Raw genomic sequence first — 54495 nt, 5'->3', positions numbered from 1 at the left:
CGGGTCGCGGCCCCGCCTCTCCGCTTCCGACGCTCCTGCGACGACTGTCTGCGCCAGCAACGCGAGGTGGTCCAAGCCTTCCTGGCCGCGGCTCGCGACGGTCGGTTCGAGGAGCTGCTGCAGGTGCTCCACCCCGACGTGAAGTTCACCGTGCACACCCCCGATGGTCGGTTCGTCACGCTCGGAGCCACCGAAGTCGCAACCCGCGCGCGAGTGGCCGGCGGTGCTGCTCGGGGACATGCGGCAATCGTGAACGGCCGGCCCGGCGTCATCTCGTGGAACGAAGACGGCTCCCCGCGCTCCCTCCTCTTCTTCACCGTCGCCGACGGCCGCATCACCGAGCTCACCGCTGTCATCGACCCGGCCGAACTCGCGCTCATGGACCTGCCCGAGCCGGTGTGACTCTCCCGGGGCGCCGTGGGCGTCGTGAGCCTTGCTGGAGGCCGCGGATGAGGGCTGGGTGCAGGGTGGGGAGCCGCACGGTGGTGCGGTACGTCGGCTCCCTCACTGGCCAGCGCACCGGGCCCGACCGCTCCAGGCCCTGACGGGCTCGGCGGAGCGGGGCTTCCGATCGATCGGCCACCGCACGGATCTGCACTTTAACCCTTCGACACCCCACGTGAGCTGCGGCAAACTTCCCGCGATGACTCAACGAACCGATACGCCTCCCGCGTGGGACGAGCGCACGCAGCTGGCCACCTTCCTGAGCTACGCCCAAGACACGGCGCGAGCCAAGTGCGAGGGCCTGTCACCGGAAGACGCCGTCAAGGCCCCGCTCCCGAACTCTCCGCTGATGACGATGTGCGGGCTGATCAGCCACCTGCGGTGGGTGGAGTACTACTGGGTCCAAGTGGTGTTCCTTGGGGAGGAGAACGTAGGGCCGCTCACGGAGGCGACCGACGACGACCCCGACCCTGAGATGCGGACTGCGGTCGACATCCCGTTGCCCCAGCTTCTCGCCGAGTACGAAGAGCAGAGTGCCCGATCTCGCCGCCTGCTCGCCGACTACGACCTGAACACCACGGCCAAGCGCCCCATCAGGGACGGACGGCACGTGGACCTCCGCTGGGTGATCCTCCACCTCGTCGAAGAGACATCCCGCCACAACGGCCACCTCGATGTCGTCCGTGAGCTCGTCGACGGACGTACCGGCGTCTAGAACCCGTCCCGGCGCTCAACTGGCCGCCGCCTGGCCGGACCACTCATTCAGCCAGGCGGCGGGGGCTCCCGCCGGCCACAAGATCGGTTGAGGTCGGAAGCGCGCCGGTCCCCCGGCTCGCCTCCGCGCGAGCCCAGCCCGTACCCCCCACCCGCTGCGGGGCATCGCGTCGATGGCGGACAACGGACACGCTCACGCAGGGCGGAGCGCGGCTGGCTGGGCGCCCGGTGCCTGTGTACTTCGGACAGCCCGCCGGCCTGATTCGGGGTCGTGGAGGCAGCCATGGGCCCCGGCCATCCGGGGCGCCGCCGGGGCTCGATGCGCCAGCCCTCAGGAACTGCGCGGCGTTACCAGGCCGGATTCGTAGGCGAGAACGACGAGCTGCGCCCGGTCACGGGCGTGGAGCTTGGTCATGGCTCGGTTGATGTGGGTCTTCGCCGTCATCGGACTGATCACCATGCGGTCGGCGATCTCGTCATTGGACAGGCCTTGTGCCACGAGGGCGACAGCCTCGCGTTCGCGATTGGTCAACTCCTCCAGCCCCGTGTCGGCTCCTGCGTTGAGCGGCTGGGTGACGTACCTGCTGATCAGCTTGCGGGTGATCGAGGGTGCGAGCAGGGCGTCGCCGCGCGCGGCGACGCGTACGGCATGGAGGAAGTCTTCCGGCACGATGTCCTTGACGAGGAATCCGGCGGCGCCGGCGCGGAGCGCGTCGAAGACGTACTCGTCCAAGCCGTAGTTGGTCAGGATGACGACGTGCACCCGGGTCAGGGCCGGGTCCGCGGAGATGAGCCGGGTAGCCTCGATGCCGTCCGTGACCGGCATCTGGATGTCCATGAGCGCGACGTCGGGCAGGTGCTCCTTCGCCAGAGCCAGGCCCTGCGTGCCGTCGCCGGCCTCGGCCACCACCTCGATGTCGTCTTCGGCGTCGAGGAGCGCGCGGAACCCGCTGCGGATGAGCGGCTGGTCGTCGACCAGCAGGACACGAATCATGACGCTCGTTCCACGGGGAGATCGGCCTGGACGGTGAAGCCGCCCTGGTTGTGCGGTTCGGCGCGCAGTCGGCCTCCGAGGGCGGTGACGCGTTCGCGCATACCGAGCAGCCCGACGCCGGGCGTCGGGGCGGTGTCCGGCGTGGCTATGCCGTCGTCATCGATGCGAATGGTCAGGGCGTCCGGGCGGTAGTCGATGTGGACCGACGCGGTGGTGGCGGCGGCGTGGCGGGCGATGTTGGTGAGCGACTCCTGAACGAGCCGGTAGACGGTCCGTTCCACTGCGGCCGGCATGTCGTGTCGTCGTCCCTCTGTCGTCAGCCTCGCGTCCAGGCCGGTCATCCGGGCGCGTTCCACCAGTTCCGGGACGTCATCGAGGCCACGCGGCGGAGTCGTCTCGTCGTCGCGCAGCGCCGACAGGGTCGCACGCAGCTCCCGGGTCGCCTCACGACCGGCCTGCTGGATTGCCAGCAGGGCCTCCGGCACTTGTTCGCCCCGCTTGCGGGCCAGGTGGACGGCGACTTCGGACTGCACCTTGATGATCGAGATCTGGTGGACGAGCGAATCGTGCAACTCCCGCGCGATGTGGAGCCGCTCCTCGTCGGCGCGACGCCGCGCGGCCTCCTCCCGGGTGCGCTCGGCTTCGTCCGCCCGCCGCTCGGCCTGCCGCAACGCCTCGCCCGCGGCGCCGGCAGCGATCAGCCAGGCAATCTCCAGGGCGCCTCGGGCCTGCGCCAACGCCTCGCCCATGTCGTGCAGTGACACCAGGGCCGCGAGCGGAAGAGCGGCCAGCAGCGCCACGGAGGCCGCCACCGTGATGACGCGGTGTCCCGCCCGCATCGCGGCGTACACCGCGAACAGGTACGCGACAGCAGGCACATCCAAACCGGTCGCCTGGTACCCCACCGCGCACAGCCCGGCGACCGCCAGGACGGCCACCGGAGCCCGACGACTGACAGCCAGCGCCAGGCCACCGGTCACCAGCAGCACGTAGCCGAGCGGGTCGAAGCTCGTGCCGGAATGCCGCCCGGACAGCCCCGTGACCAGCAGCGCCGCCGCGACACAGACGGCAACCGCCCAGTCCCTTACAGCGGCCCGAACACCGAACCGTCCCATTCCCATGCGCGCACCCTAGCCCGCCGTCCGCGCGGGCGGATCCCGCTGCGGGACGAGCGCCCGACTACCGCGTATGCAGTACGTTCGCGGCGCCTGCAGCGCCCGCGGTAGCCGGGTGCGACAGCTGCGGCAGCGCGAATTGTCTGCGTCTGCCGGACGACTGGTGGTGGGTCAGGCGGAGATGCTCAGGCCACGTGCAGTCGTAGTGAAGGAGCACCTCATGTCAGTCCGATTCCTGCTTGCCGCACCCGAGGCCGCGCATGTCGCGTTCCAGCCGCTCGCCGCCAGTGTTTCCACCATGAGCGCCGGGCGACTCATTGCCGTCGTGGCCGGGCTGGTCGGGCTGACCGGCGTGGTCATCGGCGGACTGGCATTGCGCTCCGTCGGCCGTACCGACGCCGTCTCCGGACGAAGCCGACCCGCCGTAGCACTGGGGGCAGGGCTGATCGCCATCGCCCTCGGCGGGCTGGTCGTAGCCACCTCTGACAGCGGTATCGGGACCGGCAACGGGCGCGGCGGTGCCTTCGTCGCCCTGGCGGTGGGGATGATCAGCATCATCCTGGGAGGGATGGCCCGGACCCGCTCCCGCCGCACCGGCTGACCTCAGCGCCACCTGTCAGCTGTCTACCTGCGTCCGGGGACCGTGGACTGGTACAAGACCAACGAACCGCTCGCCCGTCCACCGGCCGGCACCCGCCGCACACGCCGTCGGGCCCGCCGCATCAAGTGCGACGGGCCCGACTCCTTGGTGGCCGAGGCGGGATTCGAACCCGCGACCTCTGGGTTATGAGCCCAGCGAGCTACCGACCTGCTCCACCCGGCGACCTCCACCATAGAACGCCAACACACCCCCGAGCGAAGGATTTTCATCGCCCTGACCGACCCGGGGACGACGCCAGGTCTGCGGGTCACCGTGGCCTACCACCCTGGGTGCTCCGCTGGTAGGCGCGAGCGTATCGGGCCTGGGATCAGCTGCAGGTGCGTGGTGGCCCTCGCCAGGGTGGATGCGGGCGGTGGCGCGGCCGGCACGTCGGTAGCGGTTGAAGCGGTAGCGGTTGCCATCCTCGTCGCGCAGGGTCCAGCCCGATGACCGACATCCAGCTCAAGCCACCGCTCGTTAAGCGGGGCAAGGTTCTGAAGCGGCGGTTCTCTACTCCGGCCGCTGCCCCTGGAGTCGTCCGCCGCGTCCGTGGTCGCCCAGGTCCTGGGGCTCAGCCGGGCTCGGGTCGAGACGGACCGCTGGATCGCGTTCCGCCTGGTCGGCAACCGCCGATGACCGGCCAGGCCGACGTCACGCGAGAGGGACACGCCCGGGGACCAAGGGTCCGGCGTCCAAATGAGCCGCGATGCGCGTGATGGTCCGGGCATTGTCCTCGAACAGGTGCGCCTGCATGCCCGCCGCCTGGGCGGCCTCGACGTTGACTGCAACATCATCGATGAACAGGCAGTTCTCCGGCCGCACGTTCAACCCGGCGCATGCGGCCTCGAAGGCACGCAGGTCGGGCTTCTCGATGCCGATCTCGTGGGAGTAGACGATCTGCTCCACCAATTCGTCGAAGTGATACAGCGCAGTCTCCCGCTCCCGGGCGCCGACGAAGCTGTTGCTCAGGATGCCCAGCCTGCAGCGTCCCTGCAGGCCTCGCACGTAGTCGATGAGGTCTTCGTTCGGCGTCCCCAGATACTCCGCCCAGAGATCAGCCATGAAGGCTTCACCCTGGGGGGCATCGAGACCCAGCCGGAGTGCCACCTGCTCGTGCACCTCGCGCTCGCTGATGCTCCCGACGCTCCCAGCCCGCCACACGTCGCGCATCCGCTCATGGACAGTGCCCAGTGGCAGCTTCAGCCGCTCTTCCCACCGTTGCACCCATCCGGTTTCCGGCGTGATCTCCAAAACACCGCCGATGTCGAGAATGACGCAGGTCGCGGTCACGCGAACTCCCCCTCTTCGTCCTTGACCAGCGAGCACAGACCGCCCGCTCATGTGATCGACAGAGACACTGTCGTCTCTCCCTCTGGGGCAGGGTCAAGGGATCTTCGAAGCTTGTGACATCCCTGTCGCAACCCGCCGACCCGACTGACCTCAGTCAGCAGGTGCCTTCAAACTCGATAACAAACGCTGTCGCAAGAAGTGATCGAAGCCAGTTCCGGGGCGGGCCGGACCGAGTGCGGGCCGACAAGGCGTGCGACTCTCGCGAGTACCGCGCCCACCTTCGCAGACTCGGTATCAAGGCGACGATCCCGGTCCCTGGGGACCGCGTCCGCAACCGTCAGGCTGGCAGAAGCTTGGCTGTGCGGCGGTCGGCCGCCGACGTTCGACAAGGCCGACTACCGCCTGCGCCACACGGCAGCGCGCGCGGTCGCCAAGAGATACGACAACTCGCCGCCCTCTACGAGGCAACAGCGCTGGCCGCAGTCATCAACGAGTGGCTGGACCCAGCCTTAGCCGTTGATGTCGAGTGCCGTCCCGTACAACCGCGATACCTTCAGCCGGATGACCACCCGGCGCTCGGCGACCAACTGCTCCAAGAACGCATCTTCATCCTGCGGCTTCGCGGCCTCGGGCACCATCGCGAGCAGCTCTCGCCCGATCGCGTCACCTGGCGTGGTCGTGATCTCGGAGACCTCGGCCTCGCCCTCGGCCACGGCGAACGACCAAACGTCGCCGCCCGGAACATGCACGGCCGCGCGCGGGTCACGCCGGAGCTGCTTGACCTTGATGCGGTCGGCAGTGGTGGAGAACCGTACGATGCGCGCTTCGGCGTCCCAGTTGTAGAGCATGGTGGTGAGATGGGGATGGCCGCTGCGCTTGTTGGTTGCGAGGGTGCCGAACTGCTGAGTGCTCAGCAGTTCGGAGAGAGCATCGTCGGACAGGGCGCGGGGAGCGGCGGGCTTCTGAGTCATGACGTGCTCAACTTCCCTGTGTACCTGCGCATTCCACGCGTCATCCAGAGATCCGCCCACCGACTTTCGCAACAGGCGCAAAGGGACCCGTACTGTCGATCTCGACCACGCAGCGGTCACACTCCAACGAAGCTCACTGTCTCCGCCATGTCCGCCCGCCCGGTACGCGTCTGCGGCATGCCTTCCTTCTCGAATCCCACTGAGACACCGCAGATCAGTGCGAGCCCGCCGTCAGCTCCGACTGTCTGGCGGACCGTCTCGCGATACATGGTCCACATGACCTGGGGGCAGCTGTGCAGCCCTTCCGCCCTCAACAGCAGCATGACCGTCTGCAAGTACATCCCCGCGTCGGCCCACTGCCCGGGCCCCATCGCCCGGTCGACGTAGCAGAAGAGGACGACCGGCGCCCCGAACGCCTCCGAGTTCAAGGCGGCGATCTTCTTGGGCCTGTCGGGGTCGTCGCGCTCGATTCCCAGCGCTTGGTACCGCTGGGCGGCCGCGGCGGAGAAGCGGTCCATGTACGGGGACGCCAGTTCGGCCGGGTACATCGGATACTCCCGCTCATCGCCCGGGTCTCCCGCCAGTGCCCTGGCCGTCGCTCGCCTCTTCAGTTCCGCCAAGGGCTCGCCGGTCACGACGTAGACGTGCCACGGCTGGAGGTTCCCGCTCGATGGAGCCCGCGTTGCCGCGGTCAGCACTCGTTCGAGCATCTCTTTGGATACCGGCTCATCGCTGAACGCCCGCACAGCCCGTCGACTGTCCACGGCCTCATACACGTCCACGTTTTCGCGTCCTCTCGCTAGACCGGGCCTGCCGGCGGTATGCCATCGAGCGTTTCGCCGCCACCGCACACCTCCAGCTCGTCGTCTGGACACAGCTCCCGCTCCACTACGTCTTCGACAGTCTTGACCTCCTCACACCCCACGAAGCCCTCGGCCTCGGGCTGAAGCGCCCCCGCACGACGACGAGCGCACCCCGCTTGGCCCTCTCCCCCGGGCTTGGGGGTGGAGCTAGCTCCACCCCCAAGCCGGAAGCCAGCCCCATACCGCCCTGACCTGCGCTTTTCTAGCGTTGTCGGCATGACTACGACCACAGTGACGGAGAGCGGTGCCACCCCCGCCCTGGATGCCGCCCTCACCCTTGAAGGGGTGAGCCGGACGTATGGACGCGGGGCCACTGCGTTGGACGGGGTGACTCTGGTCGTGCCGCGCGGCCGGTTCGTGGCGGTAATGGGGCAGTCGGGTTCCGGCAAGTCCACCCTGCTGCGGTGCGCGGCGGGCCTCGAGCAGCCGACGACCGGAACCGTACGGATCGGGAGCACCGACCTCGCCACGCTGAAGGCAGCCGGTCTCACCCGGCTCCGGAGGGACCGGATCGGCTTTGTGTTCCAGTCGCTGAACCTCGTCTCGGCCCTCAACGTGCGGGAGAACGTCACCCTCCCGCTGCTCCTCGCCGGCGCCCGCGAAGGTCGGGAGCTCGACGCCCGCGCTCTCGCCGTTCTCGGGGCCGTCGGGCTCGCCGACCGGTCCGAGGACAGGCCGGAGAACCTGTCCGGTGGTCAGCGCCAGCGGGTGGCCATCGCTCGCGCCCTGGTCAACGAACCGGAGGTCGTCTTCGCCGACGAGCCGACCGCTGCGCTCGACCCGGTCACGGCGGCCGGAGTCCTCGTCCTTCTGCGGCGCGCGGTCGACGAGCGGGGGACCACGGTCGTCCTCGTGACCCACGACCCGGTGGCCGCCGCCTGGACGGACGAGGCTGTGTTCCTCGACCGGGGCCGGCTCGTCGGGCGGCTTGGCGCTCCGGACGAGTCCGAGGTTCGGGAGATGCTGAGCGGTCGTGTCGACGCCGGGCAGCGCCGTGTGGCGGTGGCCCGATGAAGCCGCTGGTGAACCCCGCGGTCCGGTTGCTCTCGGCCCGGTCCCTGCGGACGCACCGGAAGGCATGGGCGGCGGTGTTCGCCGCCGTCGCCGTCACCTCCGCGCTGCTCGGCGCCCTCGCCCTCGCCCTCGGCTCGGCCGGGCTCGGCCACGCGCGCGTGGAGCGGTACGCGGCGGCGCCCGTCGTCGTCGCCGGCGACCAGGAGGTCCGCTGGACGAAGAAGCCATGGGGGAGCGAGCAGGAGACAACGACAGCGGGTCTGACCGAGCGGGTACCGGTTCCGAGCGCGGCTGCCGATGTGGTGCGGGCCGTCCCGGGAGTGCGGGCCGCTGTCCCGGACCCCACCTTCGTCGTACGGGAGGCAGCGGGCGCTGATGCGGGTGCGGAGGCCCGGACCTACACCGGGCGGTCCTGGGAGGCGGCCCAGCTCGCCCCGTACCGGCTGATTGACGGGCGGGAGCCCTTCCGGTCCGGAGAGGTGGTCATGGGGTCCGGTGCCGAGGCGAGGGTCGGGGACACGGTCGCCGGGCGCAAGGTCGTCGGCGTCGCCGATGGGCCCGCCGCGCTGTACGTCACGGCGGCGGAGGCGCGGAAGCTCGCCGGGCATCCGGGTGCCGTCGACGCCGTCGGGGTGCTCGCCGAGCCCGGTGTACCCGTGGACACCCTCCACGCACGCGTACAGGCTGCTCTGGCCGATGCGGGGCTCAAGGACACCGCATCGGGGCAGCCGCTCCGGGCTCTCACCGGCGACGACCGCGGCGGTGCCGAGCACCTTGCCGTGGCGCCTGCGCGCGCGGAGCTCCTCCAGCTCCTCGCCGCCGTCTCCGGGACGGTCGTCCTGGTCGCCGTCCTGGTTCTCGCCTCGCTCGTCGCGCAGGCGCTCCAGCAGCGCGCCGCCGAACGTGACCTGCTGCTCTCGGTGGGTGCGTCGCCCCGTCAGGTGCGGAGTGCGGTCGGTCGTGAGGTGACCTGGGTGGCGGGTGCGGCGGCGCTGCTCGGCGCGGGCACGGCCGTACCGGCGTTCCTGATGCTGTGGTCGGCGCTGCGGGCCCGCGTCGGAGTCGTCCCCGAGGGTCTCGAACTCCCGTCTCCACCCTGGCTGTTCGCCTCCGTTCTCGTCGTCGCCGCCGTCGTGGTGGGACTGACCCGGCTCGTCGTCCTCTTCGCGACCCGTCGGCCCGGGCGTCGGGGGAAGGGAGGCGCGCGGCGCGTCAGCGGGATCGTGCTGCTCCTGGCGGGTGTCGCGTCGGCCGGTGCGGCCACCTTCCAGGGCGGTGACGCGGCCGCCGCCGCTGCCGGGGCGGCCACGGTGACACTGGTCGCCGGGTGCGCGGTGCTCGGGCCGTGGATCGCGGGGGCCGCGATGAAGGTCTTCGACCGGCCGTTCCGCTGGTTCGGCGGCGCGCCCGGACGGCTCACGGCCGCCGGTGCGAGCGCGCACTCGCGCCGCCTGGGGGCCGCGCTCGTGCCGGTCGTCCTCGTCACCGCCTTTGCGCTCGTGCAGCTCTCTGCGGGCACGACGATGGAGCGGGCCGCCGTCAAGCAGGCGCAGGCCGTGACGACCGCGGATCTCGCGGTGTCCGGCATGACGGCGGAGCAGGTACGGAAGCTGCCGGGGGTCGACGCGGCCACGGACGTGCTGCGTTCGACGGTCGTCCTGGCCCGGACGGAGGCCGGTTCACCGCGCCTCGACCGGCTTCCGGTCCTCGGCGTGGACGCCGCGGGCCTGGCGGGCACGCTCGACCCGGGCGTCGTCGCCGGTGACCTGGCCGGACTTGCCGGGACGGGCACGGTCGCGGTCGGCGCGGACATGGCCAAGTCCCTGGGCGCGAAGCCCGGTTCTACGGTGGACCTGCGCCTCGGGGACGGCGTGCAGAAGCAGCTGAGGGTCGTGGCGGTGTACGAACGCTCACTTGCCCTCGGTGAGTTCCTCTTGCCGAAGGCCGAACTGGCCCCGCACATGAGCGATCCGTACCCCGTGCGCGTACTTGCCTCCATGGAGGAGGGCCGCTCCGGCGCTCTCGTCGGCAGTCCCGTCGCGCCCGAGCAGGTGACGCCGCCTGGGGCCGAGCTGAACGGGATCGTCTCCGGTGGGATCGTCGCCGCGATCGGGGGGCTCACCCTCCTGTCCGTCCTCAGCACTCTCGCCCTGATCGGGGCCGGGCGGCGCGGCGAACTCCACCTGCTGGGCCAGGTGGGCGCCTCGGCCGGTCAGCTGCGCCGGATGCTCGGCCTGGAGGCAGGTTTCCTGACCGCCACGGGCCTGATCGTCGGAGTCGTGGTGGCCGCTCTGCCGCTGACCGCCTTCGCCTGGTCGCTGACAGGCGGGCTTCCGTACCTGCCGCCCGCGCTGGGCGGGCTGATCGCCGGGGCGGTGGTGGTCACGGTGGTCGCGGGCGTGTTCCTGCCGGCCTCGGGACGGCGGCTGAGGGCCTGAGTCCATGCGAGCGGTGACTCAGGCCTTGAGGTAGGCGAGGACGGCGAGGACCCGGCGGTGGCCGCCGCTGTCGGTCGGTGGCAGGCCGAGCTTCAGGAAGACATTGCCGATGTGCTTGTGAACGGCCCGCTCGGTGATCGTCATCGAGCGGGCGATCGTGGCGTTGTCGTGGCCCTGAGCCATGAGTTCAAGGACCTCGCGTTCGCGGGGCGTGAGGGAGTCGAGCGGGTCGTCACGGCGGCGTGCGAGGAGTTCGGTGACGACCTCCGGGTCCAGGGCCGTACCGCCGGAGGCGACCCGCTCCAGGGCGTCCAGGAATTCGTCGACCCGTCCGACCCGGTCCTTCAGGAGGTAGCCGACGCCCCGGGCTCCGCCGCCGAGGAGCTCGACGGCGTACGTCTCCTCCACGTACTGGGAGAGGACGAGGACCGGCAGCTGCGGGAGCTGTTCGCGGGCCGCGAGCGCCGCCCGCAGTCCTTCGTCGCGGAAGCCGGGAGGCAGCCGTACGTCGAGGACGGCCACGTCCGGGCGGTGCTCCAGGAGCAGCGGCAGAATCTCAGGGCCTGTGGCCGCGACCCCGGCGACCTCATGGCCGGAGGAGGTCAGCAGCAGCACCAGGCCCTCCCGCAGGAGGGCGTTGTCCTCGGCGATCACCACACGCACGGAAGCTCCACTTCGATCACGGTCGGGCCCCCTGCGGGGCTGGTCAGTCGTACGGTGCCGTCGAGCGCGGCGACTCGGCGGCGTATGCCCGCCAGGCCGGAGCCGCTATTCTCGCCTGCCTCCGCCCCGCCGCGGCCTTCGTCCCGTACGCGGACGCGTAGGGCGGCTGGTTCGCGCGTGAGGGAGACGGAGGCGCGGGCGGCGCCACTGTGCTTGACGGCATTGGTGAGCGCCTCGGCGACCACGAAGTACGCGGCAGCCTCGACGGCGGCAGGGGCGCGGGGACCTTCCCCCGCGTGGTCGCCCAGACCGGTCACCGAGACGGCCACCTCCAGGCCGCTGCTCGCGGCCAGGGCCCGTACGGCTCCGGTCAGGCCGCGGTCCGTGAGGATCGGCGGGTGGATGCCCCTCACCACGTGCCGCAGCTCGGCCAGCGCCTCCTCGGCCTGCGTCTGGGCGTCGTCGAGGAGTTTGCGCGCGGTCGCGGGATCGGAGTCGTATGCACGCCTGGCCAGCCCGATCCGCATGGAGAGCGCCACCAGGCGGGCCTGCGCGCCATCGTGGAGGTCGCGCTCGATCCGGCGCAGCTCGGCGCCGTGCGCGGCGATCGCGCCCGCCCGCGTGACAGTGAGCTGCTCGATGCGGGCGGCGAGGGCCGCGTCCCGGGCCACCGACGGGGTCGGCGTGAGCAGCGCGCGCGACCAGTCGGCCGCCAGGCCGGCGAGCCGGCCGATCAGCGGCAGGGCCACCGGCCGACGCCCCGCCAGCCCTGTCCACACGCCGTCGACCAGCAGCGCGGGCACCCACACCACAAGCGAGACGAACCAGAGCAGCAAGCCGTAGAGAAACTGCGCGACGGCCCAGATCAGGTCCCGCCGGGTGCCCGGGTCGGTGACCGCGGTCCGCACACGCGCGGGGAGGGGACCTTCGAGCGGCAGGTACGCCTCGGGAACGGGCGTCCCGGTCCACTCGGCCGTACGGCGCCGCTCCCAGCCGGCGAGACGGCGCAGTAGCAACACGCTCTCGGGAAGCGCACCGGCGCCGATGACCGTGAGGGCCAGGAAGACGGTGAAAGGGACGACGACGGCCACCATCAGGAGGCAGAGGAGGGAGATCGCGGCCCCGATCGTGAGGGGGAGCCACGCCCGGACCGCTTCCTTGATCGCCTTGCGCATGATGCCAGGGTAGGCGGCGGTCCCGGGGAAGGACGGTGGAGCGGGCTACACCATCACCTCGGGGGTGGGCCCCGCTGTGCGCGTGCCCTGCAGAGCCGAGGATCGAAGTGTCCTCGGGAACCACCCGATGGCCTCTCGAGAACCCACCCCACGGAGGTATCCCATGCGCGCCCTTCTCTGGCTGCTGCTCACCGCGAGCGTCCTGGCCAACGTCTTCGTCAGCAGCTTCTCCGGCTGGACCGGCGGCCTCCAGGTCGCCGGGAGCGTCTGTACCGGAGTGCTTCTGGTCGGCTCCGCGGTCGGTCTGTGGCTGACCCGGTCCCGCAGCGAGGCTTGAAATCACGACGTGCCCTGGTCGCGGTGATGACAGCAGCTGCCGAGACCAACCCAGCTTGCCGCACGTTCCTGGAAGTGTTCCCGGAGGGCTTCGGGCTCATCGCCGACGTGTCCTGAAGGATGTCAGCTTGCCGCCGCCGGCCTCAGCGGCGCACGTTGAACTTCAGGTGCAGCACGCGGTCGCCCTGAATGACCACGTGGGGATCCTCCAGCAGCTGCTGCTCGTCGACGCTGCCGAAGAAGCGCTTGCCCGACCCGAACACCACCGGCACCACGTCCATCGCCACCTCGTCCACGAGGCCGGCCGCGAGGATCTGGCCGCCTACTTCGCCGGCGCTCACGGCGACCACTCGGTCCCCGGCGAGTTCCTGGGCCTTCTCGATCGCAGCCTCCACGCCGTCGACGAAGTGGTAGGACGCCTCGGGGTGCCAGCCCTCGGGCTTGGGCCGGTGGGAGACCACGACCACGTGGTCGCCCGCGGGCGGCCGGCCCTCCCAGCCGTTCACGAGGTCGAACAGGTGGCGGCCCATCACGATCGTGCCGATCGCCTCCCACATCGGCCGGACGTACTCCGCCGACGCCCGCGAGACCTTGAAGCCGCCTCCACTCTCGGAGTGGTCGTACTCTTGGTCCCGCTCGCCGTTTTCGGTGAGCGGGGTGTCCCCGCTGAAGTACCACTCGTGGAGCGGCCCGACGTCGTCGCCCTTGTCGGCGATGAATCCGTCCACCGACACCACGTTGTGCATGATCACTGTGCCCACCGGGTTCTCCTTGAGTCTGCTGGAGCGGTCGCCTCCGATTGTGCGGCCCCCTGGAACGCCCGTGCTTGTAGGAAATCAATCGGCAGGCATCGGACCGGCGTCCGGCGGGAACTCCCGCTCGGCCGGGATCCGGCGCCGCAGAGCCAGGTACTCCGTCGGGGTGTGGCCGGTGAAGTCCTTGAACTCCTTGCTGAAGTGGGCCTGGTCGAAGTAACCCGCCGCGAGGGCGAGTTCCGACCAGTCGACCGGACGCACCACGTCCACGGAGAGGATCAGCCGTGCGAAGCGGTACATCCGAGACACCTTCTTCGGGGTGACCCCGACGTGAGACTTGAACTGCGTGGCCAGGTGGTTGCCGCTCACCCCGGCGGCATCACTCAGCGCGGCTACCGGTACCGCGCCGTAGGACGCTTCAAGCCATCCACCTGTGTGCTGGACCAGGTCAAGACCGCGCGACGGCGCCTCGACGAGCCGAGATCGCAGTTCCTCCTCCAGAACCCGCAGAGCCTCGGCGGCCGAAGGAGCGTCGCCGACCTGGTTGCGGATCCGTTCCACAGACCGCTGCCAGACGGCGTCGACGGGCACCCATCGGTCCCGCAGCTCGGTCGCCGGCATGTCGACGAACGGCGACATGCCCCAGGGCTTGAAGTGCACCCCGACGAGCCGTACCCGCGTGGGGTACTCGTAGAGGAAACGCCTGGTCCACAGCCCCATGAACCATCCATCGGCCAACAGCGCCGGTGGCACCGAAGGGTCGGTGTCCCAGAGGCGGGCCGGTTCACCCAGGTTGATGAGCAGGTGTGTCGACGGCATCGGAGGAACGACCATCCGGCGGTGGCTCGGCACCCCGGTCAGGCTGTAGATGTCGTCGATGAACCGGTCGAGCGGCGGGGCAGGCACCCGGCCGACGTACTCCATGGGCACAGTATCGCCGACGGGGGTTGGGCCCGCCTCATGGGCAACTCACACCGGCCGCAGGCGACAACGCCTCTCCGCACGGAGCGGTTCGCGGCGTCGTTCTTGCCCAGCGTCGGCGAGGAACTGGATGCCTTCTGCAACGCCGACGTAGAGGTACGGCTGGCAACAGACGGCAGTTGGACCCGCTGCGGCGGCAGTCGCCTGCCCTGCTCAACACGCGAGGCGGGCAATGCCAGTGCACTTGCCTTCCCGATGCCCCGCGGACGAGACCCTACCCGTCACGAGAGCAGCCGGCAGTACCCGGCTGCGCGTGGCGCTGATCACCGGCGTGGCGCCGGGCCCATGCTCGACAAGCCGGCGTCGCCCTACCTCGCCGGTAGGGGGCACGACTCATGGTTGGCCCGTACGCGACGTCGCGGGTTCCCTTCGCGGCGATCCCGCAGGTCGCGGCGGACGTCGACCCGCCAGCATGCATCCGGATCCCGATCCCGCGGCGCCGGAGCCGGGTCTGCATGCCCCTTGGATCGCATGAATCTTTTCATTCGCTTGCTTACTCGACGGTATATGCATTTACTACATGTGCCCCCGCGGGCTCGGACAGGATGCCCGCGGGTCGACCCCTCCTCCTCGATCGACCTCTCGGGTTGCTTCAACGGAACACTCCGCGCTCTGCGCGGGTGCTCCCGCCGGCGGCTCCTGTCGACCCCTTGGGCCGGAGGCGGCCGCACCCCTCCGAACAGGCCCCTTCCAAAGGCGACAATGATGTCCCATTACCGCCCCCCGGTCAGCGCCGACTGGCCGTACTCGGTCACGGCCCCCGGCAACCGCGACTGGGAAAGCACGGCCGTACGCTGGCTGCGCGACCTCCTGCCGGCCCGGTACGCCGGTTACACCACTCTCACGCGCCATCCCGTCCTTCTGGCCCGTCACGCCCAGCTGCAGATCGAGCACGAGATCCGTGCGGTGCGGGTGGCGATGCAGACCTGCCGTGCGGAGCTGCCCACCCTGGGCGTGTCCGGGCCCACGATCGAGAGCACGATCAGGCTGTACGCCGTCGAGCTGGAGCAGCTGAGCCGTCTGGCCCGGGGTGTCCGCCTCGTCACGGAGGCGCTCCTCGCAGGCGACCAGGCCGCTCGACGTCGGGCGCGGGTCTGAGGGCCCCGGCCCGGACGCGGCCGGCCTCCCGCACGTCACGCGCTGAGTGTCCTGCCGCCCGGGCCGTCGGTTCGGAGATCTGGGCCGCGGCTGCGGAGCGTCCAACCCGAAGAGGTAGGACGCTCCGCGACGCGAGGCGGAGCCGCGGAGCTAGCGAGTGAGGAACCGCGGGTACGTGGGGCCACGGGGCCTCACGTACCCGGCGAGTGAGACCGGAGCCGAGGAGCCGGGCACCGCTCCGGGCCGGGACACGGCCTCCGCCAGGAGCGGCACCGTGCCCTCGACGCGGACACATGGATAAGCCCCGATGGGCTTCTTCATCTGGCGAGTGGTTCCACCCACGCGCCGACCTGAACCCCTGGCCAGGACCGCTCCTCGCGGTGTCCCATCGGGACCGTCCGCTCGCGCGTCGCACGGGCCCGCGCTTCACTGACCGCCCTGCTACGCGGAGATGAGGACCCGGTGCCGCATCCGGCACCCGCCTCGCACGACAGCCCGCCGGCACACAAGCGGTTCACACGAGCGCCCGTCCTCGCCCGACCTCACGCGTCGAATGCGGGGCTGGTGCTGGGGTAGGGATCGCGAGCAGCCGTGGTCCCTGCCCCGGCCGGCCGCTCCGGACGGCGGAACCGGATCACCTGACCGCCCGACTCCTCCTGAGAGACGGCCCGACCCCATCCGGGCCGTACGACATGTCATGGAGAGACGGCCGATGGACAGATCGATCGACAAGCCGATCGACAAGCCCCAGGAATCCTCGCCCCTTACGGGAACGGTGGGCCGGAGGATCTCGCCGCCCGTTGCGTTGGCGGGATTCCTCCTGCTGCTCGCATTGGCCTTCATGGGGTCGTACGCGCTCGGATCTGCCGTGGGGCCGATCGGTCCCACGAGGAACTCGCCTTCGACGAGCACGACACTCGAAACGGGGAATACGCACCATGGCGACCACCGGTGACGGCCGACACGCCCCCCCGGAGACGGCGGACCTGGTGGTCGGTGGCGTGACGCGCGGGGCATGCGTGAACCGGGTCGAGGAGAACCTCTCCCGTCTGCACGGGGATACCGCCTCGGTCGCCCTGCGACCGGATCCGCGAGGGTGAACCACCGTGCCGCAATACACACCTGGGGGCCGATTGCGTGGTGAAGCCCCGGCTGGATCGTTCCATCGCCCGCCGTTGGAGGGTGGATGTCCGTCGATCACGGCGCCAGTGCGGTGGCCACCCGGGCCAGGCGATCAGCGGACAGCGCGAAGCGGTTGGCGGGGTTACGGAAGGAGTACTCGCCGTCGTTGACGGAGACGCCGTGCCCGGCTGTCGTCCAACGCGCAGAACCGGAAGCCCCTTGATCCCCCAGGAGGGCAGAGGCAAGTGACTCGGGGTCTTCCGCACTGGTGCGGGCGCGTAGTGCGGCCGTCAGGCGGCCGACCGCATCTTCGTCGAGTGCCGCGTCGTCGCCGAACGCGGGCATCAGGAGCAACAGGCGGGCGTGGGGATCGGTGGTGCTGCCCCCGGGCAGCCCGTTGTCCGCGGCCGCCACCAGCTCGGGCCAGGAGAGGCCCGGTCCCATGAAGTGCCCGTCGTCCTGGGCGAGGAGTTCGGCCTGGTCCCAGTCGGGGTGGTACAGGAGGTAGTCGGTGCCGGTGTCCTCCGCGAACGTGCGGTAGACGACGTAGAGACGATGGTTGCCGGCCAGTGGGACAGTGAACGTCGGCCAGTCGGCCCGCTCCCACAGGCGCTGCTGAAAGTCGCCGCCCGCGTCGTAATCCGCGCCGAACAGCAGCTCCTCCGCCTCCTCGCTCTGGGCACACGAGTAGAGATGCCCGAGCCAGAACAGCGGCTCGTCCAAGAGCCCGGCCTGGTGCGTGAGGGGGCCACCGTCGTACCCCGGTATTCGGACAAGGTGAAGGTCTGCGCTGTTCGTCACGCAGGACATCATGCCGCCAAGGCCACGTGCCGCTGAGGGCGGGCGCACGGCCCGACCTGCGTTCCCCAACAGACTCCGCCACGGCCCAGCAGGTTGCGCGCATGCCACAGAGGACGGAACGCTCAGTGCGCCTCCTCTGGGAACTCGCCGCGATACCAACCACGGGCCCTGGCTGCAGAGCGCGTACACTCCGTCGACCGAGCACACCAGGGTCGGCGACTCGGCCCTCTACGCAGTCGTCAACCGTGGCAACGGCGCCGCAACCGGGAGCCGCCGCGCAGGTGTGATCCGTACCCGTACCGCACGCAGGTCAGGAGCCCGCCCATGCACCGCTTCGATGTCGAGACACTGGCGGCGGGCAGGTGGCGCAACGGCGGAGGCACGACCAGGGAGATCGCCTCATGGCCGGCGGGCGGCGAGGAGTTCGGATGGCGCGCGAGCGTTGCCGATATCGACCGGGACGGACCGTTCTCGGCGTTCCCGGGCGTCGACCGGACGCTCACCCTGCTGGCCGGTGACGGGGTGCGGCTGGTCTGCCCCGGGGTGTTCGACCGGCTGTTGACGCGTGCGGGCGAACCGTTCGCCTTCTCCGGCGACCACACGCTGGCTGCCGAACTGCCGGGCGGCTCCTGCCGAGTGCTCAACATCATGGTGCGGCGCGACCACTGGACCGCCCAGGTGAGCCGGCTCACCGACCCTCTCGTACCGTCCCTCGGGCACGCTGGAGTGCTCTACGTGCTGCGTGGGCGATGGCAGGCAAGCACGGATGAGAGATTCCTGGAGTCCGGCCAGGGCGTGTGGTGGGACGCAGACGACAGCGCATCAGGCCGGGTGGTCGCACCCCTCTCCCCCGACGCCACCGCCCTATGGGCAGACATCGCCCCGACAAGTTGACCTGGAACGCCAGCGACGATGCCCCCTGCATCGAACCACGTCCCCAAGGCCCCGAGCACCGAGCGCTTAGGCTGCGGTTTGTGACCGGCAATGACGATCAATGGACTGGCAGCGGACTCCGTCCGAAGCAGATGGTTCGATGCCGAGTGACAGGTCACCGAGGACGTTTCGGAGTGGAGGTTTCCTTGACCGCCCCCGTCTCCGAGGTCCTGGCCTTCATCGACTTCGTGAACCTCAGCAGCGGCCCAGAGCATCCCCTCCCGGAGCACTTCCCGGTGGTGGGGACCTTGCTCGATGCCGTCGTGCTCGACTTCATGCCTTGGGGGGAACTCCGTTTGGCAGCTGCGAGAAGCACCGAGCAATGACCGTAACGAAATGTGAGCGACACCCCTGAAGCTCCCCCTGCTCAGAGGGTGGGGAGGCCTGTTCATGCCGACTCCCCGACCTCACCGACCGTCGCGAGGCGGAACCACGCCGCATGACGTCTTTTGCCAACGAGCCGAACCACTCTGCCTGCTCCCGCTCAGATCTCCCGAAAGATCAGAGCTGCGCCGAGGGCCGCTTCGGCCGGTACGAAGATCTCCCCTCGGGTCGTCTCGCGCACGGGCAGTCCGTTCTCTGCCAGTAGCGCACGCACCCGAGCGATGTCGGGGACGGCCACCGTGCAGGCGACGAGCGCCGGGAGTGCGGGCGGATTCTCACCCGGCAGCAGAGCCGTGAGGTCTGCCTTGGTCAGGAGGGTGACCGGCCCCTCCGTGGAGATCGGGCGGCCTAGATACCGCTCATACCGCTCGCGTACCAGGGGAAGTTGTCCGCCAGGTACGCACAGCACCGCCTCGACGAGGTCCTGGGCACCGTTGGGGTGATCGAGGTGACGGGTGTGCTGAAACTCCGGGTCCAAGTCGGCGACGACACCGACCCGGCCTTCTGGCGCACCGTCGATCTCCAGGTAGCGAACGGCTTCCGTGCGCACGCCGTTGGGAGTCTCGACCGGTCGGCCGACGGTGTTGACCCCGCCGTGTCCGACGCCGGCAGCGGTGAGCCGGTTCGCCGTGCCGTCGACGTCCGGCGAGGAGAACATCGGGATGTGGAGCCCTTCGAAGCGATCGCCGCGATCCCTCTGGTGGAGCCTGCTCGACCTGCCGGATCGGACTGGGAACCTCCCGTCGACGAGCACACTGTGTTCGTACACCCCTCGAAGTTCGGAGATCTCCCGCGGGCGGAGTGGCTGGCGAGACAGGTCGGTGCGCAGGTGCTTGGGGAGGCCGAGCACGGCAGGTGAGCGAGGCGATGTGAAGCCGGGCCGCCGGCCGCATGCCTTGTCCGATGTCCCAGCGGGGCCCGGCGCTACGTCGAGAGGGCGCGGCAAAGTGCACCGAATGACTGGGCCACTGCGGCCGGCTCGCCAGGGCAGGGCGATCCGCACACCGCGCTCGAAGTGCGCGAAAGAACTAAGCGGTTGGCTGTCCGATACCTCGGCGCTCGTGGGCCTCCTTGATCGTGATGGCCGTCCGGGAGCCGACGAAATCGGCCATGCGGGCGGGCGCGGCAGGGCCGGTGGAGCATCCATCAGAGTTGGCTGAGGTACTTCTCGATGGAGGTGATCTCCAGGACGAGCCGCTGGTGCAGCCGGTAGTGGGCGGGTGGGGCCGGCCCCACTTTCGATCAACGGGCAAGCCGGATGGCCGGGGCAACTCCGTGTCGGCGAGTGTGGAGCCGTCCCGAGCAAGTCGCCTACAGAGAAGACAAGATCGTGCGCATCGTCACGGCCACCGCCGTCGCACTGGCCCTCGCCGGCCAAGCCACGCCGGCCGTCACCGCCCAACAGCCGACCACCGACGGATTCTGGCGCATGGACGGCTACGGCACAGTGCTGTCCATCCAGAAGGGAACTCTTCAGGAGTACCAGACCACCGCCGTCAGTTGTCTCAAGGGCGACTCCGCGAAGCGGACCGGCCCCGGCACCTACACCCGGTCCGACGGCACTGTCCTGACCGTGCACGCCCACGAAGACCGCGACCACGCCTCGATGCGCGCGGACAGCGACGTCGGCAACCGGAACCTCCGACGCATCCCGGTGCTGCCCGACGCCTGCGCGCGTCCGACGGCCCGGGACCCTCGGACGACCTTCGACGTCTTCTGGCAGTCCTTCGAGGAGAACTACCCCTTCTTCGCAGCCAAGGGAATCGACTGGCACAAGGTCCGCGACCAGTACCGCCCCAAGGTGCGCGCCGGGACGACGAGGGATGAGCTCTACGCGATGTTCAGCGAGATGGTCAAGCCGCTCTACGATGCCCACGTCGTCGTCCAGGATCGCGACCGCTTCTTCTACCAGGTCCGGCCGGGCACCGTCATGCCCGGCGAGGAACTGGACACCCAGGTCAAGAACTTCATCGTGGAACGCGACCTCAAGCACGCCCTGAACCTCCAGGACTTCGCCAACGGGCGGATCACCTACGCCGACCTCCCTGACGGGCAGGGCTATCTGCGGATCTCCGGCTTCGCCGGGTACGGGGACAAGGGGGCTCCCTTCACCGCCCAGCTGGCCGAGCTCGACAGGGCGCTGGATACGGCCCTCAGCCAGGAGCGCACCCAGCGACTGAAGGGCCTGATCATCGACGTCCGGATCAATGGCGGCGGCTCCGACGCCCTGGGCATCCACGTCGCCGAGCGTCTCACCGACACCCCGTACCTCGCGTACTCCAAGCGGGCCCGCAACGACCCTGCCGACTCCACCCGGCACACTCGCCCCCAGCCCGCGTACGTCACGCCCGCCCAGGGCCCCCGTTACACCGGGCCGGTCGCCTTGCTGACCGGCGGCTCGACCGTCAGCGCGGGCGAGACTTTCACGCAGGCGCTCATGGACCGGCCCGGCAAGACGATCCGGATCGGGCAACCCACGCAAGGCGTCTTCTCCGACTACATGGTGCGCAAGCTCCCCAACGGCATGTCGGCCTGGCTGCCGAACGAGGAGTTCCTGACCCGGTCGGGCAGGACCTTCGACGGCACAGGCGTTCCGCCGCACCTCACTGAGCCGGTCTTCACCAAGGAGGAGTTCGACAAGAAGAGGGACTCGGCCTTCGACAAGGCTGTGAACGTCCTGCGGACGTACGGCGGTACCACGAGCTGACACACGATCATCGGGCTGGTCGACAACCAGACCGAGATCGAAGGCCGACCTCGCAGGCAGGCTCCCGTTCATGTCGCACGTCTCACGTCTCACGTCGCATCGGGTTGAACCGGTGGTGCACAACGGTGTGACGTGGCAAGAACGGGCGTCTGTCGGGACGCGGAGAATGAACAGGTGATGAGGCTTGGTTGTGGTGTCAGTGGCCAGTTGAAGTCCCGAATGAACGGGGCCAGTCAGCGAATGGTCTCTCTGGCCGTGGACGGCCCCTCTCCGTTGACACTCGTCCGGCAGCCGGGACGCGTCCGAAGCCAGTACGAGCGGGCCGCGATGGTCAAGGCGATGCCGTAGACGGCGAAGGCGATCATCCCGATCCAGCCGACCAGGAGCGCGTCGCTCGAGGAGTGGAAGTCGCCGCGCCGCATCGTCACCACGCCGGCCGTGGCCAGGGCCAGGTATCCGACCCCCGCAACGCCGTACGGGGCGAGCGTGGCAGCGCCGACCAGAGCCGGGGCGAGCGGGAGCCAGCGCGGCACCCGTCGACCGCGCAGAAACAGCGTCCAGCGCGGGAAGACCTGCCCCCACGGGCGGACCAGACCCCACAGCAGGAAGACGCCGAGTACGGCCAGCAGCGCGGTGGGGTCCAGGCCCCAGGACTCCAGGGTGAGGAAGATTCCCGAGGCGCCGTTCCGCTCCGAGACCGCGAGCATCTCCTCACCGGTGATCCCCGCGAACGTGCCGCCGGACGCCCAGACCAGCTTCATCGCCGCGTACGGGACGAAGGCCAGCGTCCCTGCCCAGGCGCCGAGTTGGACCAGCGGCGGTGCAGCAGACGGCACGCGTACGGGAGTCTCAGGGGTCCGGCGGTCGGACCGGGCCGTGGCCGCGAGCAGGACCGCCCCGACCGCCGCGAGGGCCTTGTTCGCAGCGGACGCCTGACTGTCCACGCCCTGCCCAAGCATCAGAGTGATCACATCCATCAGGAGGCTGAACGCGGTGATCCCGGCGAGCCCGCAGACCCCCCAGAGCAGCACCCGCAGCGCCGGCCCCATCCCGTACAGCACCACCGCTCCGCTGGCCAACGCCGCCAGCGCACCCACAACCATGACCGCCCAACCCAGCCCGGGTACCCCTGAGTCGCCGCCGTGGTAGAGCAGGGAGGTCCCGCTCAGCGCGCATGCCAGTCCGAAGCCGGCGTACAGCACCGCCCACAGCATCGTCGCCCAGGCCACCCAGCGCGGCCATTGCTGCCACCAGGCGCGCCAAAGCGCATTCGTCGTCCGTTCAGTACTGGTCATGCCCTGAACGTCGCATCGACCGCGGTGGGTAGCGTCGACCGCCGGGACGATCCCCCTCCCCCAGCCGGGTGAGTGGCCTCTGAGGCGAAGGTATGAGTGTCAACACCTGAACTACCGACTACGACTCGCGGCCTTCTCCCACCCGGGGGCCACGGCGGAACTCGTCGAACGACTCTTCCGCGACCCGTATGACATCGTCCGCAGCTCGTGAGCATCATCCATAAGGCCGGTCTCGTCGAAGCCTGTGATGCCACCAGCCGCCGCCTCTCCGCCAGGGATCACGAGATGCGAAGGGGTCGGGGAGAGTCCGGCGCCACAGTTCCGCATCGAGCACCGCCAGGAGCACCCTGAGCTCTCGGCGCGCTGAGGCGGGAAGCCGTACCACCACGTGCTCCAGCATGTCCCTTGCCTCGGCCACGTCCTCCAGGCTGTCAGAAGGGCACGGGCACACGGCGAAAGGGATCTCGAGATACCTGCCTGGCCGACCCAGGAACCGCCGACACCAGAACAAGGCCGTTTCAGTAGCGCCAGGCCACACGTCCTCGGTGCCTGATTCCCGCTCTGCCCGGTGCACCGCGGCGGATGTCCGCGGCGACAGCCGGTCGATCCGATATGGCCGGCTCATGGCGTAGAGCTTGGGATGAGGGGCGCGCAACGCGCCCGGCCGCTTACGCGGCATGACCCTTTCGGGCAGTGATCGTCATACCGGCATCCTGACATGAGCGCTGCCGCGCTGTCGACGTGTCGCTGGACTGACGAGTCAGGTGCCGGGATAACCGCCGTCGGCGATCCGGAGGGTCTGGCCGATAGCGGCCAGAGAAACGGATTCCTCCGCGCGTTGGCTTCAGCGTCGTAGTCGGTCCGTACTGGCCAGGACCCCGTACTGGCCAGGACCCAGGTTCCGCGACACGGTCTCCATCACCCGTCGCAGCAACTGCGGCGACGGGTGATGGCGGCGCCGACCCCGGCTCTCCCGGCCAGGACTGCGGCGACGGGTACACCATCATCTACTGCTAGCACCCACCCGCCCACGACCACGACCGGGGGCGGACGGCTTCACAAGCGGGCTGGTGCCACGTGGAGGGATGTGCCGGAACGGTACGGGCCCTGGGCCCGGACGTACGACCTGTTCCGTCGCTGGCACCTGGCAGCAGATCTTCGCGGAACTGCAGGCCCAGGCCGACGCCGAGGACCTGATCATCTGGGACCTCGACATCGACTCCACGGTCTGCCGGGCCCACCAGCACGCCGCCGGGGCGCGGAAGAAGGGGACCTGCAGAAGGAGCCGCCCGGCGGCGTCGCCGTCGAGCCGGACAACCACGGGCTCGGCCGCTCGCGCGGCGGCCTGACCGCCAAGCTGCACCTGGCGGTCGAGCAGGGGCAGCGCCCCATGTCCGTCGTGAGCACTGCCGGACAGCGAGGTGACTCCCCGCAGTTCGAGCCTGTCCTGGAGAAGGTGCGCGTCGCACGCCCGGGTTCGGGCCGTCCGCGGCCGCGGCCCGACCGGGTCCGCGCCGACAAGGCGTACGCGTCGCGCAAGAACCGTGCCTACCTGCGTCGCCGCGGTATCCGCTGCACCATCCCGGACAAGGCCGACCAGGCGCGCAACCGCAAGAAGCTCGGGTCGCGCGGCGCCCGGCCGCCCAAGTTCGACGCCGAGGAGCACAAGGCGCGGCACGAGGTCGAGTGCGGCATCATCCGTCTCAAACGGCACAGGGCTGTGGCCACGAGATGGCACAAGCTCGCGGTCCGCTACGAGGCGACTGTCCTCATCGCGGCCATCAACGAGTGGCTGTGACCAGGCGACTCAAGAAGGGAAGCACGCTCCGCAGGTCGTTGTCGTCCACCGCGACGGTCGCCGCCTCGCGCGCTCCTGGCGAGGCATTGAACGCCACGCTCAACCCGACGGATGCGAACAGCGGCAGATCGGAGCGACTGTCCCCGACGGCCCCGCACGAGCGGGGAGCCAGCTCCAGTTCTCGCGCCTGCGCGAGCGCGAAATCCCGCTTGTCGTACTCGTCGAAGTGACGGGCGACCCGGCCTGTGAACCGGCCGTCGGCGGTCTCCAGCCGAGGTCCGCTGAACCCATGGAAGCCGAAGCGGTCTGTCAGGTAGCTGCCGACTGGCGACCAGGCGAGGGTCGCCAGCACGGGCACCAGCCCGTTCTGCCGACACCAGGTCACGGTCTCCGTGATGCCCGCGACCAAGGGAAGCCCGTCGAGCCAGCCAGAGACCTGGTCTTCGTGAACCCCCGCCCAGCCCGCGGCATCCAGTTCGGAGACCTGCCGATTGTCCAGGGCACCGGAGGCGTAGGCGTCCTCGGCCTTGGCCAACTCGTCCCGATGGCCAAGGAAGCCAGCCAGAAAGACCGACGAACTCGTGCCAGGGACGAGGGTGCCATCGACGTCGAAGAACACGGCGCCCGCATGATCGGATGAGAACACCGCCCAAGGATCCCACTACCTCGCGAAACGCCAGATCGGGGGGGGCGCCTCCGGGTACTTCCGATACACGCCCTAGCCGTGCCCACCCCGGCCGCGATCCAAGCGAGCGCGCGTGAGACAGGGATACGCGCCCCGGCGGTGCGCGCGTCGGGCGGAGGTCAGCCGGTTGGCAGGCCCAGTCCGTAGTACGTGACGTGGTAGTCGTCCACGTACCCCGCCTCGCCGCCGATGATCAGGTCGGTGGGCTCGCTCGCTCCTGCCGCCCTGGCCGTCGCCACGAGCATCTCCGCGAGTGTGTGGCCCTTCGGCTCGCCGGGGCCGCCGGCGTCGACGCGCCATACCGGATCGTCTCCGCCGAAGACCGACGCCGTCTGCGGGTGCTCTGCGACCGTGCCCCAGCCGAGAGCGGCCAGGTCGACGTCGTCCGGAGCGAAGCAGCCGATCGAGAGCCGGTCGCCGCATGCCACGTCGAAAAGGAGGGGCGCGCTGCGGCCGTTGCGTCCGTAGAACGGCATCCCGATCCGCACGCCCAGAGCTGTGGTCTCGGCGGGCAACGCTCCCAGGAAGTCGCCGAGCGAGCGAGTGACGGTCTCCCAGCTACGGGCCGTCCAACCGCCGGGGAAGCCGAGACCGATGTTGGCCTCGTCGCGGTTGCTGCCGAAGAAGCCGCTGATCGAGTGCTCCTCGCCGACACCTTGGCGCCAGAACCAGTTCTCCGCCGGGTCAGTGGGCTGCAGGACCAGCTCCGGCCCCGACTTCCCGGCGCGTAGTTCGAGAGTGTTCGGCCTGGCACGCCAGCGCAGGAAGGGTGCGCCCCAGTGCGGTTCGCTGTCGTAGAACGGGCCCATGTCGCCGTGCGAGCCCATGATGGACGGCTTGCCCAGCGCCGCGGTCACTTCCTCCTTCGCGGCGCGGAAGGCGGCTGCCTGCGCTGCGGCGTCCGGTGCGGGAGCCGCCACTGGGACCGCGATCTCCACGTACGACTCGCCGTCGACATAGCGCTTCTCGTACTCGCCGACCGGGCGCAGGCGAGCATCGCCCGAGGACCGACCCGTGATCAGCACAGGAGTGTCCGACGTGCCGCCCCAAGCCCACCCGAGTTCGGCCGCGACGGCCCTCACACCCTCCGGCGTCCAGCCGTCGGCGTCTGCCGCGACGAGTCGCTGGGCGAGCTCCCCGATGGATTCCTCTGCTGTGCTTCCCCGTTGTTCGTTCATCCGGCCATCGTGCCGTATCCGAAGGCCGCTGCTCGCCAGGGGGTACACACCGGCAGCCAGCGGACGATCTCACCGACGGCGACGTGTACGACTGGTGGTAAACGCACGTGGCCATGGCGTCGTCGCGCTCGAAGAGGCTTCGCAGCGAAGCCACTTCAGGAGGGCGCCGACTCAGACCTGTCCGTTCGATCGCCCCTGGTGCGGCGGGGTGTGAGTGGCCGCTCGCGCCGTCCCGCGAGGCTCGACTCACGGCTGCATGCACATCGACGGCGTGAGGTCAGGGCGCGAAGTACCAGCAGTACAGACGCAGGTCCCTGTCGGCACGACTGACTACCAGGGCTGACAGACGCTCAAGGAGGTCAACGGCACTGTCCGGCGTAATCTCGTCGCCCATCGCGGTGACGGTCTCGGCCCACGCAAGAGCGGTCGTTCTGAGCTGATCCGTTCACGCACTGGCCAAGGCCGTCGCGAGCGCCTGCGGAACAGCAAAAACGGTGAAGCCGTCACAGACCATGCGCACCACAGCTCGTAGCGGACTCTCCGCCCCTGGGGCGTTGGCGCGGGCGTGGGGCCCGCCTCAATGTGGGGATCGACGGGGTGGAACGGACGCCGTACGTTCGTTCAACCGCGTGGTAAGGATGAACCCATGCGGATGCGACTGCCGTTCGGGGACGAGTTACGGGCCCAGCTGGGATCGCCCAGGCGCTCGCGCAGACTGGGCAGCAGCCCTCGCTCGCGCGTGTGGCGTGTCCAGCTGCCGGAGACGACCGTAGTGGTGAAGCAGTTCGTCGACGGTCCTGATGCCGATGAGCGATACTCCCGCGAGGTGACCGCCCTGCGGCTCGCGACCCGAGCTGCCAGTCCTGTGGTGCCCGCGTTGCTGGCCACCGATGCCGGCGAGCGCGTCCTGGTGCTGGAGCACCTTGATCACCGACGTCCGGCCGGCGACTGGATCGTCGACTATGCGACGGGGTTGGCACGTCTTCATGCGACCGCCCGCCCGGAGGACGTGGGGGCACTTCCCCGGTGGCAGGGCCCGAGCCAGGCCGATGTCGAGTCCTTCCTACAGCTGGCCGAAGCACTGGAGGTTCCCGTCACCTCTGGCGTTAACGATGAACTCGACGACCTCGTGGACCGGCTCGACCAGACATCTGGTCATGCACTTCTCCACGGGGACCCCTGTCCCGGTAACGACCTTCACACCGCCACAGGGATCCGGTTCATCGACTTCGAGCAGGCGTCACTGGGCAGCGGCTTGATGGAACTCGCCTACCTGCGCATCGGGTTTCCGACCTGCTGGTGTGTCACTTCGGCAGCGGAGCCGCTGCTGGAACGGGCGGAGAGCGCATACCGCAAGGAGTGGCGCGCCCTGAAGGGCGCCGAAGCCCAAGACGGGCTCGCTGACGCGTGCACCGGCTGGCTGCTCCGCGGCGACGCGCTGGTTGAGCGAGCGCATCGCGAAAGCACCGATCACCTGGCCAGGATTCCGCACCAGGACTGGAAGTGGGGCACAGCGACCGCCCGACAACGGCTCGCCCACCGGCTCGGAGTCGTCAGCCAGATGACGGCCGACGACACCTCTTTGCGCAGCGTGAGCAGCCTCAGCGCCGCAATGCGCCAACGAATGCTAGCTCGCTGGCCCGCACTTCGGCCCGTTCCGACCGAGCGCCCATAGTGGTCGGCTGACACCCCGGAATCGGCGACGATCCGCATGAGCGGACTTCCTCTTGGGCACGACCGTCCGGGCAGACCACTCGGCGCCCCCACCCTGCTACCCCGGACGGGTTCAGGACTACGCGGTCGACGTCGAGCCCAACGCCTGAGCCCTCCACCTGATCCGATATCTTGAACGCGTTCAAGATATCGGATCCTGGGGGCGGTCATGTGGGCCATGCGGGTCACCGTGCGCGAGAGTGTTCATCCGTGGCAGTTCGGCCTTGCGGTGTGCGCCGTGGTCACCCCGCTGCCGCCGGTCGTGGCCTCCGAGGACGGCTTCTTCGCACTCCCCCTCGTGGTCGCGACCACCGCGGTGCTCGCCGCACCGCTGTTCCTTCACACCCGACCCTCCTCCTTCAGACGGGCCGCCGGGACCATTTCGGCGCTGCTCCTGCCCTGGTCGCTGATCGGCTCCTGGTTCGGGATGTTCGCCTTCTTCCCGTCGATCCCCCTCCTGCTCCTCGCGGCCTTCGCGGACCCGCGTCGGCACCCGAGGGCCGCCGGGGTCCTGGCGGCGGCAGGTCTCGTGCTGGCTGCCGCGGTGACCCTGCTCTGGTGGGGCCGCGGGTACCAGGCCTGAGCGAACTACAGGGCCGAGTAGGGGGTGCTCGTGACTGAGCGCGACTGGAACGACGACAGCGATTACGACGACGCGGTCCAAAAGGCCGAGCGAGCGACACGGTTCGGCTGGGCGGCGATCGCCGTTACGACGGGGGTGCTCGGCTGCCTGCTCATCGTCCTGGCCGTTGTGTGCGTAGTCGCAGTCATGGCCTGCGTATACGTCGTGGTGGCGATGGACTACTGAGACGTGCCCCTGTTGATCACGTTCGATCCCCGGCACACCTCCTGGGCGGACAAGTGCGCGGATCGGGTGACGCGGACGCCTCCTGGGACACACGGACCTCGCGCCACGAGCCGTCCGCACAAGCGATGTCCGCACGCCGCCGCATCCGTAACGGCCTCAGGGTGTCCCGAGCACCCGCACACGACGCGGCGCGACGCCCCGGTCCGGCAGAGGCAGGTCGCGAGCCCTGCGAGCTGCTGGGGGCCGCCGAACGAGGGCCGAGTCCGGCTGCGCAGTGCGCCCATCTGCCTGGCAGGGCACTGGACTTGCCGTCCAGTACCTCGCATGGACCAGCGCGGGAACCGTTCCCCCTGATCCTGCGTGACCTCTTGACGTGTTGTCGGCGGGTGGCGAGGGGATCCGAATGCGAGCGCGGACGATGATGAGCGTGGCGGTAGCGGCCTGTGTGGCGCTCGTGGCATGCGCGTGCGGTCCGGACAAAGCGAAGGAGACCCCGGAGGCGAAGCCTCCACGGTCGTCCGTGCCAACCCGGTCCGATGGACCGACGGCCATGCCCTCCGTGTCCGCTCGGACCGACAGGCCGTCGGCCGAGCCGCCCGGTGATCAGCCCGCGCCCAGGACGAAGGAGGGTGCGATCCAGCGGTACGAGCAGTACCTCCACGCCCTGGGCCGTGAGGACATCGATACGGTCTGCGAAGTGGCCGGGCCCGCGGCGAAGAAGGCTCAGGACCAGGGGTTCGGTCCGTGCACATCGACGTACGCCGCCGTGTTCCAGATGATCTCACCCGCGCAGAAGAAGGCCCTGAAGACCGCGACGGTCGACCCCCAGCGCGTTGCCGTGCGTACACCCGACAAGATCGAGATGCCGGTCGAAGCGGTCAGGTCCTCCGCCACCTTCTCCGAGAGCGACCTCGGCAGCTACACCCTGGAGTACCTCGCAAACGATTGGTACATCACCGACTGAACCGACGCGCGCCGTACGCGGAGCCTCCCGACGACCGCCCAGTGCAGGCAACCCACCCGCCGGCCTGCGCCCGGAACGGAGGGGACTGCTCACGCAGGGCTCGTCGTGGCTTCGGGCACCACAGGCCACCTCATGACAGTTCACGGCATCCGACGTACTGGCTCACTCCCCAGCTGCCCCGGCGAGGAATTCGCGCGAGGATGAGGAAGAGGCGATGAGTAGGTGGTCCTGAATGAGCGACCGTCCGATCGGGGACTACGCGCTTCTCTCGGACTGCCAGACCGCTGCCCTGGTCAGTCGGGACGGCTCCGTGGACTGGCTGTGCTTGCCCCACTTCGACAGCCGGGCGACTTTCGCGCGTCTGCTCGGACCGGAGGCCGGCCACTGGTCGATCAGGCCTGCCGCCCCGTACGACACCCGGCGACAGTATCTGGACCGCACTCTCGTGCTGCGCACGGACTTCCACACGCGATCGGGAGCCGTCACCGTCACGGACGCCCTCGCATCCGGCCTCAACGAGCGGGGCCACGAGCTGGGGACCGACGCGCCGCATCTACTGCTGCGTGTGGTGGAGTGCACGGAGGGCCGGGTCGACATGGATGTCGAGTTCGCGCCTCGGCCTGAGTACGGACTGGTCAAGCCGTTGCTCATCCCGACGCCAGGTGGCGTCTGGTGCCATGGAGGACCCGACACCCTGGGCCTCTGCAGCCCGGTCCCGCTCGAGCTCGCCGCCACCGCCCACTGCCGGATCGGGCTGAGCGCCGGCGAGACGGCCGCCTTCGCCCTTCAGCAGGTTCCCGCGGGGCAGAGCCCCGTCCTGCTCTCTCAGGACGCCATCCTGACGCAACTGGAGGACACCGTACGAGGGTGGCGCTCGTGGTCTGAACTCCACCAGTCGTACGAGGGTCCATGGGCCGATCTCGTGCACCACAGCGGCCGTGTGCTCCAGGGGCTGACGTTCCAGCCGACAGGAGCCATCGTGGCGGCCCCGACCACGTCCTTGCCGGAGTCCGTCGGAGGCGTCCGCAACTGGGACTACCGTTTCACTTGGGTGCGGGACGCCTCCTTCACACTGGACGCACTGTGGGTCGCCGCCTGCCCTGACGAGGCGGAGGCGTTCTTTCAGTGGATGGCCCACGCGGCGGCCTGCGACCCGAGCCAGGAAGCGTCCATGCAGATCATGTTCGGCATCCGCGGCGAACGGGACCTGACCGAACGCGTACTCCCCCATCTTCCCGGCTGGCGCGACAGCAGCCCCGTACGGCTCGGCAACGGCGCCTGGGCACAGAAGCAGCTCGACGTGTACGGGGAGCTGCTGTCAGCCGCCCATCGCCTGCGCGACTACCTCCGCGGCCTGGACGCGCCCACGAAGGCGTTCCTTTCCGGCTGCGCCGACTCCGCCGCCCTGCGATGGCGCGAACCGGACCAGGGCATCTGGGAGGTGCGCAGCGGCCCTCAGCACTTCCTCTACTCGAAGCTCATGTGCTGGGTCGCCGTCGACCGCGCATTGAAACTGGCGGTCGATCTCGACGCGTCCGATCGCGTGCCGGAGTGGACTTCGGCCAGGGACGAGATCGCGGCCGCGATCGAGGAGAACGGGTGGAACGAGGAGGCCGGAGCGTACACCCAGGCGTTCGGGTCAGCCGTCCTCGACGCCTCCGCGCTGATGATGCCGGTCGTCGGCTTCATCCCGGCCGATGCCCCGCGAATGCAGGCCACCATCGATGCCGTACGCACTCGACTCACCGACGAGAACGGCCTGGTCTACCGCTACGTGGGATCCGACGACGGGCTACCCGGCGAAGAGGGAACCTTCCTTCTCTGCACCTTCTGGCTGGCCCAGGCCCTGGCCTTGGCCGGGGACACGGATGCCGCACGCGAGGTCTTCGAGCGGGCCGCTGGCTGCGTGAACGACGTCGGCCTGCTCTCCGAGGAGGTCGACCCGGTCGGCGGCCACCTTCTCGGCAACTTCCCGCAGGCTTTCAGTCACATCGGGTTGATCAACGCCGCTTGGGCGATCCATCAGGCCGCCTGAGGGTGCCGACGGACGAAGACGCTCGGCCGGTCGTCCCGGCCGAGCGTCGGTTCGCCGGCTCTCAGCTCGTGACTTCGCGCCGCTGCCGCGCCGCCGGCCGCCGCCGTACGGCGCGGCCTGAAGGGCAACAGTGCCGCCAGAGCACTGGAGCGCCAGGCAGTGAGCGCGGGACGTCCCGTGCGACCCCGGCGGCGGGCGGGTCACCGGCCCTGCCCCTCGCCGGACGGACCGTCAGGCGAGGGGCAGGGCGGCTTCGTCAGCGGACGACGTCGAAGACCTGCTTCTGCAGGCCGTTGGCGTACGCCTCGTGCTCGACCAGCTTCAGCTTCTGCGTGTCCTTGTCCGAGCCGCTGAACAGTCGCTTGCCCGCACCGAGCAGGAGCGGGAAGACCAGCAGGTGGTAGCGGTCGATGAGGCCGGCGTCCGAGAGGTTCCGGTTGAGGGTGGCGCTGCCGTGCATGATGATCGGGCCGCCCTCGGTCTCCTTCAGCGCGGCGACCTCGTCGAGCGAGCGGAGGATCGTGGTCTCGCCCCAGTTCGTGACGAGGTCGTCCTCGGTGAGGGTGGTGGAGACGACGTACTTCGGCATGAGCTTGTAGTCGGCGAAGTCCTCCATGTCCGGCCACACCGGGCTGAACGCCTCGTAGCTGGTCCGGCCCAGCAGGATCGCGGACGATTCCTTCTGCTCCCGGCTCTTGATCTCGAACGCCTCGGGAAGGAACTCCACGTCCTTGAAGGTCCATCCGGAGTTCCGGTAGCCGGGCTCGCCCCCGGGGGCCTCCACGACGCCGTCCAGGGAGATGAAGGCAGAGCTGATCAGAGTACGCATGTGATTCCTCGGTAACTCGTATGGTTCTTCTCGTCGTTCGGCCGCCGTGCGCTCCGGCCTCACACCATGTCTGACAGAAGATCGCTCAGAAACTCATCGGCCTCCAGTGAAGAAACTTCTCGACCCCGCGACGTCAGTGGTCTGGCTCGGGTCCCGCCGTCGCTGACTTCGTACGTCGCACGGGCATGGCTCGGAGCGCGGGACGACGTCGCCGGGGACCTGCCGGCGGCCGGGCAGGGGCACGGTGCGCACCGCACCCGCTGACGCTGTGCGGCTCGAAGGGGGGAAGCGCGGGCGCGCCCGCGGGCAACAGATGCACATGGACTGCATCGTGGCCGGGTCGACCGTCTCGGCTCGCGCACTGTCCTCCTCGTCGGCCCCGGCGGCTCGGGATCCCGGTCGGCGAGGCCGTGGACCGGTGCTTCAGACGCTGCGGGCGGTGATGTCGCCATAGGTGGTGGTCGCGTGGATGTCGAGTTCGGCGGTGCCGTCGTTCCTGAGGGCGTTGTTGACCCGACCGTAGCCGGTGCCGGCATCCAGGGTGGCGGAGACGCCGCGGGCGGCGCCGACCGAGATGTCGCCCTGTTGGGTGCTCACGGTGACCGTGCCGCGTACGGCCTCGGCGATCCGGACGTTGCCCCTCTGGGCGCTGATCTCCGCGGGGCCGCCCAGGCGGCCGACCGAGACGTCCCCGTCGAGGACGCTGAGGCGGGCACTCGCGGCCTCGTCGAGCTTGACCGGGCCCTGCGCGGCCTCGAAGGCGACGTCGCCGAGCCGTCCCACGCCCCTCAGTTCGGCACCGGCCGCCTTCGCCTCGACGCGGGAGCCGGCGGGCAACTGGACGGTCACCTCGATGGATCCGGAAGCACCGAAGTGCTGGCTCTTCCCCGGGGTTTCGATCCGCAGGACACCATCGGCGTACGCGACCGTGGTCTGCTCCGCCGCCTTCACGTCCCGGCCCTTGGAGGCGTCCGCAGGCCGGACCTCGACCGTGGTGTCGGTGCAGTCGGCGGCGATGAACTGGATGCGTCCGGCGGGGATGTCGAGGACGGCGGAGACCGGGGCGGGGGTGTCGAACTTCTGCATCACGCTCTCCTGGGACTCGTCGTTTCCGATGCCCGAAACGCTACGTTGCATTCAGAATCGGCGCAACACGATCGCCGTACGAGATCGCCAAAGTAGCTGATCAAGCGCGGGAAATCGTTGCAACGACCCTGAAGCTCAACGCAACGAACGTCGACGATTCCATTGCAATGGATCGTGAGTGAACGCTAAGGGTGACAGTCGCACCCGGTCACCTGCGACGACGGCGTCAGGCGCTCCGCCCGAGGGTGTGCGATCACGGCCGGAGTCTGCATAGCCTGAGGCCAGGCCCCAGGGGGCTCCTGGAGGTGCCGATGCCCGGCCGCCCGCCGCAGCCAAGTCGAATGTGTCCGCGAAGACGGCCGCCCAGAAGACCACGGGGAGTCGGCCGTACCCTCCCGGCGCCGGAAGTCCGCCTGAACGGCGAGGAGAAGGAATCATGTCAGCGAAGCAGACCGTCTACCACGTCACAACATCCGGCGAACGAGCGGCCGCCGCGGGCGTGAAGTGGCAGGTCGCAGGCAGAGAAGGGCGCCGGGTGCTCCACGAGCCGCACCGAACGCAGCAGGACGCGATCGACTCCGCACGTGTCCGCGCCAAGGAACATACCCCCGCCCGGGTCGTCGTCCACGCCCGCGACGGACACATCCGTACCGCCTACACCTACGGCGACACCCCCTCAGCATCCCCTGCCGAGCGTGGCCACGGAGCAGAGGAACGCGGAGGCATGTTCTAGGACCGCCCCCGCCCCGCGAGTCCCGGCCGACGGCGACCCATCTCCGCCGACGCGGAATCCGGGCCGTGCCCCACAGCCCCCGACCACGCGGCTATACGAAGGCCCCCCGGCCCTCGCCCGCGACGCGCACAAACGACGCAACACGGTCGAGCGCTGCATCAATAGACTCAAGCCGTGGCGCGGCCTCGCCACCCACTACGACAAGGCCGCCACCATCTGCCTCGCCGAACTCCACCACGCCGCCATCTTCATCCGGTCAGCGAGATGATCTCGTCGAAGCGGCACCGGGCCGCCACCAGTTGCTGATCCGGCGCAACCGCACCACCGGTGAACTCGTCTGCTACCGCTGTCACTCCACCACGCGGGCCCGATAATGAAGATCACGACCTACAGCTGGAGAACTGGACCGACGACGGCGCCCCGTCCTGGCCGAGAGGCGGGTTCAGCCGCGGAGGAGTTCGGCGACGTGGGCGTAGGAGTCGTCCGCGTATCCGGCCGCCATGCCCCGGCGCGCGATCTCATGAGCGGCGGAGATCACCGTACTGTCGACGCCCCGGCTACGCGATGCCTCGAGGACATGGGACATGATCGCCGCCGCCGAGCGGAGGTTGGAGCCCCCGGCGGGGTAACTGCTGGTGTCGACCTGCTCGGCGAACGCGTCGATCACGTCGGGCAGGAGCGCGGCGACGCCCTTGGCGTAGGGGGCCAGGTCGGATGCGGTGACGCCCTCGGACCCGGCGAGGGCGAAGGCGTGGACGACGCCGGTCAGTGCCGTCCAGAAGATGTCGAGCAGTGCGACGTCATACGCCCCCGCACGGCCCGGGTCCGTGCCCAGGTGCACACAGGTGCCGCCAATGGCCTTGAGGGTGTCCCGGTGGCGTTCGTACAGGTCCGCCGGGCCGCTGTGGAGGACCAGGGTGGACGGGCCGCCGACGAGGTACGTCGGAACCATGATCGCGCCGTCGAGATAGCCGATGCCGTGCGCGTCGGCCCACTCGGCGGTGGCGCGGGCGTCGTCGGGGGTTCCGGCGGTGAGGTTGACCAGGGTCCGGCCCTTGAGCTCCGCGGCGTGCGGGGCGATGACGGCACGGACGGCTTCGTGGTCCAGCACGCAGATCACCACGAGGTCGCTCGCCGCGATCGCCTCCGCGGCGGTCCCGGCCTCGACGGCGCCGTTCTCCACCAGGCCGTCCGCCCGGCCCGGAGTACGGTTCCAGACGGTTGCGGAATGGCCCGCGGCCAGGAACGCGGAGACCAGGGCCCGGCCCATCGGGCCCAGGCCGAGAACGGTGACAGGGGAAGCAGACATGGGGAACTCCGAGGTCGTGACGGTGACCGATCCGCACACATGCGGGATGGGTGTGGCCGTCGGGGTGTTCGAGGGCAAGTGGAAGTCGTTCGTCATGTGGGCGCTCTCCGAGCGTCCGCGCCGCTTCGGGGAGACCAGGCGGCTGGTCACCGGCATCAGCGAGAAGGTGCTGACCCAGCAGCTCCGGGAGCTCCAGGCCGACGGGATCGTGCACCGGGAGGACTACGACGAGATGCCGCCCCGGGTCGAGTACTCGCTGACCGAACGGGGCCGTCGGCTCTACGAACTGCTGGAACTGCTCTCCGCCTGGGGTCGGGACCACCTGGCCGTGAGGACAGGGGCGGTATCGGATGACGGGCTTGGCGCGCCTCAACAAGACTTCCCGGTCGCCGGTCCTTGATCAAGTACGTACCTTCAGGTACGTGCCCACGTCGCCCTCCCGGCTTGGCGTTCGCGGCCCCGGGGCGGTACGCCGACGGCTGGCGACGGGGCCACCGGCCGCTCGCCGGGGTACGAGATCCGGTGGGACAGCGGGCAGCAACAGGCCCCTCCCGCCGGAAGGTCCAGCCCAGCAGAGGGCGACCAGGGCCGCCCTCACCGCCAAGGCAGACGCCGGCCTCAAGCTCTCCTGGAGCCGTGCCTCCTCGGCGCGCCAACTCCGGGATCTGGCACCACAGAAGCCAGGTCATGCCCACGACCGGAGTCAACTTCCCGCCCCAGCCACGGCCGTTGGCAGTCTCCAGTGCGCGGGGACAGCCGAGATCCGAACGGCGACAACTACCAGCCCAGAAGCATGGGTCCCCGCCTCCGTCACGGAGACTGCTCACGCTCAGGGGCACAGGCAGCAACCCGTCAGGAGCCCGCGACTGGATCCCGGGACGTGCGCAGCTGCTGCCTCTCGGCGAACGAGCACTATCCACTGACGCTTACACGAAGCTCGTGGCCTCCCCCGGCACACGGCCGGCTCCGGGCGACTGGACCGACGCCCAGGGCTGGCGGACCTGCCCATCCGCGTTTGCCGAGGTGACGCATGCTTCGTATGCCGGCCACACCCCGATCGGCAGCGGTCGGGCCAGGTGAGCCCACTGACCGCAGCCATACGTTGCCCCATCCCGCAACTCTCCCCAGGCGTTCTGCCCTAATTTGCGGCCGTATTGAAGCCTGTTCTAGACTCATGGACGGTCGAGAAACAGGGGACTCAGCCGGTTGGGCGGGCCAAGAACCGGACTGTGATTGCGCCCCTCGACGTTTCCGGAATCCCGAGTCCGCGAGGACGTCACCGACAGGCGCGGAGCGCCCGGTGAGAAGCCTCCTCGCGTGACCCCCGCATAGCCCGTCGGCGTATAGCCGACTCCCCCCCACACGCCACGAGGAGCAACCATGCGCGTCCTCGAACGCTCGAATCCGCACCGGATGCGGCGCATGACGGCGGTCGCCGCGTCCGCAGTCGCCGTTGTGGCCCTCAGCGCCCCTGCCGCCACGTCTGCGCCCGCGACACCCTCAGCACGCGAAGGGACACCGTCCGGGGCTTCGCTCACGGCCGAAGTGCTCAAGAAGGCGCCCTCGCCATTCCTGTTCCATTACACATTCAACAATCACCTGAAGATAGGCGGCGGTAATTTCACCGTCGGCGGCCGGGTCTTCCTTGTCGTCAAGCTCAACAACGGCAGGGTGATGTTCAGTAGGTGGGTGACAGCGCAGCCGCACTCCATCACACCCGGCGGGGCCATCTACGTAGAGACGTCCGTCGCCTCTCCGTGCGGCGGCTCGGGGAACAACGGGTACGCCCGTGCGTTCGACAACACGACGCAGACCTGGTCGCCCAGACTCCCCGTACCGGTGTGCGTCCGGATCGACTGACAGAACCCCCGGGCGACGGTCGCCGTGGCAACGGCCGCGGACCCCGGAGCCCACTTCATGCAAGCCCACAGAGGCCTTCCCTCCCGGCCGTCAGCCGCAGCAGGCAGCGATGCGGTGACGACCCGGCGGGGGAAGGCCTCTCTCAGGTCCCTGATGGTCAGCCGTGAGGAAGCGATCATCCGAAGGCGACTGTGGTTCCTGGCATGGGCTTCGGGAATCAGCCATCAACTGGGCACTTGGACTGAGACGATTAGAGCCCGTTTCGGCATGCGACCGTGACGTGCGGCGACCGCGCCGTCAGCGCACGGCCCGCACTACGACCACGCGCGACGACAAGCCGCCCCCACCGCCTGGATTCCTCGTGGCTCAGCCCCTGATCGGCCGAACAAACCGGTGGTCGTTCATCCGGCTTCCCTGACACGCTCCGGGTGTGACCACGTTGTTCCTGATGGTCGGCCTACCGGGGGCCGGCAAGACCACGAGAGCCCGGCAACTCGCCGACGAGCACGGCGCACTGCGCCTGACGCCCGACGACTGGATGCTTCCCCTGTTCGGCGAGGCGGAGCCGGGCGGGAAGCGCGACGTGTTGGAGGGGCGCATGCTCTGGCTGGCCTTGGAGGCGGTCAGGCTGGGCACCAACGTCGTGGTGGACTACGGCTGCTGGTCCCGGGACGAGCGGTTCGCGATCCGCTGGTTGGCCGAGGCCGAGGGCGTGCGCTTCCGCATGATCTATCTGCCCGTGGACGATGAGACCCAGCGCGCCCGGATCGCCCATCGCTGGGCGACCGCCGCCGGGGAGACGCTCCCGATGACTGAGGCCGACATCCTGCACGGACGGGCCCACTTCGAGGAGCCCGACGAAGCGGAGCTGGGAGGCTGCATGGTCTCCGACCCGCCCAGCGGATGGGTGGGCTGGCGGGAGTGGGCTGCGGACCGGTGGCCGTCCTTTACATGACTGCTCGCCGTCTGATTCGCCTAGCGGAGCGCGCCGCGTGGCGGTGTCGACTCCCAGGCTGGAGGATCGTTCTTGGAGCCCGCCCGGGCGCCCTTCGCACGTCGACCGGGCGGGCCGTTGCATTGCGCGCTGCTCGTCCGGCCGGTGCATCGGCAGCCGGAGCACCGGGCAGCTCTGCTGCCCGGTGACTCTCATCCGTGGCTGCTCGCCCACGTTGCCGATCCGATCCGTATGCGGCGCGGCGCACTGCCCGAGCGCGGGGCCGGCCACGGGTTGCGGCCGAGGTGCCGCCGAGCTGACGAGCCGACGAGAAGACCGGTGGTCAGAGCACCGCGGAGCGCTGCCCCGCCGGTGGGGTGACGATGTCCTCCGTGGGAGGTGTTGCGAGCACTCCCCGAACGAATCGCAGCGAGTACAGGCCGATGAAGACGACCGCCACGGCGACGAGCACGTACAGGCTCCACTTGGTCACCTGGTCCGCGGCTGCCGAAACGATCAGAACCACGATGGTCGCCAGCTGCCCGAAGACGCCGAACAGCGTGGCGTAGGCGGCAACCACCAGGCCCCAACCGTGGGCGACGGGCTTGAAACTCCTGAATACGCGCCCCTTCTCGTCCTTCTGCTCCGGCCAGCCCCAGTAGCAGGACGCGGAGTAGATGATGGGGGCGAAGAGGATCACCCCGCCGTAGAGGAGGTTCATCCCGAGGAACTGGCTGAGGGAAACGCCCGGTAGCCAGTCCGCCAGGAAGCCGGTGGTGCTCAGCACCGTGCCGAGAAGGGCTCCCAACGCGGTGATGTTAGTCAGCCAGCTGTCCTTGACCGACCACGGGGAGTCGATGTCCAGCGGCTCCGACTCCCAGTTCTCCCGTGGCTTGCCGAAGAACGTGGCCGGTACGGTCATCAGGAGACAGACCACCAGCGCGAGAGCGGCGGCGGTCAAGAGCGCGGCGGTGTACTCCGGCTCGCGTTCGGCTCCTCGGGTGAGGGTGAACCTCGTTGTGACAGGAGGGGTGTTCGGCGCCGAAACAACGAGGGTGCCCTCGCGGCCCACGCATTGCTCGGGCACGACGAGGTCAATGGCCACAGCTCTTGCCTGGTTGCCGCCGATGGCCTTCACCTGGTCGGTCTGCGAGGCCACGGCGGCGCCGGTGCGGGTGCAGACCTGGTCGTTCTCGCCGCCCGTGGCATCGAGGTACGCCGCGATCACCGGTGTGACGCTCGCCGGTCCGGAATTCGTGATCACGAGGGGCAGCGGGCCGTGGAGGTGGTCGCGTTTGGCGTGGTCGTCCAGCTCGACCTTCGCCGACTCCGGTCCCGTGACCGAGAGTCCCCCGTCGGCTGCGGCGGCCGGCAGCGCCGTCAGCATGCCGAGCGCCAGCGCCGCGGCGCCGTGGACAACACCGCCCAGAACGCCGGCCATGCCGCGGCGTGCAGATCGTGGTCGGGAGGAGAGGAGATGTGCCATCACACGTGCACTAAAGCGTCCGACCACCTCGAACGCCCGTGAAACGCCGAGGGGCGGTCGTCAACGGTGCCAAACTCACCCCCGATTGGTGGCTCAGGATGAGGAGATGCTCGGCGGTTCGAACTGCTCCGGCATCTGCGACGCGCGCGTCGGCAGGCCCGGCGCCACACCCTGACGGCGTACGAGAGCCGTGGGGGCCTGACGATGGCCTGCTCCCCCGCGCGAGCCGGCCTCGCACCGCGTGGGTGTGACCTGCCCGGGGGCACGATCGACGTCGGCAGGCACGGCCCGCTGGACGCTGTAGCAGCCTCGGCCTGCTCCCCGATCCGCCTGCTGAGCCGCCCTTCGCGCCGAGGGGTAGCCGTCTCCGTATACCGCGGGGCATACTCGAGACATGGCAGACACGACCGTCAAGATCGACGACACGACTCGAGACCGACTGAAAGCCCTGGCCGACGAAGCGGGCATGTCCATGAAGGACTATCTCGCGCAGGTGGCCGCCGAGAAGGAACAGGAGCGCCTCCAGGAGACTGCGACCGCCGCGTTCCGCCGCGCGATCAGCGCACCAGGGGTCATGGACCGGTTCGACGCCGACTTCGGCGGGCTCCCGCCGGTGACCAAGCACGAGACTTCGCGGGCGGCCTGACCACGTGGATCTGCACATCGACCACCGATGGCTCCTGGAGCGCCAGGAAGACATCCTTCGCAAAGACCTCACAGTCAACGACCTCTCGGTGCTGGTCGGCATGTCCACCCGCCATCGGGTGAACACCCCCCGTCTCGACCAGGCGGACCCCGACGCCTTCTGGCGCGCTGCTGTGCTCCTGGAGGAATGCGTCCTGCTGCGCCCCCTCCCCGCCCGGAACGAGCTCTACGGATACGGCATCGCCATCTCGTATCTGGAGGCCTCCGGCCACCGCGTGGATACTTCGTACGAGCCGTGGCGCGACCTCATCCACGAGATCCGGTCGCTGCGCCTGGACTCGTACGACATCGCCGATCGCCTGAGGTCCTGGCGCACCTCGTAGAGCGCCGTCGCCGGGTGGAGCAGCCGGGCACCCCCTCCACGCGCCCGGGCGGCGCTCTCGGTGTCAGCCACTGTCCGGACCGTCACGATGTGGAGAAGCGGTCGCCCCGTCACTCTCCACCAGTCGCCCTCCACCCGCCGGCGACGTACCGGGCGCCTGTGCGGTGGCGATGCGCGGGAGCGCGTCAGGGTGCTCCCGGCTGAGCCAGGCGACGAGTTCTTCTCGTACGGCGCAGCGCGTGCTCCACACGTCGTCGGCGTCCTTCGCGGTCACCAGCGCGCGGACCGTTATCCCGGTGGGGGAGGTCTCCGTGACGGCCAGGTCCCAGCCCCGGCGGTCCCAGGTGGGGCAGGTCTCCAGGAAGTCCCGGAGGTGTGCGCGCATCAGCGCGACGGGCGTGGAATGGTCACAGTGGACGAAGACCGTGCCGGTCATCTCCGAGCCGCCGCGTGACCAGTTCTCGAACGGACGGGAGGTGAAGTACGAGACGGGCAGCGTGACCCGACGCTCGTCCCAGGTCCGTACGGTGAGGAAGGTCAGCGTCACCTCCTCGACGAGCCCCCATTCGCCGTCGACCACGACCGTGTCGCCGATGCGCACCATGTCGCCGAACGCGATCTGGAACCCAGCGAAGAGGTTCCCGAGCGTCGACTGCGCAGCAACACCGGCCACGATGCCGATGATTCCCGCCGAGGCGAGCAGCGACGTGCCAAGGGCGCGGAAGGACGGGAAGGTCACCAGGGCGATGGCCGTGGCGATCACGCCGACCGCGACGGCCACCACGCGCATGATCAGCGTGACCTGGGTACGGACCCGGCGCACACGGGCGGGGTCTCGGGATCGTCCGGCGTAGCGCGCGTACGACGACTCGACGGTGGCGGAGGCCACACGTACGGCCAGCCAGGCGCCGCCGCCGATCAGGCACAGCAGCAAGACGTGGAGGACCGCCGCCCGGTGTTCCCGCAACGGCGCCCAGTCCGAGGCGCGGTGGGTCCACCTCAGCAGCGCGGTGAAAAGGACGACGTACAGCGGTGTGCGGCACCGGCGCAGCAGCCCCCAGAGCGGGGTCTCGGGATGGCGGGCGTCCGCATGCCGCAGGAACAGGTCCACCCCGCGGCCGGCGGCGAAGGTCACCAGCGCCGAGCCGCCCAGCACGAGCGCCAGTCGAAGAAGGCTCTCCATGTCTCCCCAGTCGATGAGTCGTACGCGTCCACAGGACCGTGCCTCTCGCCTCACCGCCGAACCGCTCGCCAAACACCCTGTGTCCCCGGTCTTGCAGCCCTGGCCGGACGTGACCGATGACCGATGCGACCGCGGACAGCCCTTTGGCCGTGGCTGGACAGGCCCAGCTGCCAGAAGCCGTCCCGTCGGGGCTCTGGGTCAACTCGTGTGCGGGCCCTCCAGACCGAGGACTTCCAGAAGGGGGTCACCCCACGTCGCCCACCGGCGCAGGTCGAGTCCGGCCAGGAGGTGAATGTTCCGCTCTGCGGCCAGGTCTTCAGCCGGTTGGGTGAACGAACCGTTGGTGACGGCAATGACGATGTCTACCGGCACGTCTCACGAAGCCGGCCTAGGAAGTCCTCACAAAACATTCTTCAGAACTGGTTGGCTCACGTGCCGGATTAATCCGTTCGACAGCACCCAGCGGCACCCGGCAGAGTGGCCGTCCGTGACAAGTAGTGAGCTGTGGACCCATGCGACCGCCGACCGCTACGACGCCGAGGAGAGCGAGATGTCCTCGGCCGCCGTTCTCGGACCGACTCTCGACTTTCTCGCCGAGCTCGCCGGAGACGGCCGGGCACTGGAGTTCGCCATCGGGACCGGTCGAGTGGGCGTCCCGTTGCGGGAACGCGGCGTGCCGGTGGTGGGCATCGAGCTGTCCGAGCACATGGCAGCCGTACTGCGCCGCAAGATCGACGAGGATACGCTCCCGGTGGCCATCGGGGACATGGCCACCACCGCCGTCCCCGGCAAGTTCACCCTGGTCTATCTCGTCTACAACACCATCACGAACCTGCTCACGCAGGACGAGCAGGTCGCGTGCTTCCGCAACGCCGCACGTCATCTGGAGCCCGGCGGCCGATTCGTCATCGAGCTGGGCGTGCCGCCGCTGCGGTTCCTGCCGCCCGGCCAGGTCGCGGTGCCGTTCGACGTCTCCGAGCGGCATCTGGGCTTCGACACCTTCGACCTCGTCGAGCAGATTCTCGTCTCGCACCACTGCACCCGCGAGGACGACGGCCGCTACCGTCGCGAAAACTCCCGGCACCGGTACGCCTGGCCGACAGAGCTCGACCTGATGGCACGGATCGCGGGGCTCGAGCTGGAACGCCGCGTCGCGGACTGGGACGGCTCGCCGTTCACCCAGGACTCCGGGAAGCACATCTCCGTGTGGCGCAAGCCAAGCTGAGGCCGGGCATGTGCTGTCCTGGGCTGCCTATCGGAGGTTGAGGGTCGCCAACGGATCAGCGTCGAACGCGACGCGTCCGACGAGCACCCGGCCCACACCCTCCGGAGGCGTCGCGCCTGCTGAGAGATCGTCTCGTTCGGCGTTCAACGCTCCGTGGCGGCGGAGCGGGCTGTGGGTGGACGATCCACGTGCACCGATTGATCAAGTGGGGGCACTGTGCCGATGAGTTCTGCATCCTCCCGGACAGCGCATGAACGGGCCCTTCGGCATGTCGCGGAACTGGCGTCGGGCCCTCCGATGGATCCGGCGCTGCGGGTGACCCTCAACTTCCACCCGGACCGTCTGGTGCACGGCAAGCCGATCCTGGATGCCATGGCCGAGGGTGGCGTCTACCGCTCGCAGTTCGTCACGGGGACCAGCAACGGTGGACTGACCGCGCATCCAGGTGGCGAACGATGGCGGTGGGAGAGCCGGATCTTCGCCGGGGCGTATGACGAAGCACCTGCTCATGAGCGCCCCGTCTACGGGGCGTTGAACTTCCGTCGCGAGCCGGCCGGCGGGGCGCCGCGGTTCGGCTCGGCCTACTTCCGGCTGGTTGCCGAGACGCTCGCGCGGACGACGTTCTGCTATCCGGACAGTTTCCTTGAACCTTCCGATTTCGGTGTCGCGGCCCGCATGGGGCTCATCGAGCTGGCCCTTGCCGATCGTCAGGACAAGCTCGACGACTACATCGAGGCTCAGGTGCACGGGCCGGTCCGGCTGCACTGTGACGTGGAGGCGCTGGTCATGGACTGCTGCTACCGAGGCACGATGGTCGAGGCGGCGGCTCTACGTCTTGGCTGCCCGGTGGAGTGGCACCCCGGCTTCCGGCTCGGAGTTGAAGAACTCCGGCGTCATCCCGGCTACCGCGGCCAGGAATACGTCGACTTGGGCACGCAGATCGCGGTCGACGGCATGCTCGACCCTCGGATCGTCGGAGATGCTGCCCGTGCCGGCCGCCATGACCCCCAGGCGATCAAGAAGGTGTGGCACTACTTGGCGCGATTCGGGGCGCGCCGGCAGGCGACTGACAGCCCGGTGACTCCGGCGCCGAGGGAGAACTATGTACCCGATGGCCTTCGTTAAGGGGGCTGGTGCCGGAAAGGGCTGCGGGAGTGATCGTGGCATTCCGTCCATCCGCTCATCGGCTACCGGAGACTGGCCAACGGAGACGATCCCTCAAGGGGCCGGTGAACTCACGGCCATGTGGTGCCAGTGGTGCCCGCAGCCATCGATACGGCACCGTGCCCGGCGCCTGGCATCCGCGATGGCGAGCAAGGCGATCAGCAGACGGAAGGCTTTCATACGCTCGTGCTGGGGGGTCAGCCCGGCAATCGTCCCCACTTGGTGCTCGATCCGTCCCCGAACGAGCAAGACCGCAGGAGTGTGTGTCGGCCGGAGACCGGAACGGCGGATGCTCTCCAGAGCTTCCTCAGGGGTGGGATGGGCCTGGAAGCAGAACCCCGCCAGCAGACGCAGCGTCGCCGTCTGCTCGTCCTCAGGGAGGGCGGCGAACCACTCAATCCCCTCGTCGAGCGGATGCAGGTCCTGGGCGAGCGCGTTCAGGTACTCCTCGGTGCCCGCTCTGTATCCCATGGCCTCCCGTCTCCTCGGATGTCCGCCCATCGTCATCCGTGGGAGCCCTCCACCGCATCTCTTTATCGTGGCCCGGAGCCAAACGACGACCCGCCCTCGATACGTCCGGCCCCGCCCCTCGCCAGCACAACTGCGGCCGCAGGGCGCATCAGTGAGCTCGCAGCGATCCGTGGAGCCAACCCCGTCGACTGCCCCAAAGTTCACCTCGGGCCACGCACCACTGGAAGGCAACGGACGGGGCTGCCAGACCACGCCACGGGATCCAGTGCCTTTATGACACCCGTGCTGCCATGTGTGTTGCACGGATACCCATTCGCCGGGTATCCGTGCATGCGACAGGATCAGACAGTCGACATCGCAGGACCCTGGTCAGCCGACAGGTGCCGTCGGTCGGGCGTCGCTCTCGGGCTCGGTCGGGTGGATGGTCCCGGCGGGCGGGTTGGCGGTGCGCCGCGCCCACAGCCCGTACAGGACCGCGGTGAACAACAGCCCGACGATCCAGGAGATGTCGGCGCCGTCGAGCTTCTTCGTGATCGCGCCGGTGTACAACTTGGTGGCCAGGAACGGGATCTGCACGGCGACGCCGAGGACGTAACAGGTCAGCGCGGTGACGTTCCAGCGGCCGTAGCGACCCTCCGGGTCGTACAGCGCGGGGATGTCGACGCGTTCGCGGGAGACCAGGTAGTAGTCGACCAGGTTGATCGCGCTCCAGGGGGTGAACACCATCAAGAGCAGAAGCACGAAGTTCTTGAAGTTGGTAAGGAAGTCGTCGCTTGCGGCGAGCGCGATGACCATCGACACCACGATGAAGCCGACGATGTAGGCGGCACGCGCTGCGGCCGAGACGCGCGAGCGGCCGTCGAACGACGTGACGGTGGTCAGGATCGACATGAAGCCGCCGTACGCGTTGAGGCAGTTGACGGTCAGCTTGCCGACCACGATCACCAGGTAGATGAGGAACGCGAGAGCCGCCGGGCCGGCCAGGTCGCCGAGAAACCCGACCTGGTCGGGCAGGAATGCCTTGCCCGCGACGGCTGCGGTGAGGGCGCCGAGCGTCATGGCCCACTGAGAGCCGATGACGGAACCGGCGAACGTCGACCAGAACGTCGCACGCGTGCTGGTGTCGCGCGGCAGGTAGCGCGAGTAGTCGGCGACGTAAGGGCCGAAGGTCAGCTGCCATCCCGCGCCCAGTCCCACGGCGAGAAGGAACGTCGCCGTCTCGAAGCCCTTGGTGCCGACGTGCGCGCCGACGTCGTACTGCGTGAACACCCGTATCAGCAGGTAGCCGAGGCCGAGCACCCCGACGACGGTCGCGATGCGGCCGGCGATGTGGATGAGCCGGTAGCCGGTGACGGCGACCACGGCGGTCAGTGCGCCGAAGATGAGGATGCCGACGTCCGCGTTGTCGATGTGCAGCATCTCGGAGACCGCCTGCCCGGCCAGCACGCTGCCGGTCGCGGCGAAGCCCAGGTACATGAGGATCACCAGCAGCAGCGGCAGGATCGCACCGTACACGCCGAACTGTGCGCGGCTGGAGATCATCTGCGGTACGCCGAGCCGCGGCCCCTGTGCGGAGTGCAGCGCCATCACGATCCCACCGAGGACGTTGCCGATCAGCAGAGCGAGTATCGCCCAGAGCGCATCGGCGCCGAAGACGACCGCGAGCGCACCGTCGACGATCGCGGTGATCTGCATGTTGGCGCCGAACCACAGGGTGAACTGGCTGCGCGGCGTGCCGTGCCGCTCGGCGTCCGGGATGACCTCGATGGTGCGTCGCTCCATCGCGAGTCGTTCCCCAGGGGCATGTTGGACCGGCATGTTGGTGACCTCTCCCCGCAGCGATTCCGGCGTGTCGGGTTGCCCCGCTGCCGCTGACCCAGGTTGTGCTGCGCCGAATCTGGCATAGGGGTGAACAGAGATCAAGGTCTTGAATGAACAATTTCAGAATCGGCTGTCGCGCCTATGCACGGCCCTGGTCCGGGCCACAGGAGGGCGGGGGTCCGCCATCCGGGGTCAGCACACACCGAGGGGGCGGACCGGGGATGTCCGACGTCGCCTGCCGCTACGCGCGCGGCGCGATGGCAGGCGAGTGATGGGCGCTGGACCGCCGCCGGAGCAGTCAAGCCGGAGCTACGGCCAAGCTCCCGGTGCGCCGAGCCCGCGATCGAGTGCACCCCTGCCCACTCGGGCCAAGTCCACTCCGTACGAGGGGTCTTGAGACACGCTTGCCGCAGCTCCGCGTCGGCTAGTCTCAGCGGCATGGCTGTGCGAAAGGGAATCGTCGCGCTCGCGTCACTCCTGGGGGCGCTCTGCGGTTCGGCGGTGACGGCGGGCGTGACGCCGGCGATCAGCGACGACGCCTCGGTGTCGGTCGAGTCGCGCTCGGCGGAGCCGCAGACGCGCGAGGACTCCATCCGCCAGTGGGAGGCCGCCCTGTCGAAGTCCGGGAAGCAGTTGCCGGCTGACGTGAACAAGATGACCGACAGGGAAGTCTTCGAGGCCATGTGGTCGGAGTGGCGAAAGTACCTCGTCCCCGAGAAGCAGCCGACCGCCCTCGTCGACTGATGCGAACCTGCGACGGGCCCCTCTCTGGAGGAGAGGGGCCGTCGCGATGCTTCTGTCTCCGAATCAGACGCTGTTGGCCATGTTGATCACTGCGGCCGCGTAGCTTCCGTGTTCGGAGGAGAACAGGTCGTCGTTGACGCGCTGCAGGGTGTCCCTGTCCTTCTCGCTGTGGCTGATGGCTCCGACGATGCGAGGATCGGCCTGATTCTCTCCCCACACGTACGCGCCACCGCTGGACCCCTCCCCCATGTCACAGTCGATCTTGATCCTGTCGTCGAAGGGGTTCAGGGAGCTCGCGTCGGTCGTGTCGCCTACGCAGTACATCGGCCGCTCCCCGTCGAGGTCGGAGCGGTTGTAGCCCTCGACCGGATAGCCCATCGTCGCCGTGTTCGCGTAGTCCGTCCTGTTCTCGGTGAACAGGTAGCCGAATGCGAACCCGACCGCATCCAGGAGAGTGCCGTGCGTGGGGTGCGAGTTGAGGACGATGGCGGCCATGTCGGCTTCATCCGAATCACCGTCCTGAGTCCAAGCCGTCGGTGCGAAGCGATGGGCGAAGGTCCACGACCCGAGGGGTTCCGCCCCATTCCGATACCCCGGAACGTACAAGAAGTGCTTCATCCAGCCGGCATCACCCGAGCCGTCACCGAGATGGACGCAGTGACCGGCGGTCCAGATGGTGTTCTCGTTGGCCGAGGTGATCGACGCCGCGCTGCAGTGGCTCGGCTTCCCGCTGGGCTCGAAGAAGAACAGTTTGCCGACGATGTTGTAGCCCGGACCGGTGGGGGCCTCTTGCGAGACCGGCATCGCAGGCATCGGTTCGGCCGCTGCTCTCGCCTGCGGCAAGGCGGCGCCCGCGCTGAAGCCCTGGGCGGGAGCCGACGCGGTCAGGTTCCGATCTGGCGCAACGCTCTTGGCAGCACCATCGCGTTCAGCGCGTGGCGCGGGAGCCTTGGCGGGGTTGCGGAGAGCTTCCTTCATGCGCTCCGGCGTCCACAGGGCACGTATCTGCTTGTCGGTCAGCTCACTCTTGCGGACGTCGACGACGGCGGAACCGCGATCCGTCGTGGCGGGAATCGCCGTGGCCGTGGCGGGGACCAGGACGGCGAGCAGGGAGGCAGCGGCGGTTGCTGCGGCGAAGCGGAGAAGGCGCACGAATGCCCTTTCACGGGGGGTCGTTGAAGATCTTCGCCCCGCATCGAATCACGCGCCGCTGACATGCACACCACACTTTCAAGCCGGGCCTCCCGGCGGGAATCGATCTCCCGCCCCTCCACCCTGGCCGCTTCCTGAGGGGTCACGAACCCGTACGCAGCACCAGAGCCGCGGGCGCAGTTGTGCGCCGACCAGCCCCAGTTCTTACGAGAGTTGAGCCGCCGCCGCCACTCGGCCAGGGAAGCGGCTCCGAACCGGGGCTGCGCGTCGGAACCACAAAGCACCGGCCCACGGCCCTATGGGATCAGTTCGCCGACCCGATGTTGAGTCGGCGATCTTGTCGTAGCGCGTAGGGCCGGAGGGGCCGACACTGCACCGCGCGAGGCGTCATCGCACGACCTCCAGGGTCTTCGCACATGACATGGAGGGTGAAGCAACGTTTCTGCGTAGGACGCCATTTCTGCTGCCTCACACGCCGCGGCCTGCCGGTCATGGCCTATCCCGGACGGTTCAGCACCCTTGCCTAGATCGCAGCCGGTCACCACCCTCAAGCCCCCGACGAACTCCGCGACCTGACCCTCGTCTCCCTCCACGTCCAAGGTCGATAGCGGCGCGGTCCGGCCGGCAAGTAGCCCTGTCCATGGCTTACGGACCGGGATCCAGCGGCCACTCCGGGGAGAGCCGTGTGAACTGGTGGCTGGTACGAGGTTGTTGTCGCGGCCGAGCCTCGGCAGGGTGGAGGCCCGTACCGTGAAGCCGCGTCGCCCATCGCCTCTCCATGTCGCGATATAGCGTTAGTCTTCTGCTCGCGCCGCTTCCTGCGTCGCGCTGAGAGACGTTCGACAGGACCAGGACGGAACCATGTCGGGAGAGATTTCGCCCACCGGGAAGCAATCCGGCCCCGCCTCGTCGCCCGATCTGCGAGCCTCTCATGCGGACCGGGACCGGGTGGTGGATGTGCTGCGCATCGCGGCGGGGGACGGTCGGCTGACCTCGGACGAACTGGACGAGCGCCTGGAGGCTGCCCTGTCGGCGCGGACTCTGAGCGAACTGGCCGTGCTCACCACCGACCTGCCGGAGGTGTCGACCGCCGCGGACGGTACTGCGGCGGAGCCCAAGGACGTCGTCCGGATCGAGCAGGTGTTCAGCGGCGCGGTCGAGCGAACGGGTCGATGGGTGCTGCCGCGCCGACTTGAGCTCGCGGTGACCTGGTGCGACGTGACGCTCGACTTCACCGAGGCCGTGATCACGCAGGACACCCTGCGGATCGACGTGGCCATGGCGGGGAAGAGCCTGACGCTGATCACCAGGCCGGGCGTCGAGGTCGATGTCGACGGCCTGACCCTGGTCCACTGCAAGCTCAGACACCGACGGATGCAAACGCCCCTGGACACACCGACCACGCTTCGCGTGGAGCTGGTCGGCCAGAAGGCTCACGGAAACGTGGTGGTGCGGCCCCCGCGTCGTACGTTCGGGCAGTGGCTGCTACGCAAGCCCGCGTCACTTCCGGCGGGCACGACTCCCTCTCTGTGAACTGCCGTACGCAGACCTGAGACGGCAGCAGGACGCAGCCGTCAGGTCGGCTGAGCAGCCTGTGGAACAACCGTGTCGAGGCCGCCTTCCGCCGCTATCCTGGGTCGGCTGGACATGGGGCGGCGGGCTCAGTACACGGGCAGCGGGGGCGCGATGTCGAACATCAGCACGGTACGTCCGGCTCCGCCGACACCCGGACCGACCGGGCCGGGGCGACTGGCCCGGCTACGTGCCGCCGTGGCCTCCCTCGCGCCGTTCACCGCGGCTCTCGTCGCCTTCACGTCCGTACTCGACTACGTACCGGACGATTGGTTCACGGCCGCGTTCCTGCACTATCTCTTCGCCGGGCTCTGCGCCCTGTGCGTCGGCCTGTCTCTGCGGCTTCTCACCCGCTTCGGCGGCCGGTCCGCCGCCCCGCAGCAGGCGCCGGACGCGACGGACGGGGTTTCGCAGCATCCCGCCGCCGCCGTGATACTGGGCGAGTCCGTGTCCGGTGTCGTGGCTGAGCATCGTGTCGTGAACCACCAGGGCACTCTGCTGCACGGCTGGTCCCAGTACCTCGACGACCCCGTGCCGCCCACCGCTGTCGGCACGGCCTACGGTCTGCGACTCGTGACGCTGCTCGACGTCCGCGACGGCCGGATCAGCCGGCACCGGCTCACACAGACCCTGCTGGCCCTGCAGAAGCCCGGCGGCGGCTGGGCCGCCAGCACGCAGCGCGAGCTCGGCAGGCCGGAGATCACCGCCTGGGTGCTGTCGGCACTCTGCCGCGCGGGGTTGGACGACGACCGGAAGGACGAGTTCGTCCGGGTGCTCGAGGGAATGCTCGACCCGGCTCTCGACCCCATCGGGATGAACAACACCACTGTGGTCGCCGCCGCCGTGTCCACACTGGCGGAGCTGGCCCCTGCCTCGCCCAGACTGCCGGAGCTCGCCCGGCGCCTCGTGGACGGCGGCCACAGTCGGGAGAGCTCCGGGCAGACCCTGACGCACTGGAGCGAGAGCCTGTCCGGCGGCGCGCACTCGGCCGTGCACACGGCCCGCGCCGTCACCGCCCTGCACCAGGCGGCGGCCGTGATCCACACCAACTCGGCATGGCTCAACGCGGCACGGGCGGGTGTGGCTTCGCTGTGCGAATCCGATATCTCTCTGCACACGACAGTCGAGCAGTTGCGCCGCCCCGTCGCCGACGGCAGCGTCGACGCGCTGTTCGTCGGCCATTTCACCGCGGCATGGGTCGCCCGCGCCATCATGAGCGGGGACGTGAGCCCGGCGCAGGAGGAGCGGCTGCGGGACGCGGTCGAAGACGTGCTGCGGGCCCGAAGAAACGCTCTCTGGCGCTGGCACGACGGCTCCGCGCCCATCTGGATGACGTACCAGGGCGCACGGGTACTGAAGGACTACGCGTTGAGGAACAGCACATGGCTTCGCTAGACCGCTATACCGGCGCCGGCCTCCGCGTGGCGACCTGGAACGTCCACGAAGGTGTTCCGGAGGGCGGGACCGACGACATCTTCCAAGGCGGCGGATCCCTGGACCACTCCCGCAGCGTCACCGACATGCTGCTGGAGGGCGCCATCGACGTCATCGGCATGCAGGAGGTCGGGTTCAGCGGCGAGGGCAGGTCCGAACTGCTCGACCTGATTCTCGAAACGACTCCCCTGCACCACATCGCCACCTTCCCGCTCCACGCGTCGTCGTTCTTTCCCGGCAGACTCAGCGGAGTCGCCATCGCGAGCCGCTTCCCGCTGCGAGACGTACACAGGCACCGGCTTCCCAACCCCGGGCTCTCGACTCGGTTCGGCGACGACGTCATCCACAGCCACGACAAGGGCCTCGTGTCCGCAGTCTGCGAGTCGGACTCCGGCGTCCGACTGGACATCGCGGCCGTGCACTCGTTCCCCTTCCATCTCTTCGGCAGGGATGCCACCGAGACCGAGTTCACGCCCGTCTGGAAGTCGCTCGCGGCACGACTGGGAGAGCTTTCTGCCCGGTCCCTGCTGGTGTGCGGGGACTTCAACGCCGAACACGCGGCCGGACTGCTCGCCGCTCGTGGCCTCTCGCTCGGCAGCGCGATGACGGGAACGACGACATATCGGGGCGCGGCGGTGGACGACGTGCTGCACGGCTCCGGATTCCGACTGATGTCGTCGTCGACCGTGCCGAACCTCTCGGACCACTGTCTGTGCCTGGCGAAGCTGCACTGGTCGGATCCTCCGTCCGGGCCCTCCTCCGGCTGACCGCCCCGTGTCCGCCCCCTCGCATGCGTCGAAGCAGCTCCCGGCAACGATCGACCGGGAGCTGACTGACCTCCTCGGCCCACCGAGAAGCCCATGGGAAGCGCCCGGCTTCTCGTACGCGGACGAACTCCTCGGCTGGGCCTCCCGATGGTCCTCACCCGAGCGGATACGGCAACTCGTGCAGGCCGTCTGCGAGGACCCGGCTCTCCTGTCGGCCTGCGCGGCGCGTTCCTTCCACCATCCGCTGGGCTTCGACAAGTTCGTGCTGCTCGTCGCGGATCGGTACGAGGTGCGGCTGCATGTGTGGTGGCCCGGGACGCGCGCGCTGCACGAGCACATTCACGATCACCGTTTCGCGTTCGCCTCGTGCACCCTGGCCGGCACGGTGAGATCCACGGTGTACGAGGAATCGCCGCACGGGGTCCTGATGGCGCGGTACCGGGAGAGCCGGACGGAGCGGGCCCGCGACTACGTCTTCCACGAACCGGAGCTGACCCGGGTGGTGGCGCTCCCTCCACGGCCCCATCCCTCAGGGACGGGCTACTTCCTGCGCCCGGACGTGCTGCACCGGGTCTGGCCGACGACGGACACGGGCACGGCCACCCTCGTGGTGAAGGTTCCGACGCCGCGCGCCACGACCACGGTCCTCATGGACCCGCTCGGCAAACCGCCCGCCCGGATCCGCCGCCGATTCCTTGACACGGAGACCACACGCGCCAGGCTTCTCCGGGCTGCCAAGTGGTGCGCGCGTGAGGTCTGACGACTCATGCTCGGTCGGCGGTGAGACGTCCCGCCGAGGAAGGCGCTTTGAACGTGGCTCCGCCGGACTTCGGTGAAGTCCCGGTTCGCGCGGCCCTGGCCACAGCAGACGCCCGGTCCGGATCACCGGTGCGCCTATCCGGGTCACTTCTGGGTGTCCCCCGAGCGCGAGACGCTCAGTGGGGGTAGGTCGTTTCGCGCAAGGTGACCCTGGGATCCATGAGGAGATCGGCTATGTACGCAGTCATCCGGCGTTATGAAGGAGTGACCGACTCTGCCGAGGCGGGACGCGTGGTGGACGAGGGTTTCGTGCCTCTCCTCCGCGGAGTCCCCGGTTTCGTGGCTTACTACTGGGTGAACGCCGGGGACGGAGTGATGGTCTCCACGAGCGTCTTCGAGGACCAGGTCGGGGCCGAAGAGTCGATCAGGCGGGCTGCGGACTTCGTCAGGGACAACCTCGCGACGCTGCTCCCCAACAGTCCTCAGGTCACGGCCGGCCCGGTTGTGGCTGCCGGGTAGCGTCCGGCTGGTGCCCATCGCGCCTCCCGCTCAACCTGCACGGCGGCGCCGGGCAGGTTCTCGGGCTCGGCCGGACGGCATGCGAAGGCTGCCGCGCCATGCCCTGGTGAATGCTGGGTGTGGATCGGCCGATGGAGTGCCTCGGAACGAAGAAGTTCCTGGTGATCTGCCGGAGCCCAGCGGCCTCAGCCGGGTGTGTCGCACGGGTGGCAGGTGGCATGTCGGACATCCGTCTCATGGCGCGACTGCCTGAGGATGATCGGCATGCCCCCCTCAATCCTGCCTCCCACGTGGCGCCGTACCGCCCGGCTCGTGCCGGTACTGAGCGTCGCGATGACGCTGGCCCTGGCACCCACTCAGATGTCCCGGGCCGCTGCGGAGGAAGCGAACGAGCCCACGCGCGCGGAGGCCCGCGTCTCGGCGTACCTCCGGGACGTCCGCGAGCGCCCCGAGGCCCTGGCCGCGTTCTTCAGGGCTCTGCCCAAGGGCGCGGACCTCCACAACCA

54 protein-coding genes, 1 tRNA gene and 1 pseudogene are annotated in these 54495 nt (G+C 69.2%); 32 read left to right on the top strand and 24 right to left on the bottom strand.

What is annotated here, in order from left to right:
• The coding region (locus ACFQ7Q_RS22140) for a nuclear transport factor 2 family protein (protein WP_383557893.1) at positions 1–402 on the top strand (402 nt) is incomplete at its 5' end.
• 241 nt (positions 403–643) lie between these two features.
• Positions 644–1159 (top strand): DinB family protein, encoded by a 516-nt coding sequence (locus tag ACFQ7Q_RS22135; protein WP_383557890.1) that lies wholly within the window; start codon positions 644–646, stop codon positions 1157–1159.
• A 330-nt stretch (positions 1160–1489) separates the two neighbouring features.
• On the opposite strand, the gene ACFQ7Q_RS22130 is transcribed toward ACFQ7Q_RS22135, so the two are convergent.
• Together ACFQ7Q_RS22130 and ACFQ7Q_RS22125 are read right to left on the bottom strand one after the other, a co-directional pair.
• Positions 1490–2152, bottom strand: a complete 663-nt coding sequence (locus ACFQ7Q_RS22130; protein WP_383557887.1) for a response regulator — start codon at positions 2150–2152, stop codon at positions 1490–1492.
• Positions 2149–3273 (bottom strand): sensor histidine kinase, encoded by a 1125-nt coding sequence (locus ACFQ7Q_RS22125; RefSeq protein WP_383557885.1) that lies wholly within the window; start codon positions 3271–3273, stop codon positions 2149–2151. Before ACFQ7Q_RS22125 ends, ACFQ7Q_RS22130 begins: the two co-directional genes overlap by 4 nt.
• 214 nt (positions 3274–3487) lie before the next feature.
• Here ACFQ7Q_RS22125 and ACFQ7Q_RS22120 point away from each other — a divergent pair, with 214 nt between their 5' ends.
• Complete coding sequence (locus ACFQ7Q_RS22120) at positions 3488–3868, top strand: DUF6223 family protein (protein ID WP_383557883.1); 381 nt, start codon at positions 3488–3490, stop codon at positions 3866–3868.
• Positions 3869–4013: 145 nt separating this feature from the next.
• On the opposite strand, the gene ACFQ7Q_RS22115 is transcribed toward ACFQ7Q_RS22120, so the two are convergent.
• The 4 genes from ACFQ7Q_RS22115 to ACFQ7Q_RS22100 all read right to left on the bottom strand — a co-directional run bounded on the left by ACFQ7Q_RS22115 (position 4014) and on the right by ACFQ7Q_RS22100 (position 6950).
• Positions 4014–4090, bottom strand: a tRNA-Met gene (locus ACFQ7Q_RS22115).
• A 468-nt stretch (positions 4091–4558) separates the two neighbouring features.
• Positions 4559–5197, bottom strand: a complete 639-nt coding sequence (locus ACFQ7Q_RS22110; RefSeq protein WP_383557880.1) for an HAD family hydrolase — start codon at positions 5195–5197, stop codon at positions 4559–4561.
• A gap of 509 nt (positions 5198–5706) precedes the next feature.
• Complete coding sequence (locus ACFQ7Q_RS22105) at positions 5707–6168, bottom strand: TIGR03618 family F420-dependent PPOX class oxidoreductase (RefSeq protein WP_383557878.1); 462 nt, start codon at positions 6166–6168, stop codon at positions 5707–5709.
• A 116-nt stretch (positions 6169–6284) separates the two neighbouring features.
• Positions 6285–6950 carry a nitroreductase gene (locus tag ACFQ7Q_RS22100; RefSeq protein WP_383557876.1) on the bottom strand — a complete coding sequence of 222 codons (666 nt, stop codon included), beginning with the start codon at positions 6948–6950 and terminating at the stop codon, positions 6285–6287.
• Between the two features lie 297 nt (positions 6951–7247).
• On the opposite strand from ACFQ7Q_RS22100, the gene ACFQ7Q_RS22095 reads away from it, so the two are divergent.
• Together ACFQ7Q_RS22095 and ACFQ7Q_RS22090 are read left to right on the top strand one after the other, a co-directional pair.
• Positions 7248–8045: an ABC transporter ATP-binding protein gene (locus ACFQ7Q_RS22095; protein WP_383557874.1), complete on the top strand. Its 798-nt coding sequence runs from the start codon at positions 7248–7250 to the stop codon at positions 8043–8045.
• Positions 8042–10483, top strand: coding sequence for an FtsX-like permease family protein (locus ACFQ7Q_RS22090; RefSeq protein ID WP_383557871.1), 2442 nt, complete (start codon positions 8042–8044; stop codon positions 10481–10483). Before ACFQ7Q_RS22095 ends, ACFQ7Q_RS22090 begins: the two co-directional genes overlap by 4 nt.
• 18 nt (positions 10484–10501) lie before the next feature.
• On the opposite strand, the gene ACFQ7Q_RS22085 is transcribed toward ACFQ7Q_RS22090, so the two are convergent.
• Complete coding sequence (locus tag ACFQ7Q_RS22085) at positions 10502–11146, bottom strand: LuxR C-terminal-related transcriptional regulator (RefSeq protein ID WP_383557869.1); 645 nt, start codon at positions 11144–11146, stop codon at positions 10502–10504.
• Complete coding sequence (locus tag ACFQ7Q_RS22080) at positions 11134–12321, bottom strand: sensor histidine kinase (RefSeq protein WP_383557867.1); 1188 nt, start codon at positions 12319–12321, stop codon at positions 11134–11136. Before ACFQ7Q_RS22080 ends, ACFQ7Q_RS22085 begins: the two co-directional genes overlap by 13 nt.
• Before the next feature lie 163 nt (positions 12322–12484).
• Here ACFQ7Q_RS22080 and ACFQ7Q_RS22075 point away from each other — a divergent pair, with 163 nt between their 5' ends.
• Positions 12485–12658, top strand: coding sequence for a hypothetical protein (locus ACFQ7Q_RS22075; protein ID WP_383557864.1), 174 nt, complete (start codon positions 12485–12487; stop codon positions 12656–12658).
• A gap of 142 nt (positions 12659–12800) precedes the next feature.
• On the opposite strand, the gene ACFQ7Q_RS22070 is transcribed toward ACFQ7Q_RS22075, so the two are convergent.
• Positions 12801–13418 carry a dihydrofolate reductase family protein gene (locus tag ACFQ7Q_RS22070; RefSeq protein ID WP_383557862.1) on the bottom strand — a complete coding sequence of 206 codons (618 nt, stop codon included), beginning with the start codon at positions 13416–13418 and terminating at the stop codon, positions 12801–12803.
• Between the two features lie 75 nt (positions 13419–13493).
• Positions 13494–14336 (bottom strand): helix-turn-helix domain-containing protein, encoded by an 843-nt coding sequence (locus tag ACFQ7Q_RS22065; RefSeq protein WP_383557859.1) that lies wholly within the window; start codon positions 14334–14336, stop codon positions 13494–13496.
• A gap of 762 nt (positions 14337–15098) precedes the next feature.
• Between ACFQ7Q_RS22065 and ACFQ7Q_RS22060 the strand changes: the two genes are divergently transcribed.
• The gene (locus ACFQ7Q_RS22060) at positions 15099–15491 is read left to right on the top strand and encodes a hypothetical protein (RefSeq protein ID WP_383557857.1); all 393 of its coding nucleotides are present in this window, start codon (positions 15099–15101) and stop codon (positions 15489–15491) included.
• A 938-nt stretch (positions 15492–16429) separates the two neighbouring features.
• Positions 16430–16591, top strand: a complete 162-nt coding sequence (locus ACFQ7Q_RS22055; RefSeq protein WP_383557854.1) for a heavy metal-associated domain-containing protein — start codon at positions 16430–16432, stop codon at positions 16589–16591.
• A 97-nt stretch (positions 16592–16688) separates the two neighbouring features.
• Here ACFQ7Q_RS22055 and ACFQ7Q_RS22050 read toward each other — a convergent pair whose 3' ends face one another.
• Positions 16689–17414, bottom strand: coding sequence for a hypothetical protein (locus ACFQ7Q_RS22050; protein ID WP_383557852.1), 726 nt, complete (start codon positions 17412–17414; stop codon positions 16689–16691).
• Positions 17415–17738: 324 nt separating this feature from the next.
• Here ACFQ7Q_RS22050 and ACFQ7Q_RS22045 point away from each other — a divergent pair, with 324 nt between their 5' ends.
• Together ACFQ7Q_RS22045 and ACFQ7Q_RS22040 are read left to right on the top strand one after the other, a co-directional pair.
• Positions 17739–18308, top strand: a complete 570-nt coding sequence (locus tag ACFQ7Q_RS22045) for a HutD family protein (RefSeq protein WP_383557850.1) — start codon at positions 17739–17741, stop codon at positions 18306–18308.
• Positions 18309–18493: 185 nt separating this feature from the next.
• The gene (locus ACFQ7Q_RS22040) at positions 18494–18673 is read left to right on the top strand and encodes a hypothetical protein (protein WP_383557848.1); all 180 of its coding nucleotides are present in this window, start codon (positions 18494–18496) and stop codon (positions 18671–18673) included.
• A 158-nt stretch (positions 18674–18831) separates the two neighbouring features.
• Here the strand turns inward: ACFQ7Q_RS22040 and ACFQ7Q_RS22035 are convergent, their stop codons facing one another.
• Positions 18832–19389, bottom strand: coding sequence for a hypothetical protein (locus ACFQ7Q_RS22035; RefSeq protein ID WP_383557846.1), 558 nt, complete (start codon positions 19387–19389; stop codon positions 18832–18834).
• Between the two features lie 672 nt (positions 19390–20061).
• Here ACFQ7Q_RS22035 and ACFQ7Q_RS22030 point away from each other — a divergent pair.
• Positions 20062–21438, top strand: coding sequence for a S41 family peptidase (locus ACFQ7Q_RS22030; RefSeq protein WP_383557844.1), 1377 nt, complete (start codon positions 20062–20064; stop codon positions 21436–21438).
• A 233-nt stretch (positions 21439–21671) separates the two neighbouring features.
• Here ACFQ7Q_RS22030 and ACFQ7Q_RS22025 read toward each other — a convergent pair whose 3' ends face one another.
• Positions 21672–22733, bottom strand: a complete 1062-nt coding sequence (locus ACFQ7Q_RS22025) for a hypothetical protein (protein ID WP_383557841.1) — start codon at positions 22731–22733, stop codon at positions 21672–21674.
• 949 nt (positions 22734–23682) lie between these two features.
• Between ACFQ7Q_RS22025 and ACFQ7Q_RS22020 the strand changes: the two genes are divergently transcribed.
• Complete coding sequence (locus tag ACFQ7Q_RS22020) at positions 23683–24531, top strand: IS5 family transposase (protein WP_383557839.1); 849 nt, start codon at positions 23683–23685, stop codon at positions 24529–24531.
• On the opposite strand, the gene ACFQ7Q_RS22015 is transcribed toward ACFQ7Q_RS22020, so the two are convergent.
• Together ACFQ7Q_RS22015 and ACFQ7Q_RS22010 are read right to left on the bottom strand one after the other, a co-directional pair.
• The gene (locus ACFQ7Q_RS22015) at positions 24515–25177 is read right to left on the bottom strand and encodes an HAD family hydrolase (RefSeq protein WP_383557836.1); all 663 of its coding nucleotides are present in this window, start codon (positions 25175–25177) and stop codon (positions 24515–24517) included. The genes ACFQ7Q_RS22020 and ACFQ7Q_RS22015 overlap by 17 nt on opposite strands.
• 158 nt (positions 25178–25335) lie before the next feature.
• Positions 25336–26394, bottom strand: coding sequence for a hypothetical protein (locus ACFQ7Q_RS22010; protein ID WP_383557834.1), 1059 nt, complete (start codon positions 26392–26394; stop codon positions 25336–25338).
• Between the two features lie 646 nt (positions 26395–27040).
• Between ACFQ7Q_RS22010 and ACFQ7Q_RS22005 the strand changes: the two genes are divergently transcribed.
• The 5 genes from ACFQ7Q_RS22005 (at position 27041) to ACFQ7Q_RS21985 (ending at position 31914) form a co-directional block, all read left to right on the top strand.
• Positions 27041–28069 carry an aminoglycoside phosphotransferase family protein gene (locus tag ACFQ7Q_RS22005; protein WP_383557832.1) on the top strand — a complete coding sequence of 343 codons (1029 nt, stop codon included), beginning with the start codon at positions 27041–27043 and terminating at the stop codon, positions 28067–28069.
• A gap of 216 nt (positions 28070–28285) precedes the next feature.
• Positions 28286–28690 carry a hypothetical protein gene (locus ACFQ7Q_RS22000; protein ID WP_383557830.1) on the top strand — a complete coding sequence of 135 codons (405 nt, stop codon included), beginning with the start codon at positions 28286–28288 and terminating at the stop codon, positions 28688–28690.
• 30 nt (positions 28691–28720) lie between these two features.
• Positions 28721–28915 carry a hypothetical protein gene (locus ACFQ7Q_RS21995; protein ID WP_383557828.1) on the top strand — a complete coding sequence of 65 codons (195 nt, stop codon included), beginning with the start codon at positions 28721–28723 and terminating at the stop codon, positions 28913–28915.
• A gap of 550 nt (positions 28916–29465) precedes the next feature.
• On the top strand, positions 29466–29879 hold the full coding sequence (locus tag ACFQ7Q_RS21990) for a hypothetical protein (protein WP_383557826.1): 414 nt from the start codon (positions 29466–29468) through the stop codon (positions 29877–29879).
• Between the two features lie 232 nt (positions 29880–30111).
• Positions 30112–31914 carry a glycoside hydrolase family 15 protein gene (locus ACFQ7Q_RS21985; RefSeq protein ID WP_383557823.1) on the top strand — a complete coding sequence of 601 codons (1803 nt, stop codon included), beginning with the start codon at positions 30112–30114 and terminating at the stop codon, positions 31912–31914.
• Between the two features lie 256 nt (positions 31915–32170).
• On the opposite strand, the gene ACFQ7Q_RS21980 is transcribed toward ACFQ7Q_RS21985, so the two are convergent.
• A complete protein-coding gene (locus ACFQ7Q_RS21980; RefSeq protein WP_383557820.1) occupies positions 32171–32743 on the bottom strand; it encodes a dihydrofolate reductase family protein in 573 nt (190 codons plus the stop codon).
• A 423-nt stretch (positions 32744–33166) separates the two neighbouring features.
• On the bottom strand, positions 33167–33829 hold the full coding sequence (locus ACFQ7Q_RS21975; RefSeq protein WP_383557818.1) for a DUF4097 family beta strand repeat-containing protein: 663 nt from the start codon (positions 33827–33829) through the stop codon (positions 33167–33169).
• Positions 33830–34265: 436 nt separating this feature from the next.
• On the opposite strand from ACFQ7Q_RS21975, the gene ACFQ7Q_RS21970 reads away from it, so the two are divergent.
• Positions 34266–34562: a DUF2188 domain-containing protein gene (locus ACFQ7Q_RS21970; RefSeq protein WP_383557815.1), complete on the top strand. Its 297-nt coding sequence runs from the start codon at positions 34266–34268 to the stop codon at positions 34560–34562.
• Positions 34563–35004: 442 nt separating this feature from the next.
• Here the strand turns inward: ACFQ7Q_RS21970 and ACFQ7Q_RS21965 are convergent, their stop codons facing one another.
• Positions 35005–35871, bottom strand: a complete 867-nt coding sequence (locus tag ACFQ7Q_RS21965; RefSeq protein ID WP_383557812.1) for an NAD(P)-dependent oxidoreductase — start codon at positions 35869–35871, stop codon at positions 35005–35007.
• Between ACFQ7Q_RS21965 and ACFQ7Q_RS21960 the strand changes: the two genes are divergently transcribed.
• From ACFQ7Q_RS21960 to ACFQ7Q_RS21950, 3 genes are all read left to right on the top strand, one after another.
• The gene (locus ACFQ7Q_RS21960) at positions 35870–36271 is read left to right on the top strand and encodes a helix-turn-helix domain-containing protein (protein ID WP_351316116.1); all 402 of its coding nucleotides are present in this window, start codon (positions 35870–35872) and stop codon (positions 36269–36271) included. The genes ACFQ7Q_RS21965 and ACFQ7Q_RS21960 overlap by 2 nt on opposite strands.
• 980 nt (positions 36272–37251) lie before the next feature.
• Positions 37252–37731: a hypothetical protein gene (locus tag ACFQ7Q_RS21955; RefSeq protein ID WP_383557809.1), complete on the top strand. Its 480-nt coding sequence runs from the start codon at positions 37252–37254 to the stop codon at positions 37729–37731.
• A 430-nt stretch (positions 37732–38161) separates the two neighbouring features.
• On the top strand, positions 38162–38686 hold the full coding sequence (locus ACFQ7Q_RS21950) for an AAA family ATPase (protein WP_383557806.1): 525 nt from the start codon (positions 38162–38164) through the stop codon (positions 38684–38686).
• Positions 38687–39008: 322 nt separating this feature from the next.
• Here the strand turns inward: ACFQ7Q_RS21950 and ACFQ7Q_RS21945 are convergent, their stop codons facing one another.
• Complete coding sequence (locus ACFQ7Q_RS21945) at positions 39009–40106, bottom strand: hypothetical protein (protein ID WP_383557803.1); 1098 nt, start codon at positions 40104–40106, stop codon at positions 39009–39011.
• A 439-nt stretch (positions 40107–40545) separates the two neighbouring features.
• On the opposite strand from ACFQ7Q_RS21945, the gene ACFQ7Q_RS21940 reads away from it, so the two are divergent.
• Both ACFQ7Q_RS21940 and ACFQ7Q_RS21935 read left to right on the top strand, forming a co-directional pair.
• Positions 40546–40797 (top strand): antitoxin MazE7, encoded by a 252-nt coding sequence (locus tag ACFQ7Q_RS21940; protein ID WP_383557801.1) that lies wholly within the window; start codon positions 40546–40548, stop codon positions 40795–40797.
• Positions 40798–40801: 4 nt separating this feature from the next.
• The gene (locus tag ACFQ7Q_RS21935) at positions 40802–41179 is read left to right on the top strand and encodes a toxin Doc (protein ID WP_383557798.1); all 378 of its coding nucleotides are present in this window, start codon (positions 40802–40804) and stop codon (positions 41177–41179) included.
• A 63-nt stretch (positions 41180–41242) separates the two neighbouring features.
• On the opposite strand, the gene ACFQ7Q_RS21930 is transcribed toward ACFQ7Q_RS21935, so the two are convergent.
• Both ACFQ7Q_RS21930 and ACFQ7Q_RS21925 read right to left on the bottom strand, forming a co-directional pair.
• Complete coding sequence (locus tag ACFQ7Q_RS21930) at positions 41243–42361, bottom strand: mechanosensitive ion channel family protein (RefSeq protein ID WP_383557796.1); 1119 nt, start codon at positions 42359–42361, stop codon at positions 41243–41245.
• A 198-nt stretch (positions 42362–42559) separates the two neighbouring features.
• A complete protein-coding gene (locus ACFQ7Q_RS21925; protein ID WP_383557793.1) occupies positions 42560–42733 on the bottom strand; it encodes a restriction endonuclease in 174 nt (57 codons plus the stop codon).
• A 115-nt stretch (positions 42734–42848) separates the two neighbouring features.
• On the opposite strand from ACFQ7Q_RS21925, the gene ACFQ7Q_RS21920 reads away from it, so the two are divergent.
• On the top strand, positions 42849–43586 hold the full coding sequence (locus tag ACFQ7Q_RS21920; RefSeq protein WP_383557791.1) for a class I SAM-dependent DNA methyltransferase: 738 nt from the start codon (positions 42849–42851) through the stop codon (positions 43584–43586).
• A 297-nt stretch (positions 43587–43883) separates the two neighbouring features.
• Positions 43884–44711, top strand: a complete 828-nt coding sequence (locus ACFQ7Q_RS21915) for a DUF3626 domain-containing protein (RefSeq protein WP_383557788.1) — start codon at positions 43884–43886, stop codon at positions 44709–44711.
• 93 nt (positions 44712–44804) lie between these two features.
• On the opposite strand, the gene ACFQ7Q_RS21910 is transcribed toward ACFQ7Q_RS21915, so the two are convergent.
• Together ACFQ7Q_RS21910 and ACFQ7Q_RS21905 are read right to left on the bottom strand one after the other, a co-directional pair.
• On the bottom strand, positions 44805–45221 hold the full coding sequence (locus tag ACFQ7Q_RS21910) for a DUF5958 family protein (protein ID WP_383557786.1): 417 nt from the start codon (positions 45219–45221) through the stop codon (positions 44805–44807).
• Between the two features lie 369 nt (positions 45222–45590).
• Positions 45591–47003 carry a purine-cytosine permease family protein gene (locus ACFQ7Q_RS21905; RefSeq protein WP_383557784.1) on the bottom strand — a complete coding sequence of 471 codons (1413 nt, stop codon included), beginning with the start codon at positions 47001–47003 and terminating at the stop codon, positions 45591–45593.
• A 477-nt stretch (positions 47004–47480) separates the two neighbouring features.
• Between ACFQ7Q_RS21905 and ACFQ7Q_RS21900 the strand changes: the two genes are divergently transcribed.
• Positions 47481–47786: a hypothetical protein gene (locus tag ACFQ7Q_RS21900; protein ID WP_383557781.1), complete on the top strand. Its 306-nt coding sequence runs from the start codon at positions 47481–47483 to the stop codon at positions 47784–47786.
• Positions 47787–47849: 63 nt separating this feature from the next.
• Here the strand turns inward: ACFQ7Q_RS21900 and ACFQ7Q_RS21895 are convergent, their stop codons facing one another.
• A complete protein-coding gene (locus ACFQ7Q_RS21895) occupies positions 47850–48938 on the bottom strand; it encodes a trypsin-like serine peptidase (protein ID WP_383557779.1) in 1089 nt (362 codons plus the stop codon).
• An 861-nt stretch (positions 48939–49799) separates the two neighbouring features.
• On the opposite strand from ACFQ7Q_RS21895, the gene ACFQ7Q_RS21890 reads away from it, so the two are divergent.
• From ACFQ7Q_RS21890 to ACFQ7Q_RS21865, 6 genes and pseudogenes are all read left to right on the top strand, one after another.
• Positions 49800–50471, top strand: a complete 672-nt coding sequence (locus ACFQ7Q_RS21890; RefSeq protein WP_383557776.1) for a DUF1707 domain-containing protein — start codon at positions 49800–49802, stop codon at positions 50469–50471.
• 153 nt (positions 50472–50624) lie between these two features.
• Positions 50625–51905 carry a hypothetical protein gene (locus tag ACFQ7Q_RS21885; protein WP_383557773.1) on the top strand — a complete coding sequence of 427 codons (1281 nt, stop codon included), beginning with the start codon at positions 50625–50627 and terminating at the stop codon, positions 51903–51905.
• Positions 51893–52711 (top strand): endonuclease/exonuclease/phosphatase family protein, encoded by an 819-nt coding sequence (locus tag ACFQ7Q_RS21880; protein ID WP_383557770.1) that lies wholly within the window; start codon positions 51893–51895, stop codon positions 52709–52711. The genes ACFQ7Q_RS21885 and ACFQ7Q_RS21880 overlap by 13 nt, the downstream gene beginning before the upstream one ends.
• A 7-nt stretch (positions 52712–52718) precedes the next feature.
• Complete coding sequence (locus tag ACFQ7Q_RS21875) at positions 52719–53471, top strand: hypothetical protein (RefSeq protein WP_383557767.1); 753 nt, start codon at positions 52719–52721, stop codon at positions 53469–53471.
• 233 nt (positions 53472–53704) lie between these two features.
• Positions 53705–53989, top strand: a complete 285-nt coding sequence (locus ACFQ7Q_RS21870) for a hypothetical protein (RefSeq protein WP_383557764.1) — start codon at positions 53705–53707, stop codon at positions 53987–53989.
• Positions 53990–54253: 264 nt separating this feature from the next.
• A pseudogene (locus tag ACFQ7Q_RS21865) lies at positions 54254–54495 on the top strand (adenosine deaminase); the annotation flags it as partial.

The organism is Streptomyces sp. NPDC056527 (assembly GCF_042794475.1).
GTDB lineage: Bacteria > Actinomycetota > Actinomycetes > Streptomycetales > Streptomycetaceae > Streptomyces.
This window is presented reverse-complemented; position numbering and strand designations above follow the sequence as displayed.

What these genes read in the sequence shown, in the direction of transcription:
- ACFQ7Q_RS22135 (WP_383557890.1), top strand. Translation starts at nt 644, where the DNA reads ATGACTCAACGAACCGATACGCCTCCCGCGTGGGACGAGCGCACGCAG.
- ACFQ7Q_RS22130 (WP_383557887.1), bottom strand. Translation starts at nt 2,152, where the DNA reads ATGATTCGTGTCCTGCTGGTCGACGACCAGCCGCTCATCCGCAGCGGG.
- ACFQ7Q_RS22125 (WP_383557885.1), bottom strand. Translation starts at nt 3,273, where the DNA reads ATGGGAATGGGACGGTTCGGTGTTCGGGCCGCTGTAAGGGACTGGGCG.
- ACFQ7Q_RS22120 (WP_383557883.1), top strand. Translation starts at nt 3,488, where the DNA reads ATGTCAGTCCGATTCCTGCTTGCCGCACCCGAGGCCGCGCATGTCGCG.
- ACFQ7Q_RS22105 (WP_383557878.1), bottom strand. Translation starts at nt 6,168, where the DNA reads ATGACTCAGAAGCCCGCCGCTCCCCGCGCCCTGTCCGACGATGCTCTC.
- ACFQ7Q_RS22095 (WP_383557874.1), top strand. Translation starts at nt 7,248, where the DNA reads ATGACTACGACCACAGTGACGGAGAGCGGTGCCACCCCCGCCCTGGAT.
- ACFQ7Q_RS22090 (WP_383557871.1), top strand. Translation starts at nt 8,042, where the DNA reads ATGAAGCCGCTGGTGAACCCCGCGGTCCGGTTGCTCTCGGCCCGGTCC.
- ACFQ7Q_RS22080 (WP_383557867.1), bottom strand. Translation starts at nt 12,321, where the DNA reads ATGCGCAAGGCGATCAAGGAAGCGGTCCGGGCGTGGCTCCCCCTCACG.
- ACFQ7Q_RS22075 (WP_383557864.1), top strand. Translation starts at nt 12,485, where the DNA reads ATGCGCGCCCTTCTCTGGCTGCTGCTCACCGCGAGCGTCCTGGCCAAC.
- ACFQ7Q_RS22065 (WP_383557859.1), bottom strand. Translation starts at nt 14,336, where the DNA reads ATGGAGTACGTCGGCCGGGTGCCTGCCCCGCCGCTCGACCGGTTCATC.
- ACFQ7Q_RS22060 (WP_383557857.1), top strand. Translation starts at nt 15,099, where the DNA reads ATGTCCCATTACCGCCCCCCGGTCAGCGCCGACTGGCCGTACTCGGTC.
- ACFQ7Q_RS22055 (WP_383557854.1), top strand. Translation starts at nt 16,430, where the DNA reads ATGGCGACCACCGGTGACGGCCGACACGCCCCCCCGGAGACGGCGGAC.
- ACFQ7Q_RS22045 (WP_383557850.1), top strand. Translation starts at nt 17,739, where the DNA reads ATGCACCGCTTCGATGTCGAGACACTGGCGGCGGGCAGGTGGCGCAAC.
- ACFQ7Q_RS22035 (WP_383557846.1), bottom strand. Translation starts at nt 19,389, where the DNA reads ATGTTCTCCTCGCCGGACGTCGACGGCACGGCGAACCGGCTCACCGCT.
- ACFQ7Q_RS22025 (WP_383557841.1), bottom strand. Translation starts at nt 22,733, where the DNA reads ATGACCAGTACTGAACGGACGACGAATGCGCTTTGGCGCGCCTGGTGG.
- ACFQ7Q_RS22020 (WP_383557839.1), top strand. Translation starts at nt 23,683, where the DNA reads ATGGCGGCGCCGACCCCGGCTCTCCCGGCCAGGACTGCGGCGACGGGT.
- ACFQ7Q_RS22010 (WP_383557834.1), bottom strand. Translation starts at nt 26,394, where the DNA reads ATGAACGAACAACGGGGAAGCACAGCAGAGGAATCCATCGGGGAGCTC.
- ACFQ7Q_RS22005 (WP_383557832.1), top strand. Translation starts at nt 27,041, where the DNA reads ATGCGGATGCGACTGCCGTTCGGGGACGAGTTACGGGCCCAGCTGGGA.
- ACFQ7Q_RS22000 (WP_383557830.1), top strand. Translation starts at nt 28,286, where the DNA reads ATGCGGGTCACCGTGCGCGAGAGTGTTCATCCGTGGCAGTTCGGCCTT.
- ACFQ7Q_RS21990 (WP_383557826.1), top strand. Translation starts at nt 29,466, where the DNA reads ATGCCCTCCGTGTCCGCTCGGACCGACAGGCCGTCGGCCGAGCCGCCC.
- ACFQ7Q_RS21985 (WP_383557823.1), top strand. Translation starts at nt 30,112, where the DNA reads ATGAGCGACCGTCCGATCGGGGACTACGCGCTTCTCTCGGACTGCCAG.
- ACFQ7Q_RS21980 (WP_383557820.1), bottom strand. Translation starts at nt 32,743, where the DNA reads ATGCGTACTCTGATCAGCTCTGCCTTCATCTCCCTGGACGGCGTCGTG.
- ACFQ7Q_RS21975 (WP_383557818.1), bottom strand. Translation starts at nt 33,829, where the DNA reads ATGCAGAAGTTCGACACCCCCGCCCCGGTCTCCGCCGTCCTCGACATC.
- ACFQ7Q_RS21970 (WP_383557815.1), top strand. Translation starts at nt 34,266, where the DNA reads ATGTCAGCGAAGCAGACCGTCTACCACGTCACAACATCCGGCGAACGA.
- ACFQ7Q_RS21960 (WP_351316116.1), top strand. Translation starts at nt 35,870, where the DNA reads ATGGGGAACTCCGAGGTCGTGACGGTGACCGATCCGCACACATGCGGG.
- ACFQ7Q_RS21965 (WP_383557812.1), bottom strand. Translation starts at nt 35,871, where the DNA reads ATGTCTGCTTCCCCTGTCACCGTTCTCGGCCTGGGCCCGATGGGCCGG.
- ACFQ7Q_RS21955 (WP_383557809.1), top strand. Translation starts at nt 37,252, where the DNA reads ATGCGCGTCCTCGAACGCTCGAATCCGCACCGGATGCGGCGCATGACG.
- ACFQ7Q_RS21945 (WP_383557803.1), bottom strand. Translation starts at nt 40,106, where the DNA reads ATGGCCGGCGTTCTGGGCGGTGTTGTCCACGGCGCCGCGGCGCTGGCG.
- ACFQ7Q_RS21940 (WP_383557801.1), top strand. Translation starts at nt 40,546, where the DNA reads ATGGCAGACACGACCGTCAAGATCGACGACACGACTCGAGACCGACTG.
- ACFQ7Q_RS21930 (WP_383557796.1), bottom strand. Translation starts at nt 42,361, where the DNA reads ATGGAGAGCCTTCTTCGACTGGCGCTCGTGCTGGGCGGCTCGGCGCTG.
- ACFQ7Q_RS21915 (WP_383557788.1), top strand. Translation starts at nt 43,884, where the DNA reads ATGGATCCGGCGCTGCGGGTGACCCTCAACTTCCACCCGGACCGTCTG.
- ACFQ7Q_RS21910 (WP_383557786.1), bottom strand. Translation starts at nt 45,221, where the DNA reads ATGGGATACAGAGCGGGCACCGAGGAGTACCTGAACGCGCTCGCCCAG.
- ACFQ7Q_RS21905 (WP_383557784.1), bottom strand. Translation starts at nt 47,003, where the DNA reads ATGGAGCGACGCACCATCGAGGTCATCCCGGACGCCGAGCGGCACGGC.
- ACFQ7Q_RS21900 (WP_383557781.1), top strand. Translation starts at nt 47,481, where the DNA reads ATGGCTGTGCGAAAGGGAATCGTCGCGCTCGCGTCACTCCTGGGGGCG.
- ACFQ7Q_RS21890 (WP_383557776.1), top strand. Translation starts at nt 49,800, where the DNA reads ATGTCGGGAGAGATTTCGCCCACCGGGAAGCAATCCGGCCCCGCCTCG.
- ACFQ7Q_RS21885 (WP_383557773.1), top strand. Translation starts at nt 50,625, where the DNA reads ATGTCGAACATCAGCACGGTACGTCCGGCTCCGCCGACACCCGGACCG.
- ACFQ7Q_RS21880 (WP_383557770.1), top strand. Translation starts at nt 51,893, where the DNA reads ATGGCTTCGCTAGACCGCTATACCGGCGCCGGCCTCCGCGTGGCGACC.
- ACFQ7Q_RS21870 (WP_383557764.1), top strand. Translation starts at nt 53,705, where the DNA reads ATGTACGCAGTCATCCGGCGTTATGAAGGAGTGACCGACTCTGCCGAG.